The sequence below is a fragment of the Thermophilibacter provencensis genome (genome assembly GCF_900128445.1).
GTDB classification, from domain to species: Bacteria; Actinomycetota; Coriobacteriia; order Coriobacteriales; family Atopobiaceae; genus Thermophilibacter; species Thermophilibacter provencensis.
The window spans coordinates 2,384,581-2,441,312 of sequence record NZ_LT671417.1; the positions used below are offsets into that span (position 1 = coordinate 2,384,581).

At 66.5% G+C, this 56,732-nt stretch carries 47 protein-coding genes (1 of these 47 running past the window's edge); 8 read left to right on the forward strand and 39 right to left on the reverse strand.

Annotated features, from left to right (window positions below; all coding sequences use genetic code 11):
* Positions 1-22: 22 nt before the first annotated feature.
* Entirely contained in the window at positions 23-805 is a 783-nt protein-coding gene (locus tag BQ7391_RS10765; protein ID WP_075280609.1) for an LOG family protein, read from the reverse strand.
* A gap of 267 nt (positions 806-1,072) precedes the next feature.
* Positions 1,073-3,427: a ferrous iron transport protein B gene (gene feoB, locus BQ7391_RS10770; protein WP_075280610.1), complete on the reverse strand. Its 2,355-nt coding sequence runs from the start codon at positions 3,425-3,427 to the stop codon at positions 1,073-1,075.
* Positions 3,428-3,711: 284 nt separating this feature from the next.
* Here feoB (BQ7391_RS10770) and BQ7391_RS10775 point away from each other — a divergent pair, with 284 nt between their 5' ends.
* Positions 3,712-4,650 carry a D-2-hydroxyacid dehydrogenase gene (locus BQ7391_RS10775; protein WP_075280611.1) on the forward strand — a complete coding sequence of 313 codons (939 nt, stop codon included), beginning with the start codon at positions 3,712-3,714 and terminating at the stop codon, positions 4,648-4,650.
* A gap of 12 nt (positions 4,651-4,662) precedes the next feature.
* Here BQ7391_RS10775 and BQ7391_RS10780 read toward each other — a convergent pair whose 3' ends face one another.
* On the reverse strand, positions 4,663-5,523 hold the full coding sequence (locus tag BQ7391_RS10780) for a DegV family protein (protein ID WP_075280612.1): 861 nt from the start codon (positions 5,521-5,523) through the stop codon (positions 4,663-4,665).
* Positions 5,524-5,703: 180 nt separating this feature from the next.
* Between BQ7391_RS10780 and BQ7391_RS10785 the strand changes: the two genes are divergently transcribed.
* Positions 5,704-7,461, forward strand: coding sequence for a 1-deoxy-D-xylulose-5-phosphate synthase (locus BQ7391_RS10785; protein WP_075280613.1), 1,758 nt, complete (start codon positions 5,704-5,706; stop codon positions 7,459-7,461).
* 20 nt (positions 7,462-7,481) lie between these two features.
* Here the strand turns inward: BQ7391_RS10785 and BQ7391_RS10790 are convergent, their stop codons facing one another.
* The 10 genes from BQ7391_RS10790 to BQ7391_RS10840 all read right to left on the reverse strand — a co-directional run bounded on the left by BQ7391_RS10790 (position 7,482) and on the right by BQ7391_RS10840 (position 18,297).
* Entirely contained in the window at positions 7,482-8,066 is a 585-nt protein-coding gene (locus tag BQ7391_RS10790) for a Crp/Fnr family transcriptional regulator (RefSeq protein WP_075280614.1), read from the reverse strand.
* A 44-nt stretch (positions 8,067-8,110) separates the two neighbouring features.
* Positions 8,111-9,637, reverse strand: coding sequence for a DUF2130 domain-containing protein (locus BQ7391_RS10795; protein ID WP_075280615.1), 1,527 nt, complete (start codon positions 9,635-9,637; stop codon positions 8,111-8,113).
* Between the two features lie 154 nt (positions 9,638-9,791).
* Positions 9,792-11,261 carry a S1C family serine protease gene (locus BQ7391_RS10800; RefSeq protein ID WP_083662204.1) on the reverse strand — a complete coding sequence of 490 codons (1,470 nt, stop codon included), beginning with the start codon at positions 11,259-11,261 and terminating at the stop codon, positions 9,792-9,794.
* A 255-nt stretch (positions 11,262-11,516) separates the two neighbouring features.
* On the reverse strand, positions 11,517-12,191 hold the full coding sequence (locus tag BQ7391_RS10805; RefSeq protein WP_075280616.1) for a response regulator transcription factor: 675 nt from the start codon (positions 12,189-12,191) through the stop codon (positions 11,517-11,519).
* Between the two features lie 164 nt (positions 12,192-12,355).
* Entirely contained in the window at positions 12,356-13,216 is an 861-nt protein-coding gene (locus tag BQ7391_RS10810) for an amino acid ABC transporter ATP-binding protein (RefSeq protein WP_083662205.1), read from the reverse strand.
* A complete protein-coding gene (locus tag BQ7391_RS10815; protein ID WP_083662206.1) occupies positions 13,206-14,567 on the reverse strand; it encodes an ABC transporter permease subunit in 1,362 nt (453 codons plus the stop codon). Before BQ7391_RS10815 ends, BQ7391_RS10810 begins: the two co-directional genes overlap by 11 nt.
* Positions 14,568-14,635: 68 nt before the next feature.
* Entirely contained in the window at positions 14,636-15,475 is an 840-nt protein-coding gene (locus BQ7391_RS10820; RefSeq protein WP_083662207.1) for an ABC transporter substrate-binding protein, read from the reverse strand.
* A gap of 56 nt (positions 15,476-15,531) precedes the next feature.
* A complete protein-coding gene (locus BQ7391_RS10825; RefSeq protein ID WP_075280617.1) occupies positions 15,532-16,356 on the reverse strand; it encodes an ABC transporter substrate-binding protein in 825 nt (274 codons plus the stop codon).
* A gap of 273 nt (positions 16,357-16,629) precedes the next feature.
* Positions 16,630-17,970 carry a glutamine synthetase family protein gene (locus tag BQ7391_RS10835; protein ID WP_075280619.1) on the reverse strand — a complete coding sequence of 447 codons (1,341 nt, stop codon included), beginning with the start codon at positions 17,968-17,970 and terminating at the stop codon, positions 16,630-16,632.
* 132 nt (positions 17,971-18,102) lie between these two features.
* On the reverse strand, positions 18,103-18,297 hold the full coding sequence (locus BQ7391_RS10840) for a FeoB-associated Cys-rich membrane protein (RefSeq protein ID WP_075280620.1): 195 nt from the start codon (positions 18,295-18,297) through the stop codon (positions 18,103-18,105).
* A gap of 129 nt (positions 18,298-18,426) precedes the next feature.
* On the opposite strand from BQ7391_RS10840, the gene gpmA reads away from it, so the two are divergent.
* Entirely contained in the window at positions 18,427-19,191 is a 765-nt protein-coding gene (gpmA, locus tag BQ7391_RS10845; protein WP_075280621.1) for a 2,3-diphosphoglycerate-dependent phosphoglycerate mutase, read from the forward strand.
* Between the two features lie 141 nt (positions 19,192-19,332).
* Here gpmA and BQ7391_RS10850 read toward each other — a convergent pair whose 3' ends face one another.
* From BQ7391_RS10850 to BQ7391_RS10875, 6 genes are all read right to left on the reverse strand, one after another.
* The gene (locus tag BQ7391_RS10850; RefSeq protein ID WP_075280998.1) at positions 19,333-19,758 is read right to left on the reverse strand and encodes a flavodoxin; all 426 of its coding nucleotides are present in this window, start codon (positions 19,756-19,758) and stop codon (positions 19,333-19,335) included.
* A gap of 44 nt (positions 19,759-19,802) precedes the next feature.
* The gene (locus BQ7391_RS10855) at positions 19,803-20,456 is read right to left on the reverse strand and encodes a DUF3793 family protein (RefSeq protein ID WP_083662208.1); all 654 of its coding nucleotides are present in this window, start codon (positions 20,454-20,456) and stop codon (positions 19,803-19,805) included.
* Between the two features lie 335 nt (positions 20,457-20,791).
* The gene (locus BQ7391_RS10860; RefSeq protein WP_075280622.1) at positions 20,792-21,601 is read right to left on the reverse strand and encodes a ZIP family metal transporter; all 810 of its coding nucleotides are present in this window, start codon (positions 21,599-21,601) and stop codon (positions 20,792-20,794) included.
* 281 nt (positions 21,602-21,882) lie between these two features.
* Positions 21,883-24,546: a ferrous iron transporter B gene (feoB, locus tag BQ7391_RS10865; protein WP_075280623.1), complete on the reverse strand. Its 2,664-nt coding sequence runs from the start codon at positions 24,544-24,546 to the stop codon at positions 21,883-21,885.
* A 132-nt stretch (positions 24,547-24,678) separates the two neighbouring features.
* Positions 24,679-24,921: a FeoA family protein gene (locus tag BQ7391_RS10870; RefSeq protein WP_075280624.1), complete on the reverse strand. Its 243-nt coding sequence runs from the start codon at positions 24,919-24,921 to the stop codon at positions 24,679-24,681.
* Between the two features lie 46 nt (positions 24,922-24,967).
* Positions 24,968-25,198, reverse strand: a complete 231-nt coding sequence (locus tag BQ7391_RS10875) for a FeoA family protein (protein ID WP_075280625.1) — start codon at positions 25,196-25,198, stop codon at positions 24,968-24,970.
* 349 nt (positions 25,199-25,547) lie between these two features.
* On the opposite strand from BQ7391_RS10875, the gene BQ7391_RS10880 reads away from it, so the two are divergent.
* Positions 25,548-26,459 (forward strand): PPK2 family polyphosphate kinase, encoded by a 912-nt coding sequence (locus BQ7391_RS10880; protein ID WP_075280626.1) that lies wholly within the window; start codon positions 25,548-25,550, stop codon positions 26,457-26,459.
* Positions 26,460-26,679: 220 nt separating this feature from the next.
* On the opposite strand, the gene BQ7391_RS10885 is transcribed toward BQ7391_RS10880, so the two are convergent.
* From BQ7391_RS10885 to BQ7391_RS10930, 10 genes are all read right to left on the reverse strand, one after another.
* Entirely contained in the window at positions 26,680-27,351 is a 672-nt protein-coding gene (locus tag BQ7391_RS10885) for a DUF3800 domain-containing protein (RefSeq protein ID WP_075280627.1), read from the reverse strand.
* Positions 27,352-27,597: 246 nt separating this feature from the next.
* Positions 27,598-28,578 (reverse strand): class C sortase, encoded by a 981-nt coding sequence (locus BQ7391_RS10890; RefSeq protein ID WP_159437365.1) that lies wholly within the window; start codon positions 28,576-28,578, stop codon positions 27,598-27,600.
* Entirely contained in the window at positions 28,571-29,641 is a 1,071-nt protein-coding gene (locus BQ7391_RS10895) for a class C sortase (RefSeq protein ID WP_083662210.1), read from the reverse strand. The genes BQ7391_RS10890 and BQ7391_RS10895 overlap by 8 nt, the downstream gene beginning before the upstream one ends.
* A gap of 156 nt (positions 29,642-29,797) precedes the next feature.
* Positions 29,798-31,222, reverse strand: a complete 1,425-nt coding sequence (locus tag BQ7391_RS10900) for a SpaH/EbpB family LPXTG-anchored major pilin (RefSeq protein WP_075280630.1) — start codon at positions 31,220-31,222, stop codon at positions 29,798-29,800.
* 137 nt (positions 31,223-31,359) lie between these two features.
* Positions 31,360-36,150: a DUF7604 domain-containing protein gene (locus BQ7391_RS10905; protein ID WP_075280631.1), complete on the reverse strand. Its 4,791-nt coding sequence runs from the start codon at positions 36,148-36,150 to the stop codon at positions 31,360-31,362.
* A 424-nt stretch (positions 36,151-36,574) separates the two neighbouring features.
* Entirely contained in the window at positions 36,575-37,009 is a 435-nt protein-coding gene (locus BQ7391_RS10910; RefSeq protein WP_129583962.1) for a helix-turn-helix domain-containing protein, read from the reverse strand.
* A 219-nt stretch (positions 37,010-37,228) separates the two neighbouring features.
* Positions 37,229-37,573: an ArsR family transcriptional regulator gene (locus tag BQ7391_RS10915; protein ID WP_075280633.1), complete on the reverse strand. Its 345-nt coding sequence runs from the start codon at positions 37,571-37,573 to the stop codon at positions 37,229-37,231.
* Between the two features lie 304 nt (positions 37,574-37,877).
* Positions 37,878-38,126 carry a ribbon-helix-helix domain-containing protein gene (locus tag BQ7391_RS10920; RefSeq protein WP_075280634.1) on the reverse strand — a complete coding sequence of 83 codons (249 nt, stop codon included), beginning with the start codon at positions 38,124-38,126 and terminating at the stop codon, positions 37,878-37,880.
* Between the two features lies 1 nt (position 38,127).
* Positions 38,128-38,385, reverse strand: coding sequence for a hypothetical protein (locus BQ7391_RS10925; protein ID WP_075280635.1), 258 nt, complete (start codon positions 38,383-38,385; stop codon positions 38,128-38,130).
* Positions 38,386-38,883: 498 nt separating this feature from the next.
* Positions 38,884-41,607, reverse strand: coding sequence for a phosphoenolpyruvate carboxylase (locus BQ7391_RS10930; protein WP_075281000.1), 2,724 nt, complete (start codon positions 41,605-41,607; stop codon positions 38,884-38,886).
* 282 nt (positions 41,608-41,889) lie between these two features.
* On the opposite strand from BQ7391_RS10930, the gene BQ7391_RS10935 reads away from it, so the two are divergent.
* Positions 41,890-43,353: a lipopolysaccharide biosynthesis protein gene (locus BQ7391_RS10935; protein ID WP_235858670.1), complete on the forward strand. Its 1,464-nt coding sequence runs from the start codon at positions 41,890-41,892 to the stop codon at positions 43,351-43,353.
* Between the two features lie 153 nt (positions 43,354-43,506).
* Here BQ7391_RS10935 and BQ7391_RS10940 read toward each other — a convergent pair whose 3' ends face one another.
* The 5 genes from BQ7391_RS10940 to BQ7391_RS10960 all read right to left on the reverse strand — a co-directional run bounded on the left by BQ7391_RS10940 (position 43,507) and on the right by BQ7391_RS10960 (position 48,814).
* Entirely contained in the window at positions 43,507-44,121 is a 615-nt protein-coding gene (locus tag BQ7391_RS10940; RefSeq protein WP_075280636.1) for a flavin reductase family protein, read from the reverse strand.
* Between the two features lie 216 nt (positions 44,122-44,337).
* Positions 44,338-44,712, reverse strand: a complete 375-nt coding sequence (gene crcB / locus BQ7391_RS10945; RefSeq protein ID WP_075280637.1) for a fluoride efflux transporter CrcB — start codon at positions 44,710-44,712, stop codon at positions 44,338-44,340.
* Positions 44,713-44,750: 38 nt separating this feature from the next.
* A complete protein-coding gene (locus tag BQ7391_RS10950) occupies positions 44,751-46,589 on the reverse strand; it encodes an ABC transporter ATP-binding protein (RefSeq protein ID WP_075280638.1) in 1,839 nt (612 codons plus the stop codon).
* Positions 46,590-48,329, reverse strand: coding sequence for an ABC transporter ATP-binding protein (locus tag BQ7391_RS10955; protein ID WP_075280639.1), 1,740 nt, complete (start codon positions 48,327-48,329; stop codon positions 46,590-46,592).
* Positions 48,329-48,814, reverse strand: coding sequence for a MarR family winged helix-turn-helix transcriptional regulator (locus BQ7391_RS10960; RefSeq protein ID WP_075280640.1), 486 nt, complete (start codon positions 48,812-48,814; stop codon positions 48,329-48,331). The genes BQ7391_RS10955 and BQ7391_RS10960 overlap by 1 nt, the downstream gene beginning before the upstream one ends.
* Before the next feature lie 149 nt (positions 48,815-48,963).
* On the opposite strand from BQ7391_RS10960, the gene BQ7391_RS10965 reads away from it, so the two are divergent.
* On the forward strand, positions 48,964-49,443 hold the full coding sequence (locus BQ7391_RS10965; RefSeq protein ID WP_075280641.1) for an aquaporin: 480 nt from the start codon (positions 48,964-48,966) through the stop codon (positions 49,441-49,443).
* 181 nt (positions 49,444-49,624) lie between these two features.
* Here BQ7391_RS10965 and BQ7391_RS12700 read toward each other — a convergent pair whose 3' ends face one another.
* The 3 genes from BQ7391_RS12700 to BQ7391_RS10975 form a co-directional block, all read right to left on the reverse strand.
* Positions 49,625-49,756: a hypothetical protein gene (locus BQ7391_RS12700; RefSeq protein WP_268874305.1), complete on the reverse strand. Its 132-nt coding sequence runs from the start codon at positions 49,754-49,756 to the stop codon at positions 49,625-49,627.
* A gap of 145 nt (positions 49,757-49,901) precedes the next feature.
* Positions 49,902-51,671 carry an aspartate--tRNA ligase gene (gene aspS, locus BQ7391_RS10970; protein WP_075280642.1) on the reverse strand — a complete coding sequence of 590 codons (1,770 nt, stop codon included), beginning with the start codon at positions 51,669-51,671 and terminating at the stop codon, positions 49,902-49,904.
* A 234-nt stretch (positions 51,672-51,905) separates the two neighbouring features.
* Positions 51,906-53,261 carry an ATP-binding protein gene (locus tag BQ7391_RS10975; RefSeq protein ID WP_075280643.1) on the reverse strand — a complete coding sequence of 452 codons (1,356 nt, stop codon included), beginning with the start codon at positions 53,259-53,261 and terminating at the stop codon, positions 51,906-51,908.
* A gap of 314 nt (positions 53,262-53,575) precedes the next feature.
* Between BQ7391_RS10975 and BQ7391_RS10980 the strand changes: the two genes are divergently transcribed.
* Together BQ7391_RS10980 and BQ7391_RS10985 are read left to right on the forward strand one after the other, a co-directional pair.
* A complete protein-coding gene (locus BQ7391_RS10980) occupies positions 53,576-54,244 on the forward strand; it encodes an HAD family hydrolase (protein ID WP_075280644.1) in 669 nt (222 codons plus the stop codon).
* A gap of 109 nt (positions 54,245-54,353) precedes the next feature.
* Positions 54,354-54,659, forward strand: a complete 306-nt coding sequence (locus tag BQ7391_RS10985) for a CDP-alcohol phosphatidyltransferase (RefSeq protein ID WP_075280645.1) — start codon at positions 54,354-54,356, stop codon at positions 54,657-54,659.
* A 391-nt stretch (positions 54,660-55,050) separates the two neighbouring features.
* Here BQ7391_RS10985 and BQ7391_RS10990 read toward each other — a convergent pair whose 3' ends face one another.
* Together BQ7391_RS10990 and BQ7391_RS10995 are read right to left on the reverse strand one after the other, a co-directional pair.
* The gene (locus BQ7391_RS10990; RefSeq protein WP_075280646.1) at positions 55,051-56,145 is read right to left on the reverse strand and encodes a glycerol dehydrogenase; all 1,095 of its coding nucleotides are present in this window, start codon (positions 56,143-56,145) and stop codon (positions 55,051-55,053) included.
* Between the two features lie 72 nt (positions 56,146-56,217).
* Positions 56,218-56,732: the 3' portion of a PTS sugar transporter subunit IIA gene (locus BQ7391_RS10995; protein WP_075280647.1), read on the reverse strand. 49 nt of this gene lie beyond the right edge of the window; 515 of the gene's 564 nt are visible here — the last part of the coding sequence; its start codon lies off the right edge, out of view — the gene reads right to left on this strand; the stop codon is at positions 56,218-56,220.

The window sequence follows — 56,732 nt, forward strand, 5'->3', positions numbered from 1 at the left end:
TGCGGCGGCGCGTGGGCGGGACCTAGCTCCGCAGCTCGGAGAGGGCCACGCGCACGGCCTCGTCCTCGTCGTCGGTCACCTGGACGAGGTCGGGGTCGAGGGGCGAGATGTTTCCCGCCTCGCGGACGGTCCCCTCGAGCCAGTCCATGAGGCCGCCCCAGTACTCGGAGCCGAAGAGCACCACGGGGACGCGCGCCACCTTGTGCGTCTGGACGAGGGTGAGCAGCTCGAAGGCCTCGTCGAGCGTGCCGAAGCCGCCCGGGAAGACGATCGCCCCGCCCGAGTACTTGACGAACATCGTCTTGCGGACGAAGAAGTAGCGGAAGGTCATGCCCAGGTTGACCCACTTGTTGATGCCCTGCTCGTGCGGGAGCTCGATTCCCAGGCCCACGGACTTGCCGCCGGCCCTGGCCGCCCCGCTGTTGGCGGCCTCCATGATGCCCGGGCCGCCGCCGGTGATCACGGCCACGCCCGCCTCGGCGAGCTTTCTGCCCACGTGGCGCGCGGCGCGATACATCGGGTCGGTGCGCGGCGTGCGCGCCGAGCCAAAGACGGTCACGGCGGGGCCCAGCTCCGCGAGCGCGCCGAAGCCGTCAACGAACTCCGCCTGGATGCGCAGCACGCGCCACGGGTCCATGTGCAGCCAGTCCGTGGAGCCCTCCGGGGCGAGGAGGTTGCCGGTGGTCGTGTCGGCGGGGATCATGGGGCCGCGCATGATCACGGGGCCGCGGTGGTAGGTCTGCCCGAGGGGCTCCTCGGGGGTGGGCGCGGAGACGTGGCCCGCGGGGTTCTTCTCGTCTGTCATCTCTGCTCCTTGTCGTTGGGATGACCACGCTACGCCGCGCGCGTCAGAAGCGCGTAAGCGGCGCCATAGCATTTGTGTACCCATTCGCCGCCGCGCGAGCCCGTCACCGTGCGCTGCCGGGCGCGACGTCACGGCAATGTACAGAAGTTCGGCCCCACCGACGCCCGGAGGCGCCACGTGGGGCCGAACTTCTGTACATTGCGGAACGGGGACAGAACGGGGCGGGGCGGCGCGGGCCGAAAGCGGCGCGGGGCGCGGGACGGGGCGCTACGCCAGGCCGAGCGCCGTCCCCGCCAGGCGCACCACCAGCGCCACGACCCACGCGACGCCGCACTGCATGGCGACGACGGCCCACATCATCTTTGTCCCCAGCTCGGCCCTCACCGCGGACACCGCGGCCACGCATGGCGTGTAAAGCAGCGTGAACGTGAGGAACGCGAAGGCGGTGAGCGGCGAGAAGAGCTCGGGCAGCGCCGCCGTGGACCCGCCCATGAGGACGGTCAGCGTGGCCACGACGTTCTCCTTGGCGCCGAAGCCGGCCGCCAGGGCCGCCGCCGCGCGCCAGTTGCCAAAGCCGAGCGGCGCGAAGAGCGGGGCCAGCAGCGCGCCGAGCGCCGCGAGCATGCTCTGCGACTGGTCGGACACCACGTTGAGGCGCACGTCGAAGGTCTGCAGGAACCAGATCACCACGCTCGCCACGAAGATGATCGTGAACGCCTTGGTGGCAAAGCCCTTGGCCTTGTCCCAGGCCAGGCGCGCCACGGTGCGCGGGGCGGGCATGCGGTAGTTGGGAAGCTCCATCACAAAGGGCACCGGGTCGCCCTTGAAGGCCGTCCCCTTGAGCACGAGCGCCACGAGAATGCCCACCACGATGCCCATGAGGTAGAGGGCGATCGTCACGAGCGGCGCGCACTCCGGGAAGAACGCGGCCGAGAAGAGCGCGTAGACCGGCACCTTGGCCGAGCAGCTCATGAACGGCGTGAGCATGACCGTCATCTTGCGGTCGTGCTCGGAGGGCAGGGTGCGCGTGGCCATGATGGCGGGCACCGAGCAGCCAAAGCCGATGAGCATCGGCACGAAGCTGCGCCCGGAGAGCCCCAGGCGCCGCAGCAGCTTGTCCATCACGAAGGCCACGCGCGCCATGTAGCCGGAGTCCTCGAGAATCGAGAGCAGGATGAAGAGCACCACGATGATCGGGAGGAAGGAGAGAACCGAGCCCACGCCTGCAAAGACGCCGTCGATCACGAGGCTGTGCACCACGGGGTTGAGGCCAAATGCCGTGAGCGCGGCGTCGACCTGCGCCGTCACCCAGTCAATGCCTGCGGCGAGAAGGTCGGAGAGCCGCTGGCCGATGACGTCGAAGGTGAGCCAGAAGACGAGCGCCATGATCCCGACGAACACGGGGATGGCCGTGTACTTGCCCGTGAGGATGCGGTCGGCCGCCACCGAGCGCGCATGCTCGCGGCTCTCGCGCGGCTTGACCACGCACTCGGCGCAGACGCCCTCGATGAACGAGAAGCGCATGTCGGCAAGCGCCGCCATGCGGTCGCGGCCGGACTCGCCCTCCATCTGGCTGATGATGTGCTCGACGGCGTCGAGCTCGTTCTGGTCCAGCCCCAGGGCGCGCATCACGAGCTGGTCGCCCTCGATGAGCTTGGTCGCCGCAAAGCGCACGGGAAGGTTGGCCGCGGCGGCGTGGTCCTCGATGATGTGGCAGATGCCGTGTATGCAGCGGTGCAGGGCGCCGTGGTCCGGGCCGTCCGCCGCGCAGAAGTCCACGCGGCCCGGGTGCTCGCGGAAGCGCGCCACGTGCAGCACGTGCTCCACGAGCTCGGAGATGCCCTCCTCGCGCGCCGCGGAGATGGGGACCACGGGGATGCCGAGCGCCGCCTCCAGGCGGTTCACGCTCACCGTGCCGCCGTTGGCCGTGAGCTCGTCCATCATGTTGAGGGCGAGCACCATCGGCCGGTCGAGCTCCATGAGCTGGAGCGTGAGGTAGAGGTTGCGCTCGATGTTGGTGGCGTCAACGATGTCGATGATCGCGTCCGGGCCGTCCTCGAGGATGAAGCGACGGCTCACCACCTCCTCGCTCGTGTACGGGCTGAGCGAGTAGATGCCGGGCAGGTCCGTGACCGTGGCCTCGGGATGGCCCTTGACCTGCCCGTCCTTGCGGTCCACGGTGACGCCGGGGAAGTTTCCCACGTGCTGGTTGGAGCCCGTGAGCGCGTTGAAGAGCGTGGTCTTGCCACAGTTCTGGTTGCCGGCCAGGGCCAGCTTGAGCGGGCGCCCCTCGGGGATTGCCTTGCCGGCCGCGCGCGGCGCGTACCTCTCGCCAATGGCGGGGTGAACGGCCGCCTCCAGGCGCTCGCGGCCGCGCGGGGCGTCGTGCATGTCGTGCACCTGCGTGAGCGCGATGTGCGCGGCGTCGTCCCGGCGAAGCGTGAGCTCGTAGCCGCGCAGGCGAATCTCGAGCGGGTCCCCCATGGGGGCGCGCTTCATGAGCGTGACCTCCACGCCCGGCGTGAGGCCCATGTCCAGGATGTGCTGGCGCAGCGACGGCTCGTCACAGTCCACCGACGCCACCACGGCATCCTTGCCAATCTCCAGCTCATCAAGGTTCATGCGCGCTTCTCCCCTCGCAGCTCCACTCGCACGCCATTGTAGCGTTTGCGCCCGCCCCGGCGCGGCCCCTTCGCGCTTGCTCGTGCTAACTCGGCAGGAGCTCTGGGAGCAGCGCAAATCATCATGCCTCTGAGCTGCGCAAACGCTGCCAGCCTTGTTTTGGGGGATGAAAAATGCGCAACGCTTGCGCGCGCAAACTCGACGGAGGCCCGCGCCCCATGGCCTAGAATGGCGAGAAGGGCCGAGAAGGACGCGCGCCCGCGGCGCCAAGGGAGGGGAAGCCCATGAACGTGCTCGTGCTGCTGCCCGTGGATGACGCCCAGCGCGCCCGGCTCGAGGCCGCCGCGCCCGGGGCGCGCTTCTCCTATGCCACGACGCCCGACGCCCCTGCGGACGCCGTCGGGCGGGCGGACGTCATCGTGGGCAACCTCCCGCCCGAGCGGCTCGGCGAGGCGAGGAGCCTGCGCCTGCTGCAGCTCAACTCCGCCGGGTTCGACAACTACGTCGCCGCAGGGACGCTGCCCGATGGGGCGATGCTCGCCTCGGCCTCGGGCGCCTACGGCCAGGCCGTCTCCGAGCACATGCTCGCGATGCTGCTCTCGCTGATGAAGCGCCTCCCCGCCTACCGCGACGACCAGCGCGCGCACCGCTGGGCGGACGAGGGCGTGGTGACCTCGCTTCGCGACGCGCGGGTGCTCGTGCTCGGAACGGGCGACATCGGGACGCACTTCGCCTCGCTCTGCGCGGCGCTCGGGGCGCGCGCCACGGGCGTTCGGCGCTCGGCGCGGCCGGCCGAGCCGCCCTTCGAGGCCGTGTCCCCGATGGCGGGCCTCCCGGAGCTCCTGCCCCAGGCGGACGTGGTCGCGTCGTTCCTGCCGAGCACGCCCGAGACGAGAGGGCTCGCCGACGCTCGGTTCTTCTCGGCGATGCGGCGTGGGTCGTACTTCGTCAACGGCGGGCGCGGGGACCTCGTGGTGACGGACGACTTGGTCGCGGCGCTCGAGGCGGGCCATCTTGCCGGGGCGGCGCTCGACGTCACGGACCCGGAGCCGCTGCCCGCCGGCCACCCGCTCTGGGACGTGCCCGGCGCGCTCGTGACGCCGCACGTCTCGGGCTGGTACCACCTGCCCGTCACGCTGGACAACATCGTGGGGATCGCTGCGGAGAACCTGGGGCGGCTCGCGCGCGGCGAGCGGCCGCGCAACCTCGTTGAGCTGGTCTAGGGCCCGCCGGGGCTATGCCCGCGCCCTCACGGCAAACGCCACGCCGAGCGCGCCGGGGCCGCAGTGCGACGTGATGACGTCCCCGGTCTCGTACCACTCCACCTCGGCGAAGCCCAGCTCGCGCACATGCTCGCTCACGAGCTCGCGCACCTGGTCGGGGAGGCCCGGCGACTTCACGAAGACGATGCGCGCGGGGTCGAAGTCCTCGCGCAGCGCGAGGTAGTCGACGAGGCGGACGGATGCCGCCGCCATCGAGCCGCGCAGCTTCTTGGTGGCCACGAGCCTGCCCTCGAGCAGCTCGACGACGGGCTTGATCTTGAGGAGGGTGGCGCCCAGGAACGCCACGTTGGAGAGGCGGCCGCCGGCGCGCAGGTAGCCGAGGTCGCCGGGAAGAAACGCCATGCGCACGCGCGCGGAGAGGTCCTCGACGTAGGCGCGCGCCTCGTCGACGCCCGCCTCGGGGTGCTCGCGCACCCAGCGGGCCGTCTCGCGCACCACGAGGCCCTGGCCGATGGTCACGTGGCGGGTGTCGACGGCGGTCACGTAGTCGCGCGTCTCGGCCGCCGCGAGGGCGGACTCGAGGGAGCAGGTCGTGACGGCCGAGTAGGCGATGTGCAGGATCTGCGCGTCGGGGCGCTCGTCGTGGATGCGGTCGAAGGCCACCTCGAAGTCATGCGGGGTGCAGCCGCTCGTCTTGGGGAGCACGCCGAGCTGGCGGCACTGCTCGAGCATCTCGGCCGGGGAGATCTCCCCGTCGTCGATGGTCCGGCTCCCCACGGTGACGTGCATGGGAACGAGCACGACCCCCAGCTCGGCCGCCTCGGCGGCGGGGACGTCGCAGCCCGTCTCGGCGGTGATGACGATGTGTGCCATGGCAAGCTCCCATCTCGGCGCAGTGGTATGCACATTTTAGTCGTTTTGGCACGCCGGGGCCACGGGCGGCGAAAACCCACCCAGGCCCGCAGTTTTCCGCAGGCGCGACACAACTCTGGCATCAAAATGTGAGAACCTAGAAATCTCTGGCACGGTCGAACGCGGATGGGAGGGGGTATCATGTATCTTGAGCGCATCGACTCCCCCGAGGACCTGCGCGCCCTGCCCGCAGAGGCGCTCGGCCCCCTCTGCGACGAGATTCGCTCCGCCATCCTGAAGAGCTCCGCGGTCGTGGGCGGGCACGTGGGACCGAACCTCTCGGTCGTCGAGCTCACCGTGGCGCTGCACCGCGTCTTTGAGAGCCCGCGCGACAAGATCGTCTTCGACGTCTCGCACCAGACCTACCCGCACAAGATGCTCACCGGCCGCGCCGCCGCGTTTCTTGACCCGGCCCACTACGAGGACGTCTCGGGCTTCTCGAGCCCCGGGGAGTCCGAGCATGACCTGTTTGCGATGGGGCACACCTCGACCTCGGTGAGCCTCGCCTGCGGCCTCGCCGCTGCGCGCGAGCTTGCCGGCGAGAAGTACGCGGTGGTGGCAGTCATCGGCGACGGCGCGCTCTCCGGCGGACTCGCCTTCGAGGGGCTCGACAACGCCGCCTCCCTCACGAGCGGCCTCATCATCGTCGTGAACGACAACGAGTGGTCGATCGCGCCCAACCACGGCGGCATCTACGGGGCGCTCGCGGAGCTGCGCGCCACGGGCGGCGCCTCGCCGCGCAACCCCTTCACCGCGCTCGGGCTGGACTACCGCTACCTTGAGGACGGCCACGACGAGCGGGCGCTCGAGAAGGCGCTCGCCGAGCTCGCGGGCGTCGACCACCCCGTCGTGCTGCACGTCCACACCGAGAAGGGCCACGGCTACGCCCCCGCCCTCGAGGACCCCGAGGGGTGGCATCACGCCGCGCCGTTCGACCTCTCCTCCGGCTCTCCGCTGAGCCAGGGCGGTGGCCCGGACTACGCCCAGATCACGGCCTCCTTCCTCACGGAGCGCATGGCGGGCGACCCGGGCTTCGTTGCCGTGAGCGCGGCGACCCCCTACATCATGGGCTTCACGCCCGAGCTGCGCGCCCGGGCAGGCCGTCAGTTCGTGGACGTGGGCATTGCCGAGGAGCATGCCGTGACGTACGTGACGGGGCTCGCCCGCGCTGGCGCCACCCCCGTGCTCGGAATCTACTCGACCTTCCTGCAGCGTGCCTATGACGAGCTGTGGCACGACCTCTGCCTCAACGCGGCGCGCGCCGTCATCCTCGTCTTCGGCGCGTCGGCCTATGGCACCACGGACGCCACGCACCTCGGCTTCTTCGACATCCCCATGCTCGGCGCCATGCCGGGCCTGCCCTATCTCGCGCCCACCTGCCCCGAGGAGTACCTCGACATGCTCGCATGGGCGCTCGACCGCGCGGAGGGCCCCGTCGCCATCCGCGTCCCGGTTGCGGGCGCGGCGTCGCGCCCGGACTTCTCGCGCCCCGCGGGGGGCTACGCGCGCGGGGCCGAGGTCGTGCGGAGGGGCTCGCGCGTCGCGCTGCTCGCCCTCGGAGACCTCTTCCCCCTCGGCGAGCAGGTCGCCGACAAGCTCGCGGCATGCGGCATAGACGCCACCCTCGTCAACCCCCGCCTCGCCACGACGGTCGACGAGGACCTGCTGGGGCGGCTCGCGGCCGGCCACGACGCCATCGTCACAATCGAGGACGGCGTCCTCGACGGGGGCTTTGGCGAGCGCGTGGCACGCGCCCTCTCCTGCGACGACGTGCGCGTGCGCTGCTACGGGCTGCCGCGCGCCTTTGCGGACCGCTACGACCCCTCCGCGCTCCTCGAGAGCTGCGGGATGACCGCAGAGGGCATCGTCGCGGACGTGCGCGTCCTTCTCGGCGCGTAGACGCCTCCCGGCGCCCTCCCCTACTGGACCACGCCCTCGTTTCTCAGCTCCGTGCGCAGGCGCGAGAGCGTCACCGGCGTCATGCCGAGCAGCGACGCCACGTAGCGGTTGGGGACCTTGCCCACGACGCCCGGATAGCGCCTGAGGAACCACAGGTAGCGGTCGCGAGAGCGGAGCTGCGACACCACCCGGCGCGTCTCCCAGTGCATGTGCCACGCCTCGCTGACGATGCGGATGAACAGGTGGTTTGCCGGCAGGCTGGTCTCGAGGAGCCCCTTTATGAGGGCGATGCCCAGATATACCACCTCGCCGTCCGAGAGCATCTCGACGGTCGAGGACGAGGGCCCCTCGAGCTCCACGCTCGGCACGAGCACGGAGCCCGGCATGAACAGGATGCAGTCGGTGATGTCGTGGCCGTCCGCGTCCACAGAGAAGCTTCTCACGATGCCCTTGACGAGAAACCCGACCTCGGTCTGCGGCTCCCCGGAGCGGACCACGGAATCTCCCTTGAAGAGCTCGCGGTGCCTCGCGTTATGTGACAGGACGTCGAGAAGCTCCTCGTCGCTCACCTTGACGACGTCCCTGAAAAAGGCTCGGAAATCCATCCCCTGACCTCCTCCTCCCCAGGTTGAGGCTAAGAACGTCTAGTTTACTCTACGTCGTCCGGCTCGACGACCTCGGAGCCCGCCGCTCCCTGCTCAGCGGCCGAATCGGCCGCCCGTGCGTCCGCCTCCTCCCGGGCGGAGCGGGCCTGGGCGAACTTCTCGCGCATGGTGGGGTTCTTCCACGTGAGCTTGCGGATGGTGAGCTCGTCGGCCTTCTTGTTGGCGAGTCGCAGCTGGTTCTCCGACGAGGTGAGGCTCTCCTTCACCTTCTGCAGGCGCGCGATGGCCTTGTCGATCTCCGCGATGGCGTCGTTGAACTTGCGGCTCGCCGTCTCGTAGTTGCGGCCGAACCGATCCTTGAAGTCCTCGAGAGCGTCCTCGAAGCGCGTGATGTCGATGTTCTGCTGGCGGATCTCGGCGAGCTCGCGGCGCGAGGCGTGCGCGCTCTCGGCGGCGTTTCTCAGCAGCGTGATCATGGGGATGAAGAACTGCGGGCGGATGACGTACATCTTCTCGTACTCGTAGGAGACGTCCACGATGCCGGCATTGTAGAGCTCGCTCTCGGGCTCGAGCAGCGAGACGAGCACCGCGTACTCGCACCCCTTGTTCCTGCGGTCCTGGTCGAGCTTCTTGAAGAAGTCGGCGTTCCTGTGGCGACTCGCCGCGGCCGAGGACTCCTCCTCGCTCTTCATCTCGAACATGATGGAGACGACCTCGACGCCGTCCTCGTCCTTCTCGCGATAGACGTAGTCGCCCTTGGAGCCCCCCACGACCTCGTTGTCCTTGTGGAACTCGGCGTTCCGGAATGCCGTGGGACGCCAGCGGTTGAACTCCATCTCGCAGTGCTGCTCGAGAGACTCGCCGATGAGCTTGGTCGTGAGGCGCGAGCGCTGGTTGCGGAGACGCTCGATCTCGTCCTCGCGGTCACGAATGGTCTGGTCCTTGTAGGTGGCCTGCTCGACCAGCTGCTGCCTGAGCGAAGCCTCCACCTGCTCGCGCTCGAGGGCGGCGGCGCGGACCTGCCCCTCGAGCTCGGCGATGCGCAGCCCCTGCTCGCCGGTGGCCTCGCTCACGGCGAGGGCCTTCTCGGCCGCGAACGTCGACTCGCGGGCCTTGAGCTGCTCCTCGAGCGCGGCTATCTTGCGGTCGCGCTCCGCGAGCTCTCGCTCGCTCTGGGCGGCGGAGTCCGTGAGCGCGCGGTCCCGCGCGGCCGCGGCCTCGAGGAGGGCGCGGTCCTTCTCGGCGATCGTCTGGTCCCGCTCGGCGAGCGCCTGGGCGAGCTCGCGCTCGGCAGCCGCGCGGGCCAGCGCGACGGCGTCCTCGCCGCGCTCGACCTGGGCGCGGAGCTCGGCGAGCTGCGCGTCCTTCTCGGCGGCCGCCCGCTGGGCCTCCTGGCGAGCCTGGGCGACGGCCGCCTCCACGGCGCTCGCGCGCTCGCGCTCCGCAAGCCGCCCGCGCTCCGCGAGCTCCCGCTGGAACTCCGCGTCGCGCACCTGGCGCACGATCTGCGCGTACTCGGTCTCGTCGACCTGGAACACCTCTCCGCAGTGCGGGCATCTGATCTCTGCCATGGTCCCTCCCGTTCTTCTCGTGCTACCTAGGGTACCCGTACTGCCGGACAGAAATGGGCGCGGATGGAGGCACGCATGGAGAACGGGGCCCGCGACGCACGCCGCGGGCCCCGAGAACCTGACAGTTGACCCTGTCACCTTTGTCAGGTTTTGGCTACCTGCCGCCGAAGGGGCTCATCTGCTGCTCCTGCTGGTACTGCTGGTAGAGGTCGATGAGGTCGTCGATCGTGACCTCCTGGCCGTTGACGTTGACGGTCTGGTCGCCCTGCTCCTCCTGCTCCTGCTGGAGGGACTCGTCGGAGCCGAGCGTCACGTCGAAGGTCAGCTCCTGGCTGCCGCGCATGACGGTCACCTGGACGGTCTCGCCGATGCTGTGGGAGCGCACGGCGAGGATGGCGGCGTCCGCGGACGAGATGGCGTCGTCCCCGATGCGGGTGATGACGTCGCCCTGCTGGATGCCCGCCGCCTCCGCCGGGCCGCCGGACGCGACCTCGACCACGTAGGCGCCCTGATCGACGGAGAGGTTGTTCCTGAAGGAGTTCTGCGCGTTCACCGTCTGCATGGTGAGGCCGATGTAGGCGTGCGTGACCGTCTCGCCGGCGATGATCTTGTCGGCGACCTCGGTGGCGTAGTCGCTCGGGATGGCGTAGCCGATGCCGGCGAAGCTCTGCGTGTCGGACGAGTAGAGCGTGCAGATGCCCACGAGCTGACCCTCGGCGTTCACGAGCGCGCCTCCGGAGTTGCCCGGGTTGATCGTGGCGTCCGTCTGGATGAGGTTGGTGTAGAGCGTGTTGCCCGAGGCGCTCTCCATGAGCGTGTTGCGGGAGAGCGCCGAGACGATGCCCTGCGAGACGGAGTTCTCAAGCCCGAACGGGCTGCCCACGCTCATCACCCAGTCGCCCACCTGAAGGTCGGACGAGCTCCCGATCTCCATCGGCGTGACCTCGGTGTCCCCGAAGTCCACGTGCAGGACGGCGAGGTCGCTCGACGCGTCGGTGCCCACGAGGGTGGCGTCGTAGCTCTGGCCGTTCAGGCTCACGCTGATGGACTCCGCGTCCTCGATGACGTGGTTGTTGGTGATGACGTTGCCGTTGGTGTCGTAGATGACGCCCGAGCCCATGCCCTCACCGTCGGCATAGGTGCTGTAGACGGTCACCACGGACGGCAGCGTCTTGGCCGCGACCGCGTTGGCGACGGTGGTGTCCTCGGCGGATGGGTCGATGGTGATGGACTGCGAGGTCCCCGACTGCGAGGTCCCGCCGCCCGTGCTCACCACGCCCGTGCCCAGGAGCACGCCCGTGAGCGCCGCCGCGCCCAGGACGCCGCCGAGAAGCCCGGCAAGCACCGCCCTCAGGCCGGGACGCGGCTTCTTCTCGGTCTCGAAATCGGGCGCCGCGGGCGGCTGGGGAGCGATCGGCTCGGGCTGGGGCGGCGTCTGGCCGGACTGCGCCTGGCGCTGCGCGCCCTGGGGCGAGCCCCCCTGGGCGCTGTGGGCGCCCGGGAAGGGGGGCCGCTGCTGGGTGGGCTGGGCCTGCGTGGGCTGCTGGTCGGCAGACTGCTGGTAGGAGCCCTGGGGGTCCTGCGGGTTCTGGGGGTCCTGCGCGCCATACGGATAGTCGCTCATGTCTTCCCTCTCTCGTCTTGCCCCGTCCTGTTGGGGCGCGTCTTTGTGTCCGCAGTCGAATGTACCCCGCGGAAGGGGGCGCATACATCGCCCGGGCGCGCATCACCGGGGCGGCATGATGCTTTCCGCTTCCTGAAAATGCAGGTCACAGGGCAACGAGAAGAACGGTGCGGGCAAGAGGACCGCCCGGCCGCAGGTTCTTCTCGCGCCTTCCGCGCCCTTCTCTCAAAGGGGCCGACGGGGCCCGAGAGGGCGCTAGATGCGGAAGAGGTAGCCCACACCGCGGATGGTGACGATGTGGCTCGCCACCTGGGGGCCCACCTTGGAGCGGACGCGGCGGATGTGGACGTCGACGGTGCGCGTGCCGCCGCAGTACTCGAAGCCCCAGACACGGTGCAGCAGGGTCTCGCGCGAGTAGGCGCGCGAGGGGTGCGTTGCCAGGAAGGACAGCAGCGAGTACTCCATCAGGGTGAGGTCGACGGGCTTGTCGTCGATATAGACCTGGTAGGTGGCGAGGTTGATCGTCATGTTGTCAACGGTGACGATGTCCGCCGGCGCGGACTCCTCTCCGGGCCAGAGCAGCAGGGTGCAGCGGACCTCGAGCTCGGCGACGCCGGCGGTGGAGAGGATGAAGTCGTTCTTCCCCTGCATGGGCATGCGCAGCGTGGCAAGCTTGTCGGGGTCCTGGACGAGGAGCATCGGGATGAAGCCGTTCTCCGCCACGAACGCGTCGACGGCGTTCAGGATGTCCTGGCCCATGCCCTCGCCGTCCAGGATGACAAGGTCGAACTCGTGGCCGGACGAGACCGCCTGCGAGAAGGTCTCCTCGCTCGCGAGGGCGATGGAGACGTCAATGGCGTGGGAGAGCTCGCGCATGCGGTCGTGGAGCCGCGTGGTTGCAGATACGAGAAGGATGTTCTTGTGATGCATCCTCAGGCCTCCCGGAATTGAGCACATGTATTTGAAAAGATTAGCACATCGCCCCCGCGTTCGACGGGGGCGATGTCAGAACTTCGTAAACGAGCCGCAGCTCAGTGACCGTCTGGAAACGGCGCTTAACGAGCCAGAAACGCTATGTTTCAAACGAGCCGCAGCTAGTTGATGCTGCCGAGGAACTCGGCCGTGCGGGCGTTCTCGGGATGGTCGAAGACCTTCTCGGGCAGGCCCTGCTCCACCACGTAGCCGTCCTCCATAAATACCACGCGGTCGGCCACGTCGCGCGCGAAGCCCATCTCGTGCGTGACCACGATCATGGTCATGCCCGAGTTCTCCGCGAGGTCGCGCATGACGTCAAGGACGCCACGGACGAGCTCGGGGTCGAGCGCCGAGGTGGGCTCGTCGAAGAGGAGCACGTTGGGGTGCATGGCCACGGCGCGGGCGATGGCGACGCGCTGCTGCTGGCCTCCGGAGAGCTGCGTGGGCTTGAAGTCCGCGCGGTCGGCGAGCCCGACGGCGGCAAGCTGCTTGAGCGCCTCGGCCTCGGCCTCCTCTCGGCTCTTCTTGAGCACCTTCGTCTGGCCGATCATGACGTTTTCCTTGGCCGTGAGGTGCGGGAAGAGGTTGAACTGCTGGAAGACCATGCCCACGTCGCGGCGCAGGCGGTTGACCTCGGCCGCGCTCTTGTTGGTGATCTCCTCGTCCTCGATGAGGATGTGGCCCGCGCTCGGGCGCTCAAGGAGGTTGATGCAGCGCAGCATCGTGGACTTGCCCGAGCCCGAGGGGCCGAGCACCACGACGACCTCGCCGGGCCAGACGTTGAGGTTCACGTCCTTCAGGACGAGCGTCTCGTCAAAGCTCTTGTTTAGGTGCTCGATGCGCACGATCGGGTGCTCGCCGGGCGTGAAGTGGTGGCTCGTGAGGCCCTGGTCGTGGCCGTAGGCGATGCGCGCCGCCTCGTCTGCCGGCAGCGCGGGCGGGACGTCGATGGCCACGCGGCGATGGTGCTTAGCAGGCATTCGCGGCCTCCTTGATCTGGGCGACGGTGGCGGAGGGGGCGTCCTTCTCGGCGTCCTTCTCGATGAGCTCGTCGGCGTTGTCGGCCACGTCGGCGCGACGCCTGGGGCGCGGGCCGCCGCCGCGCTCGGAACGGGCGATGTTCTCCTCGACGATGCCCACGACCTTGATCAGCGGCAGCGTGACGATGAGGTAGAAGATGCCCGCGGCCACGTACGGCGTGATGTTGCCCGTGACGGTGGTGAGGTTCTTGGAGAACATCATGAGCTCCATGACGCCCACCGAGGAGAGCAGGGACGTGTCCTTGAAGGCGGTGATGAAGTCGCTCGTCACCGTGGGGATCACGCGGCGCACGGTCTGCGGCAGGATGATGGAGAACATCGTCTGCACGTAGTTCATGCCGAGCGAGCTCGCGGCCTCGTACTGGCCCTGCGGGATGGACTGGATGCCCGCGCGGAAAATCTCGGCGAGGTAGGCCGAGGAGTTGATGGCCATGACGATGATGCCCAGCAGGTTGTTGTCGATGTTGATGTTGAGCATCGGCAGGCCGAAGAACATGATGTAGATCTGAAGGAACAGCGGCGTGCCGCGCAGCACGTTGATGTAGACCACGGCGACGGCGCGCAAGATCTTCCACTTGGAGATCTTAAGCATGGCGAAGAGCAGGCCGAGCGCGATGGCAAACGGGTAGGCGGCCACCACGATGCCCAGGCAGAGCAACCAGCCCGGCGCAAGTGACGAGAAGGACGTCACGAGCAGCTGGGGCCTCAGGAACATGCCGAGGAACTGGTTGGAGTTCCAGGCCTCCACCCAGGGCTGCTCGTCGAGCCAGTTGACGAGGCTCTGGAGCGGGGTGTTGGCGATCGTGGAGATGGGCGCGGAGTCCGCGAGCTCGTGGGTGCCGTCGGCCGCCTCGTAGCTGCCGGAGACCACCACGTCGCCGCCCTCGGAGGGGAACTGCATGTTGGTGATCTCAAGACGCAGGAGTGAGCCCTCGGGAATGGCCTGGTCGAAGGTAACCGTGATGGAGCTGCCGGACGGGACGGCCTCTCCGGTCACGTCCATGCGCGTCAGGCCCTCGAGGGCGGTGATGCGCGTCGTGGAGCCGTCGAACGTGGCGCCCTCGGGCAGGGTCAGCGTGACCGAGGAGACCTCCTCGCCGGGCTCCACCGTGCCCTCCCAGGTGAGGCGCGTGTCCATCCCGCCGATGACGCCGTCGCCGCCGTCCTCGTTGGGGCGAGCGGTGGCCTTCTCGGTGGTAAGCGCCTGAGCGGGCTGCGGCGCCGCCGTCGCGAAGACGCCCGCGAGCGCCAGGGCGAGGGCAACGAGAAGCGCCCCCCGTCTATGCTGCATGCTTCCTCCGTTTCGTACCGTGCAAAAGTGACTGTCCCCTTTGCACGGCCGCCGCAGGCTCTTCTCGCTTAGATCTCGGTGGTGCCGAACCACTTCTGCTTGATCTCGTCCATCGTGCCGTCCTCCTCGATGGCCGCGAGGGCGTCGTTGATGGCCGCGAGCAGACCGGGGTTGTCCTTGGAGACGGCGATGCCGTACTGCTCGCCGGTGGGGATCTCCTCGACGACCTCGAGGTCGGAGAAGGACTCTGCGATCATGTTCTGGGCGACGGGCAGGTCGATGACCATGGCGTTGTAGAGGCCCGTGGAGATGCCCATGAGGGCGGCCGTGACGTCGGCAAGCGGCACCTTGGTGGCGTTGGGCAGGTTCTCGGAGATCCACTCGTCGCCGGTGGTGCCGGTCTGGCAGGCGACCTGCATGCCCTCGGCGTTGAGGCTCTCGGAGTTGAGGTCGGAGCCGGCGGCGGCCACGATGCCCTGGTTGGAGTTCAGATAGGGGTCGGAGAAGTCGACCTGCTCGAGGCGCTCGTCGCTGATCGTCATGCCGGCGATGGAGATGTCGGCCTTGCCGCCCTGCTGGATGGTGGGGACGAGCGTGTCGAAGGCCTGGTTGGGCAGCCACTCGCAGGTGAGGCCGAGCTTCTCGGCGAGGGCGTTGGAGAGGTCCACGTCAAAGCCCACGGTGTTGCCGTCCTCGTCGATGTACTCGAAGGGCGCGAAGCCGAGCTCGGCCACGTTGGTGAGCACGCCCTCCTTCACGAGGGTGTAGGAGGCCTCATCGGTGGTCTGGTCGGTGGTCTGGTCGCCGGTGGTCTGGGCGGGCTCCCCGGAGCCGTTGCAGCCGGCGAGGGCAAGGGCGCCGGCGGCGCCGAGGGTTGCGAAGAAGTTGCGGCGGGTCATGCTGGTCATTTCATTTCCTCCCATTGTGATGTGCAAAAGTGCCTGTCCCTTTTGCACGCTTACGGCTAGAGCTCGGCGCCGAGCCACTTGACCTCGAGCTCGGAGATGTAGCCCTCCTCCTCGAGCTCGGCCAGGGCGCCGTTGATGGCCTCGGTGAGGCCGGGGTTGTCCTTGTTGACGGCGATGCCGTACTGCTCGCCCGTGGGGATCTCGATGGCCACCTGGCAGTCGGTGAACGAGTTGGTGCAGAGGTAGGTCATGACGGGCAGGTCGGCCACGGCCGCGGCGTAGAGCCCGGTCTGCACGCCGGTCACGGCCACGACCGGGTCGTCGAGCGCCACGATCTCCGCGTTGGGAAGGTTCTCCTCGGCCCACGCGGCGCCGGTCGTTCCGGCCTGGACGGCGACCTTGGCGCCCTCGACGTTGAGGGACTCCTCGGTGACGTCTCCCGCGCTCGCAAGCGTCACGAGGCCCTGGTTGGAGTCCATGTAGGAGTCGGTGAAGTCGACCTGCTCCCAGCGCTCGTCCGTGATGGTGATGTTGGAGACGCCCACGTCGGCGCGGCCGCCCTGCTCGATGAGCGGGACGATGGTGTCGAACTTCATGGCGGGCAGGACCTCGCACTCGAGGCCGAGCTTGTCGGCGACGGCGTTGATGAGGTCGATCTCAAAGCCCTGGGCCTCGCCGGTCTTCTCGTCGACGAAGTCGAGCGGCGCGTTGGCGAGGTCGGACGCGACGATGATCTTGCCGTCCTCGACGAGGGTGTAGGCGGCGTCCGCGGTGTCGCTGGCTGGGGTGCTTGTCTGCCCTCCCCCGCTGCATCCCGCGATAGACACGGCTAACGCGCAGGCAACCGCAAGGCCGCCCGCAATCCGGCTGGAGAGCTTCATGGTGGGTTTCCTTCCCCCAATGCTTCGGCGCGTGGTCACGCCCTTTCCCGACGGTGGCACGGGTCTTCCCGTGTCAGGGCGCATGCATGCCCCGTCCGTCGCCAGAGACTCAGTTTGGTTCAACTCGCCTGAAGAGGTCCATATCGCCAAGTTTCTTAACAAGATTGACACGTATGGGGCGAGCTGCGGCGAGAGGGACGGCGCCGCCCGGAGAGCCCCGGGCGGCGCCGCGCCGTCGTTCGTCGTTCTTCTCGCCGGCCCCTCGTCGCGGGCCTAGAACCCGCCGTAGTAGTGCTCGCGCTCCCAGTCGGTGACGGCAGTGCAGTACTCGTACCACTCGGCGCGCTTCTCGCGGACCAGGTAGTCGAAGATGTGGTCGCCGAGCACGGTGCGCATGAGCTCGGAGGACTCGAAGCGGTCGACGGCCTCGCCGAGCGTGCGCGGCAGGCGGGCGATCCCGCGGGCGGCGAGCTCGCGGTCCGAGAGGGCGAGCATCTCGCTCGTGGCCTCCTCGGGGAGCGGCAGCTCCTCCTCGATGCCCTTGAGGCCGGCGGCGATGGTCACCGCGAGGGCCAGGTAGGGGTTCGCCGTGGGGTCGGGGCTGCGCAGCTCGACGCGGGTGGCGATGTGCTTGCCCGGCTTGTGCGTGGGCACGCGCACGAGCGCGGCGCGGTTCTTGCGGCCCCACGTGGCGTGCGTGGGCACCTCACCCGTGGAGATGAAGCGCTTGTAGGAGTTCACCGTGGGGTTGGTGACCAGCGTGAACTCGGGCGCGTACTTGAGGATGCCAGCGATGTAGTGCTGGGCGAGCTCGGAGAGGTGCGCCTCGTGGAACTCCTTGGGGCCCCAGAAGAGGTTCTCGCCGTCGTGGTCGAGCAGCGACTGGTAGAGGAACATCGCGGAGCCGGGGACGTCGGTGATGGGCTTGGGCATGAACGAGGCGTACATGCCCTGCTCGGCGGCCTCCTGCTTGATGACCAGACGGGCCGTCATGATGTTGTCCGCACAGCTCACGGCCTCGGTGAAGCGCAGCTCCACGCCGTTTTGCGAGGGGCCGGCGGCGTGGTAGGAGTACTGGACGGGGATGGACATCTTCTCCAGCGTGAGCGTGGTCTGCCGGCGCAGGTCGTTGGCCGTGTCCATGGGCGTGAGGTCGAAGTAGCCCGCGTTGTCGAGCGGCACCGGGTCGAGGTCGTTGTCAAAGTAGAAGTACTCCATCTTGGGGCCGACGTTGGGCACGTAGCCCTGCTCCTCGGCGCGGGCGAAGACGTTCTTGAGGCAGCGGCGCGGATCGCCCCCGAAGGGCTCGCGCGACGGGGTGTACACGTCGCAGAAGACGCGCGCGACGCCGGACTCCGAGGGGCGCCACGGCAGCAGCGCGAAGGTGTCCGGGTCGGGGAAGGCGAGCATGTCAGACTCCTCGAGCGAGGCAAAGCCGTCGACGGCCGACCCGTCGAAGCCGATGCCCTCCTCGAAGGCCTCCTCGAGCTCCTCGGGGGAGATTGCGAACGACTTGAGGTTGCCGAGCACGTCGGCGAACCACAGCCTCACGAAGCGGATGTCGCGCTTCTCGACGGTCCGGAGAACGAAGTCGATGTCCTTCTCGCTGCTCATGCGGTTTCCTTTCCGGTTGACCGGCAGGGCTACTCATTTTTCAGCGACAGGTTCTCACACGCGTGTTTCGCCCCTGTTAATGGCGTCGCCGGCGCGGCGCCCGGCGCCCGTGGGGCAAGGCCGGCGGAACGGCTACTTGCCGAGGTTCTTCTCGACGTTCCTGAGCATGTCCTGGGCGGCCGGGCAGGGCGCGCCCGTTGCGTGCGCGGAGCACGAGCCCCTGCTCCCGCAGCCTGAGCACTCGCCTCCCGACCTCCTGATGGACCGCAGCGCCAGGGCGAGAAGAACCGCGATCGCGGCGATGATGACGACGTCGACGAGCCCCATGCGACCAACCTCCAAAAAGAGGGGAAAAGTTTGTTGTTAACCAAAGGCAACTATACCCATCTGCGTCATACTAGAGGGGCAAGGCGGCCGCGGCCGCACAAACTTTGCATCAGAAGGGACGTGTCTCCAATGAACGACGATCAGACCATGCAGCTCGTCATCGTCCGTCACGGCGAGTCCGAGTGGAACAAGCTCAACCTCTTCACCGGCTGGACCGACGTCGACCTCACCGACACCGGTCGCGAGGAGGCCCACGCCGGCGGCAAGGCCCTCAAGGAGGCCGGCTACGACTTCGACGTCTGCTACACCTCGCTGCTCAAGCGCGCCATCCACACGCTCAACTGCGTGCTCGACGAGCTCGACCGCAACTGGCTGCCCGTCCACAAGGCCTGGCAGCTCAACGAGCGCCACTACGGCGCCCTCCAGGGCCTGAACAAGGCCGACGCCGCCGCCGAGCACGGCGAGGACCAGGTCAAGATCTGGCGCCGCTCCTTCGACGTCTGCCCGCCCGCCCTCGAGCCCGGCGACGAGCGCGACCCGCACGTCCTTGAGATGTTCCGCGACGTGCCCAAGGAGGACCTCCCCTACACCGAGTGCCTCAAGGACACCATCGCCCGCGCCTGGCCGTACTTTGAGGCCGAGATCAAGCCGCAGATGGAGGCCGGCAAGCGCGTGCTCATTGCCGCTCACGGCAACTCGCTGCGCGCCCTCGTCATGCAGTTCGAGAAGCTGACCCCCGAGGAGATCCTCGAGGTCAACATCCCGACCGGCGTGCCGTGCGCCTACACCTTCGACAAGGACTGGAACGTCGTCGACAAGCACTACATCGGCGACCCCGCCACCATCGAGGCCAAGATCAACGCCGTCGCCAACCAGGGCAAGGCCAAGAAGTAGGCTGCGTTCGTCCGCAACGCGAGGCTGAGGCCCCCGGTTTCCACGAGAGAGTGCGCTTCGCGAAACTCTCTCTTAGGAAACCGGGGGCCTCTCGCGTTTCTGCCGCAGGTCGCCGACCGAGGGGTTTGGGACGCCACGCCCCTAGCCGACGAGGACGCGTCCGGCGGCGCTGCAGGCCTCGAGCGCCTCGTCGTCGGGGGCGTTGTTGGCTATCACCGTGGACACCACGTTTACGCCCGCGGCCTCTGCATCGGCTCGCCAGGTCTCCATCCATTCGCCGGTGCCCCAGTCGTAGCTGCCGAAGAGCGCCACGGGGCGCTCGCCAATCACCTCCCTGCACTCATCCCAGACCGGCTCGAACTCGTCCGACTCGAGCTCCTCCGCGCCCATCGCCGGGCATCCGAAGGCGAGCGCGTCATATCCGTCAACCCCGTCTGCCGAGAAGTCGCCGACGGCGACGACGAACGCGGTCCCGCCCGCGCTCTCGACACCCGCCGCGACGGCGCGCGCCATCTCCTCGGTGTTCCCGGTGCCGCTCCAGTAGACGATTGCCACGTTCTTGCTCATGATCATCCTCCTTCTCCCGCCTCAGCGGGAACGAAACCGCCGTTCTATGCCGCCGCCATCCGAAGCAGCTCCCGCATGGGAACCCCCTCGGAGTAGAGCCTCCTCACATGACGCTCGACGCGCTCGAGCCGCTCGAATCGCTTGCGGGCGACCCTCGGGTCGCCGTACACCCTCCAACGCCCTCGTGCAATCGACCCGCGACCGCCGTCGGCGATGAACCCCTCCACGTCCTCGAGCGGGTAGCCCAGAACGAGCCCGACTTCGTGCGGGAACTCCGCATGGCGCGTGCAGCAGGCGATCATCCGCTCCGCGAGGGCGCGCATAAGGGCGTCGGCACCCGTCGCGGGAAGCGCGCGCCTGGTGAGAAAGTCTCGGTTGGACGCGCTCTCCAAGAGCTTTGCCACGAGACGGGGACGCCACACGACCAGCATTTGCGCCCCTCCCCGCTCTCCGAGCAGGTGCATCATGACGCCTTCGGCCGCGAATCGGCGCGCATAGGCATCTATTGCCCGCGAGACCATGTCATCCTGGCATCGAGAGGCGCGGGGGCGGAACCCGAAGACCGCGGCGGGCTTCACACCCGCTATTACGAGGCCAGACTGTCGCACCAGGCAGGCGACGAACTCCGACTCCAAGCACTCCTCACAGGTTGCCGCATCCTCCGGACGCGCGAGGCAGACGTCGAATCCCCGTCCCATAGGAATCCTTAGTAAGAATAGGTTAACTTATGGATAGATAGTATGCCTAAGTTGACTTTTAGTCCAGAGCGACTGAGCCAGCGGGCAACGCAACGCCGCCCGGGCGCCAAAGACAAAGGCGCCACCTGCCATAGAGGGGGTTGGCAGGTGGCGCATGGGCTGGCCTTTGCGGCGGGGAGAGGATCCGTCGCTCGGGCAGGGTTAAACGTGCCGGCGCCGATGCGAGTCGCTGTTCTTCTCGGCGCATGGTTAGAATAAGTTAACTCTGGCTAATTCCTATCGTGAACAGGGCAATATCACAGGTTCTCCATAAGTAAGCCATAGCTTACTATTGGCTACCCCAGCGCGACGTCGAGCACCATCATCAGGACAAAGCCGGTGATGAAGCCGAGCGTGCCCACGTTGGAGTGCTCGCCGAGGTGCGACTCGGGAATGAGTTCCTCCACCACCACGTAGACCATCGCCCCGGCGGCAAACGCCAGGAGCCACGGCATGTACGGACTGATCCAGCCGCTGGCCAGGACCACGAGCACGCCGAAGATAGGCTCGACGATCCCCGAGAGGCTGCCCATCACGAAGGCCCGCCCGCGGCTCATGCCCTCGCGGGCGAGGGGCAGCGAGATGGCGGCGCCCTCCGGGAAGTTCTGAAGGCCGATGCCGATGGCGAGCGCCATTGCCATGCCGAGGTAGGCCTCCCCCGCCGCGCCGGAGGTCTGCGCGGCCATGGCGAAGAGCAGGCCCACCGACATCCCCTCGGGGATGTTGTGCAGCGTCACCGCGGAGACGAGCAGCGTCGTGCGCTTCCAGCCGGACGGCACGCCCTCAGGCTCGTCGGAGCCCGCATGGAGGTGCGGCAGGAACGTGTCGAGCGCCATGAGGAACGCCACGCCCAGGAGAAATCCGCCCGCGGCCGGAAGCCAGCCGGGAACGCCGAGGTTCTCCGCCTGCTCGATCGCCGGGTTGAGAAGCGACCACACGCTTGCCGCCACCATGACCCCGGCGGCAAAGCCGAGGAAGATGTGGTGCATGTTCTTGCGGTCGGAGCGAAAGAAAAACACGACGGCGGACCCCACCGTGGTCATGAGCCAGGTGAATCCGCAGCCGAGCGCGGCCCATGCGAGCGCCTGAGGTATGTTGTCGATCATGCGAGAAGCTCCTTTTTTTCGATGTGGCGCGCCATCTCATGACGCCCCCAAGTTTGTAGTGTAGTCTGTGAGCGACATCTGAAGTACTACTTAAATAGTAGCATTTATCTACCTGCCGATTCTCAGATGCAGTTTCGTAGTGTACGTGAGGTGTCCGTCACAAAGCACACTACAAACTCGACGGGACGGGAAGAGCCCCCCGAGGGAGCGCACAAAAGGGGCGCGCCGCCGGGAAGAAGAGCCGGCGGCGCGCCAATCTGCAAATTGGGGACTGTCCCCAATTAACAGAGCTGTGCGAGGACCTTCTCGTCCTTCTCGTCCTGCTTGGGCATCGGGCGCACGATCTGGAAGATCATGCCCGCGAGCAGCACGAACGCGACCACCGTCCACAGCCCGAAGTTGCCCAGCACGAAGAGCTCCCAGAGCTGGTTGATGATCAGGCCCACGCACCAGGCGAAGACGCACTGGTAGCCAATGGCGAACCAGAACCACTTGGGCGAGTCCATCTGCTTGCGGATGGTGCCGATGGCGGCGAAGCACGGCGCGTCGAGCATGTTGAAGGCCACGAAGGCGCACATCGCACCGACGTGCAGGATGCCGGAGGCGTCGGTGAACATGCCGGCGAAGCCGCTCCACATGGTCACGGAGTTCTCGGTGGCGTCGCCGATGCCATAGATCACGCCGAAGGTGGAGACGAGGTTCTCCTTGGCGATGAGGGCGTTGATCGACGCCGCGGCGGCCTGCCAGGTGTCGGCGCCAAGCGGGGCGAAGATCCAGGCGACGGCGTTGCCCACGATCGCGAGCAGGGAGTAGTCGGTGTAGTACTCGGGCGCGCCCTCCATGAGCGACATGAAGCCGAAGGCGCCGTTGCCGCCCTCCCAGTTGGCAAAGCCGAACTCGAGCAGGAACCACACCACCACGGACGCGGCAAAGATGATCGTCGTGGCCTTCTTGAGGTACGCGGAGATGCGCTCCCACACGTGCAGCCACCAGCTCTTGAGGGTGGGCAGGTGGTAGTCGGGGAGCTCCATCACGAACGGCGCGGGCTCGCCGGCGAACATCTTGGTCTTCTTGAGCATGAGCGCGGAGACGACGATCGCCGCGAGGCCGAGGAAGTAGAACATCGGCGCCACCCACCAGGCGTCGGAGCCGCCGATGAGCACGCCCATCACGAGGGCGATGATCGGGGTCTTGGCGCCGCACGGGATCATGGTGGTGAGCATCGCCGTCATGCGGCGGTCCTTCTCGTTCTCGATGGTCTTGGTGGCCATGACGCCCGGCACGCCGCAGCCCGAGGAGATGAGCATCGGGATGAAGCTCTTGCCGGACAGGCCGAAGCGGCGGAACACGCGGTCCATGACGAAGGCCACGCGGCTCATGTAGCCGCAGTCCTCGAGGAAGCACAGCATGACGAAGAGCACGAGCATCTGCGGGATGAAGCCGAGCACCGCGCCAACGCCGGCGACGATGCCGTCGAGGACGAGCGCGGTCACGAACTCGGAGGCGCCCGCCGCGGCGAGCCAGCCCTCGATGACGGAGGGGATCGACGGCACGAAGCTGGCGTAGTCATCGAGCGCCGGCGCGCTCTCCTGCGCGGCGACGGCGTCGGCGAAGTCCGACGCGCTCACGGAGTCGATGACCGCGAGCTCCTGCCCGTCGGCCAGCACGGGCTCGCCGTCGGCGTCGATGCGGGTGACGACCTCCTCGTTCGCGTCGAGGAAGTTGCCGTCGCCGTCGTGCATCGGGACGTCGGTGGCCACGACACCGGCGGCCTCCGCCTCGGCGACGAAGCCAGAGACGACGGCCTGCGCCTCGGCGTCCTCGGGATCCTCGGCGAGGGCGGCGACCGCGTCGCTCACGCCGGCGGTGTCAAGCCCGTCGGCCTCGGCCGCGGCCAGGAAGCCGTCGATCTTGTCGCCGTAGTAGCCGGCGTCGTACTCCTCGGTCGCCGTCTCGTAGGCCGCCTGGTCGGACGGGTTCCAGAGCCAGCCGTCGCCGAAGACGCCGTCGTTGGCCCAGTCGGTGCCCCACGTTCCCACCGTGGACACCGCGATGTAGTACACGACGAACATCACCACGACGAAGATGGGCAGGCCGAGGATGCGGTTGGTCACGACCTTGTCGATCTTCTCGGACATGCTGAGCTTCTTGGGAGCCTTCTTCACGCAGGCGGCCATGACGCCCGCGATCCAGTCGTAGCGATCTGAGGTGATGATGGACTCGGCGTCGTCGTCACGGGACTTCTCCACTGCCTTGATGACCTGCTCGGCCTTGTTGAGCTGCGCGGACGAGAGGTGGAGGGCCTTCACCGCCTCGGCGTCGCGCTCGAAGACCTTGATCGAGTACCAGCGCACGAGGTTTGCGTCGCAGCTGCCGGAGACTACGTCGGCGATCTGCGCGAGCGCGCCCTCGACCTCAGGCGAGAAGCACCGCGCGCCCGGCTGGACCTTGCCCGCCCTGCCGGCCTCCACGGCCTTGCTCACCAGCGCGTCGAGGTTGGTGTTGCGCAGCGCGGAGACCTCCACGACCGGCGCGCCCAGGCGCTCCGAGAGCGCGGCGGCATCGATGACGTCTCCCCGCTCCTTGAGCAGGTCGCACATGTTGAGACCCACCACGACGGGGCGCCCGGCCTCCAGGAGCTGCGTGGTGAGGTAGAGGTTGCGCTCGAGGTTGGTGGCGTCCACGAGGTCGATCACGGCGTCCGGGCGCTCGTTCACGATGTAGTCGCGCGAGACGACCTCCTCGGGCGTGTACGGGGAGAGCGAGTAGATGCCGGGCAGGTCGACGAAGGTGACGTCGCGGTCCGCGCGCCAGGTCGCCTGCTTCTTCTCCACGGTGACGCCGGGCCAGTTGCCCACGTACCCGTTGGAGCCGGTGAGCTCATTGAACAGCGTGGTCTTGCCGCAGTTTGGGTTGCCTGCGAGACCGATCGTGATCTCAGCCATGTCCTGCCTTTCAGAGTTACCTAATTGCTACTTGCATGGTGACAATTGTTAGACTCAGCTAACTTGGTGCGCGAGAAAAACGGCCGCTCTCGGCCGTTTCCTGACAAAGGTGCCAGGGACGTTTGTCAGGTTCTATCGATCGTCGCGCGTCACGTCGGAAACCTCGACCGAGGCCGCCTCGTCCTTGCGGATCGAGAGCTCGTAGCCGCGCACCGTGAGCTCGAGCGGGTCGCCGAGCGGCGCCACCTTGCGCACGTGGACGCGCGTCCCCTTGGTGAGCCCCATGTCCATGATGCGGCGCTTGAGGGCCCCGGCGCCCGTGAGCTTGGTCACCGTCGCGCTCTCCCCCACCTTCACGTCCTTCAGAGTTGCCATCTACCTTCCTTTCTCCCCAATGACGGAGCGGGACGGTCCCGCCCCGTCACAGTGTCACGGTTATGCGGCTCGCCATCGAGCGGTTGAGTGCCAGGCGCGCGCCCTTCACGGACACGATGACGTCGCCCGCGGCGCGCGAGATGACCTTGACCTCGGAGCCCTCCACAAAGCCGAGCTCCGCCAGGTGCTGCCGCAGGTCTGCGCCGCCGCGCACGCCGACCACGCGGGCCCTCTCGTCCGGGCCCACCATCGCCAGCGGGAGCCGAGATCCTGCCATCTGCTGCCTCCCTTAGAGTTACCTTTCCCCAACTCAACAGAAGTAATATATACCTAACTTCACTGAGCGCAACCCCTTTTGCGGATTGAGTTACAAACGGCTGACTTTTGTGGCTCAGGCCCATTCTCGTGAGTGACGGGTTTCGGCCAAACGGGGCGGCCCGCCCTGGCTGAGTGACCCGTTTCGGCCAAACGGGGCCTCAAACGAGACCCCATCCGGTCGAAACGAGTCACTCTGCCCAGCGCCCACCCTGTGAGCAGCGCCCACCCCACGACTCCCGTCCAGCACCGCAACGGAAATGGGGAACATATACAGGAACGGGCGCGGGCGGGCGCGACGAGGAGGCAGCATGGGAGCGGACAAGGGCATGCGTGACGTCAGCGACTTCGTCGTCACGGGCGAGAAGGACTTCCGCCTGGAGGACTTCCCCACCACGCTGAAGGTTGACGCGGAGGAGCGCCCCGCATACGAGGCGCGGCTCGAGCGCAACAAGGCACGCATCGAGGAGCTGCAGGACCGCCTCTACGCCGAGGCGCGACAGAGCCTCATCGTGATCCTGCAGGCCATGGACGCCGCCGGCAAGGACTCCACGATCCGCCACGTGCTCGGCGGCATCAATCCCACGGGCATAGACGTGCGCAGCTTCAAGCAGCCAACCAGCGTGGACCGGGCGCACGGCTTCCTCTGGCGGAGCTTCTCCGCGCTGCCGGAGCGCGGCAAAATCGCCGTGTTCAACCGCTCCTACTACGAGGAGTGCCTCGTCGTGCGCGTCCACGGGCTCTGGCGTGACTACCAGCTGCCCCGCCGCTGCACGGACATGAGCGAGAAGCGCTACTTTGAGGAGCGCTACGAGGACATCCGCGGCTTCGAGCGATACCTCTGGCGCACGGGCAACCGCGTGGTGAAGATTTTCCTCAACGTGAGCGCGGACAAGCAGCGCGAGCGCTTCCTCGAGCGCATCGACGACGAGGCCAAGAACTGGAAGTTCTCCGAGAGCGACCTTGCCGAGCGCATGGAGTGGGACGAGTACCAGCGCGCCTACGAGGAGATGGTCAACGGCACCGCCACCCGGCGAGCGCCCTGGCTCGTCATCCCCGCGGACCAGAAGTGGGTCGCGCGCACGCTGGTGTCCGAGGCGCTGCTCCAGGTGCTGGAGGACATGGACCCGCGCTACCCCGAGCTGCCGCGCGCGTCGCACGACCGGCTCGACGAGTGCCGCGCCGCGCTCATGGACGGCCCCGCGGCGGACGTTGACGACTAGGCGAGAAGAACGCGGCGGCAGGCGCCGTATGCGAGTGACGCGCTCGGGTGACGTATGCGAGTGACGCGATCGAGTGACGCGTGCGAGTGACACACTCTGACCAAACGGGCCTCGAATCATACGTCCATCCAGCCAAAACGCGTCACTCAAATAGCAGTCCGTCCAAAACCCGTCACTCACGTCACGGGCGAGAAGAACGGACGCGCCGTGGGCCCGACCCCTACAGCAGGTGCTTGCGGAGCTTCCTCAGGAACGTCTTCACGAAGTTGCGGCGCGTGCCGAAGAAGAGCCGGTCCGTGGCGTTCTCCTCGTGCGCGTCGTACCTCAGCGCCGCCAGCTCCACGCCGCAGGCGTAGTCGGCGACCTGCAGCATGCGATACCCGTCAGGCCGCGCGTCGCGATAGATGACCGCCTCGCGGGCGAGCGCATACTCAAATCCGTCGTGAAGCGCCCGCGTCACGAGCGCCTGGCCGTCGTCATAGTAAATCTTCACCAGGTCGAACCCCTGGAGGCGCTCGATGTGGTCAAAGAGGAACTCGACGAGATCGCGCCTCATTCTGGCGCCGAGCGATGCACGGTCGCGAAACTCGCTCTTGCGGTACACAAACACGTGGTAGGTAAAGGGAGAGTGCTGAACGAAGGTGCCAAAGCTAGCGAGATAGGCGGCGCAACGCTTTGGCTCCATCGCAGCGTAGGCGTCGTTTCCCCGAAGCAGGGGGCTGAGGTGCAGAGGAACGTCTTCAAGCCCGCGGACGGCCAGATCGCCCTCATAGAGGCGAATCGTTCGCCCAAGATCATCTGCTTGATCATGAAAGACAAGCGCAAGGAGATAGTACTTGGACTCACCGCCCAAGTCGCCCGACTCGTCAACGAATACCGAGAGCTCCCTCACCTTCCACCGCCTCGCGATATTAAAAATGCCGGGGGGAACCCCCCGGCCCTTGATAGCCCCCTCTTACGAGATGACCAGTTAGTTTATATCACAGCTCATCTTAAGATGCAAGGAAGTTCTTAGGTTGTTATGATTCAACATTAACACAATGTCATACTATATAATCTTCTAGTCCATCTCACCAAGAGACATGAATGGGGCACATCAAGACCGCCCGGCGAGAAGGACGCGCGGCACACGGACTCGCTACTGCCCCGCCCGGCCGCGGACCCTCCGGACGATGGTGGCCACCAGCAGAACAAGCACCACGACCAGCATCGCCAGCCCGCCGATGCGCAGCCAGCGCTCGACCTCGAGCGCGGGCGAGCCGGTCGACTCCGCCGGGAGGAACGCCGCGACCACCCGCTCGACGGCACCCGGGCTCGCCTGCGCCTCGTCGTTCTCCACTCGCTCGCAGTACACCAGATAGCGATGCGAGGAGACGGCGTAGGGGTGGCAGGTGAAGAGCGTGACCAGGTCCCTGCCCTCCTGGACGGCAAGCGCGTCGACGTCGTCCGGCTCGATGACGCGAATCTCGCAGACCCGGTAGGTGAGCTCGTCCCATGCCGTCGTGATGGTAATCGTGTCCCCCACCTCGAGGAGCTCGATGTCGCGGAACATCTGGACGCCGTGCCAGACGCCCCGGTGCGCCGCGATCACGCAGTTGGAGGACTCCCCGCCGACGGGCATCGACGTCCCGGCGACCACCGCCGCGCCGAGCTCCATGTTGGCCTCGGTCGCCCCGAGGTAGATGGGCAGCGTGACGCCCATGGCCGGGATGTCGATTGAGCCCACGATACCGTCCGGCAGACCTATCGCGGCCAGCTCGTCGCCAGAGAAGGCGAAGGGGTCGTTCACCTCGTCGCCCGTGCCCTCGCGGACCCGCTCGCTGTACTCGACGAGCGCCTCGTAGGTGGGGTCGCCCTCCTTGGGGCGGAAGGCGTCCCCATCATCGTCTTCAGCGGCGGCGGAGGGATCCTCCTCGTCGGACACGGTCGCGGACGCGCGAGACTCCTCGACCACCTGCTCCACGCGTCCCTGCTCGATGACCGCCGAGACGCTCGGCGCCAGGAGCAGGCACGCGCCGATGGCGAGAAGGGCGAGCGCAGCCACGAGGGGTGCCACCCCGTCCCGCTGCCTACGGTGCCCCTCGGGACCGGGCGTTCCCTGGGCGAGGTGCCTAGCCACGGTAGCGCCTCCCGTCACGGCGACGTCCATCGCGCGGGATGACGGGCCTCACGCCCACGGCGCGTCTCGGGCCGGCCGATGCGTCGCCTCCGGGACCCTGGCCGGCGAAGTGCCTGCCCGTCGGCCTTGGCGTGGGCTGGCCAGCGGGAACCGGGGCGCTCCCCGAGCCGCCGCGCCCGCGGGACCGCAGCTTGGACACGAGCACGTATGTGCCAATCACCAGCGCGGCGAGAAGCAGGCCGAGAAGGACGGAGGGTAGCAGCGCCTTGTCGGGCGGCTCGGTGTAGCCGGAGGGGAAGTCGGCGTCGCCCTTGTCGAGCCACTCCGCGGGCAGCTCGCAGCGCTCCGCGTGGACGAGCAGGCGGTGGGTGTTAACGCCGTACGGAGTGCAGGTGACGAGCGTGCAGAGATCGCGGCCCTGCTCGATGACGAGGGAGTCGGTCTCGTCGGGAAGGACCACCTCGACAGAGGTGACGCGGTAGGCGTGGTCCTCGCCGAGGACCGAGATGACGAAGTAGTCCCCCACCTCGAGCTGGTCCAGGTTGTCGAAGATCTTCATCGAGGGGAGGCCGGTATGGCCGGAGAGGACGCAGTGCGTCGACTCGCCGCCGATGGGGACGGAGGTGCCCTCGAGGTGCCCGATGCCATGCTCGAGCACGTCGGTGTCCGTGGTGTGGTAGATGGGAAGCTCGACGTGGATCTTTGGGATGTTGATGGTGGCCATCACCCCATCGCCGGAGAGGTTCAGGACGTTGTCGTAGTCCTCGTCCGTGGGACGCTCAGCATCGGGGTCGAAGGGATCGGTCACCACCGCACGGCCGTCGAGGAGCTGCTGGTTGTAGGTAACGGCCTTCTCGCGCTCGGCGGCGAGGGTGGCTTCGTCGGTGCTGTAGACACTCTGAATAGTAGTTTCAACAACCTCTTTCTCCTGTGCCTGGTTCAAGGCATCGCTCACGAACGGATACGCAATACAGCCCATCCCAACGAGAAGTGCGAGAAGTGCAACGAAGACCCCTCGTCGCGATGGGAGCCCCCCTTTTTTCTCTCCCCTAAGCGCGGACATAAGAGCCTCCTGATGTTCCAGAAAACGTATCAATCGTCAATCGAGGGACACACTTTGTAAGTTGCCACACAAGTGCAACAATGACCCGGCCCCCTAACTGGGGGGGCCGGGTCGCCTAGCTCGTTAAACACGACCGAAATGGCCGCGAATCAGCGACTAGTTCTCCTTGCGGAAGCGGACAATGAAGGCAGCCGCGCCGGCAACAAGCACGACGCCAGCAGCGGTCAGGGCAACAGTACCCATGCCACCGGTGGTCGGGAGCTCAATGCCCTCGTGGTCGGTGGAGGCGACGTTGGGGATGTAGAAGGTGCCGCCCTCAGCGGTGACCTCAATCTCGATCGGGTTGGCCACGATCTGGTAGCCGGACGGGGCAGCGGTCTCCATGAGGTAGTAGGTGCCAGGCTCGAGGAGCGTATCGGCGTCCGTGGAAGCCTCACCATTGACGGTCGTAAGGGTGACCTGAGTCGTGCTGTCCTTCTTGTAGACGGGGTTCTGGCAGGCCTGGTCGTAGTAGAGCGCGAACTCGGCGCCGCTCAGGAGATCCTCGCCCTCGTCGTATTTGCTGTCCTCGTCAGCGTCACCGTACTTGACGATGTCGAAGCCGACGAAGTCGACGGTGACGGTGTCGCCGTCAGCGTTGTTGGTCGAGGTGACCGTGTTGGTCACGCCGTCAAGCGTGGCTTCAGGAGTGATGAGGCCCTTGTACTCGATGGTGTAGGTACCGGCGTTGACCGAAGTGCCGTTGGCGCTCTTCTCCTGGAGCCAATCAGTGTCGAAGTTGACCGTGAAGGACTGGTCGCCCTCGTTGTCGGAAACGGTGTAGACACCCTCAGCGGGGACGATCTGGCCGTTCTTGTACAGCACGACGTCCTCGGCGCCGGTGAAGGTGAGGCCGGTGCTCATAGTATCGGTGAGGACGAACTCGCTCTGATTGGCGTTAATCTCGAAGGTGACCTGGAAGGTGACCTCGTCGCCGACCATGGCGTAACCGAGCTTGCCGCCATTCTGCTCATACTGAACGGCGCCACCGGTGATCTTCTTGTCGAGCGTCGTAGTGCTCTTCTTGAGGTCGATGTAGGCGTCATCGAAGGTCCAGTCAGTGGTGTCCTCGACAGCGACCGGGCTCATGGCGACGATCGTGGGCTGGTAGGTCACGGACTCGTCCGCGGGGACAACGTCAACGAGGTAAAGACCAGCGTCAACGTTGCTGAAGATGACGGAGGTTTGGCCGTCCTGGACCGTAGCAGCGGTACCGAACGGACTCGCATCGCCGCGGTCCTCCCAGACGTCCTGAGCGGTCTCAGAGCCGGCGGCGTCGAGGTACGCGTCAACCGTGTCCTGCTCGAAGCCGGTCTGGACGACGAGTGTGGTGGTGTTGTCATCGTTGAGCTGAACGTCAGCGACCTTGTAGAGGGTCACCACGTCACCCGGCTGGAGGTTGCTGACCGTGATGGTCTTGGTCTCGCCGCCGGTCCACGGCGTAGGCTCGGCCTGGGCCACGCCCGGGGCGATGGCGAGGGCGGCGACGAGCGCCACGAAAGCGACTAGCAGCCCCCTCAGCCTGTTCTTGATGTGAGCCATTTCTCTTCTCCTTTCGCCGACTCCCCGCCGGCATTGCCCACAAACCAACACATGCTTGCTTCTATCAACACCATCCGCAAAACGGATGAGAGTTGCCTCTCCTCCCGGCCCCGCCTCAAGACGAGGCCGGGCTCAGGCTAGTTCCTAAGGTTTCCGAACTTCTTGCTCAGGTAGACTCCGGCAAGGACGATCGCAGCGAAGCCAGCAGACATCATGAGGAGCGTCCCGTTGGAGCCGGAGGACGGAATGTCGGGGAGCTTCACATTGGAAACCTGAATGTAGAAGCAGTGGTCAACCTCGTCGCTCGTTCCGTCTGGATTGCCATCGACACGAGCAGGATCAAGTTCAACCCACTTACCGTCACCGTTGAGAACCTTCACAACGCCATTTTCAACCTTGACTTGGAAGCTCACACCGTCCTCAGACTCAGCTTGATATCCGGACGGGAACTTCGTCTCGGTGAGGGTGTAGGTCTTGCCGTCCTCTAACCCGTAGAAGTAGAGAATGCCCTGATCGTTAGTGGCCTGCTCATCGGCACCAAGCCTGTTATCCTCCGTCGCCTCAGGCGCGCGGTACGCAGGGACCTCATTACCTTCCTCGTCCTCAAGCGAGAAGTACGCGTTGGGGAGTCGAGTAGCAGTCCCCTTCTCGACCTTTACGATCTGCAGCCCGAGCGGCCTAAGCTCGTTAGTGAACGTCAGCGTGTACTCGGGCGCTACCGCCCTGGACTGCACCCCACCATCTGACTGCGTAAGCGATGCATCAACGGGCTGGAACGATCCGTTGGAAGGATAGGTACCAATCAGCTCGGGATTCGCTGAATCAACATCCCCGTCCTCAATGGTCGCCTGGTAAAGCTGGACCTCGAGGCGCCCGTTGACAATCACCGGCTTGAACTGAAGGAGATATCGAGTCTCGTCAAAGACGAAGTCGTCCTCCGAGTAATCGCCCTGGTAGTTATCAGACATACCAGTCTCGGTGATGAGGTACTCAAAGACTCTTCCAGCCCTGGCATCAGCTGTGGTAAAGCGCATGCCTCGCAGGCCGTCGATAGCGCCCGAGGTGGTCGTCCCGTTTGAGAACACATAGGTGTTCGGGGAGAGGCCCGCCATCTTCGCCGCCTCATTGGCAGACACATACGTGCCGTCTGCCTCGTTGCCGGTCTGGCGCGCTTCAATGGAGAACTCGAACATGTTCTCCTCAAGTTCGGCGCCCTCGAGAACCTTCTTGACACCGACGGCGTAGACGATCTCCTTCGAGTCAAAGGTGATTACGGGGTTAGGATACTCGTCAGTCTGCTGTGTGCCGGCTGACTCATAGGTAAGGGTCGCCTCAGTATTGCTATGGAAGCCATCCTTATCCGTCGAGATGTAATTCTCCTCGGCAGTTCCGGGGACGTCGGTTATCTTCTCGCCCGTGTCCGGGTAGGTGCCGTGCTCGTTGAAATAGTCGACGGCGGTTTCGCTGGGCTCAATCTGCGTCGTAACGGTGTACGTCCAGCCGTCCTCGAGCGCGTAGTCCTGGGGGAACGAGAGCGTAAACTTCTTGGCTGAGCCGTCGTAGCTGAGCGTCAGCTCTTGTTGCTTCCCCTCACCGTCTGTGAAGGTGAACTTCGCGTTCTCGACATTCCCGTTGTCATTGACACGCACGGGACCATTAGTAGTCACTGCAACCGAATCTCCGCTGTGATATCCCTTGGTGATGGAGACAGTGAACTCAGCATCGTCCGTGAGGTCGGCGTACTCGCTCAGGGTGTCGGTAATTGTCACGCCCGTGCAGTTCACGCTCGTGATCTCGGCGGCGATGCCCTCAAAACGGGCAATGAGGTCCTCGCGATTGCTGCTCTTGAACATCTCCTTCTCAGTAGAAGATGTCGCACCGTTTACGATCTCCTGAAGGCGGTTCTCGAACTGGTCGTCGCCGACGCCCACCACGTAGAACTTGTCGGCGTTGAACTGTCCGGCAACCTCCGCGGCTTGGCGCGTCGCTTCGTCTGCATTCTGGTCCTGTTCGTTGCCGTCATTATCAAGACAGCGGTTGGGCTCGCCGTCGGAGATGAACACGACAACCTTCTGCGCATCATCCCGCGCGGTACTGAAGATGGGGAGTGCATCGGTCAGACCGGCCTCGTAGTTCGTACCCGTGGCGAACGAACTCCATGCAGCCTCGGGCAAGGCGAAACTACTGAGGGGCGTAAAGCCACTCTTATCTATGGTGTCATAAGCGAAGGTCACCAATGCGGCGCGAGCATCGATGCCCGTCTCGCCCAGCTTGTCGTTCAGGGCGTTGATAGCATCCGTTGCCGCACTATAGCGTCCAAACGAATAGTCATATCCCTGCTCGTCGCCGCTCGTATTGTCGCTTCCACCAGGGTAGGAGCCATTCATATCCCACATCATGCTGTAGGAGAGGTCGAGAACGTACACGATGTCGACCTCGGTCGGATCGGCCTCATCTCTGCGGACAGTGCCGTGAACGTCAAGGCTCAGGTCGTAGCTGCCGTCATCATTCTTGGCAACGTACTTGTGGAAATCGGGCTTTACCGGCTCGGGCGGGGTCACGAGAGACTCGTCGACCTGGATGACGGGCTTGGGGAACGGCGCCTCGTCGGGTTCAAGCTCAGTTACATCATCGTCTTCCACGGCAATTGGGGTAAAGTCAACCTTCGCGTTTGCGTTGTCGTTGCTCCAGAAGCCACGCTGGTTCGCGTGCGTTCCCGTGTATGCTTCGCCTGTGCCGTCATAGGCGTTCGTATCGTTCGCCTCAAAAGCGCTGATCGCAGCTTCGCTCGGCGCAATCGTAGACGAGACCGTATAGCGATAGTTCTGGGCGAGAGGATAATCTTTGTCAAACTCAACTCGGATGGTTTCCTTGCCGCTAGCATCAACGTCGACAAAAACGGTCATCTCGACGGTCTGGCTACCGTCGCTAATCGTCACATTCGTGCCCTGTTGAGCGTTGGGGCTAACGGTTATCTCCTCGGTGGTAACCGTCTCGTAGGCACTCTGAGCGTTATCGCGCTTTTCCAGCTCAAGCGTAAAGCTGTAGCTTCCATCATCGTTCGCGACGAGATCGGCGTTGTCGCTCAGGGGGTCCGTCATCTTAACGCCCTGCGTATCGAAGAAGGTAATCTGCTTTTGGATGTCTGCGAACGCCTCGAGGAGCTGGCCAGCATCGCTGGCCACATATTTTCCTTTGTTCGACTCGTGAACGTTAACCGCGTCGAGCATGTTATTGAAGACGTTCGATTCAAAATTATCGGTCACGCCAACCATGTAGAAATAATCGGCATTAAGCTTGTCGCACTCATTGACAGCCATTTTCAATGCATCAGGGTCATATTCTGTTGTCTCACCACCTGAAAGGCCATTGTTTTGGTAGTACAGCGTCGGGTTACCATCAGTGATGAAGATCACGACCCTGTAAGCGCCGTCACGCGAGTTTTCTAATAGCTTGGCTCCCTCCATTATTCCAGCCTGATAGTTAGTTCCGCCGTCGAGGCGCGAGTCGTCAAATGAATTGGGCACCGAGTTGATGAGCGTAGAGCTATTCCCCGTCCACTCCTGCAGAAGCTCGGAATCGTTATACGCACTGTCAGTGTAGGAACCGCTCTGGTAACGGCCTGTTTTTCCACCTTTGAAGCCCACAAGAGCGTATTGCGCGTCAATAGAATCGTTTGACGACAAGCCGGGGTTATTGTTGTCCCCTACAAGAATCTGTCTAATTGCATTCTTTGCGGCAGCGATTCTTGTCTGCCCGCCCCAGATTTCCGCCATACTGTTGGACTCATCAAGAATGAAAAGGACGTCGACCTTCTGCTTCTGATCGACCTGGCCACGGTCGCCCGAGACAGACAGGTTGAGCTCATAGTTGCCGGACCCGTCCTCAAGCTTTACTGCCGACTTGCCGGTCGTGACCGTCGCGTTGCTTTCAGGAATCTCAGGCTCCGATTGTTCCTCGGTATATACGAGGTAAATATGTGCATATTGGGTACTTGAGTACCAATGTCCGGTGTCATAGGTGAGAGTGTCGACATGGCCACTAGCACCCGAGTTGCTGTTATAAAACGCAAGTGAATATTCGGGGTATCGAGAGCCACTCGACGACGATACCATGCGAACAACGGACTTTGCATCGTCGAAATTACCCTGTTGCCCCTCGCTGTAGAGAGACTCGCCTGAGAACGTGTATCCAGGAATAGTAACGCCCTCGGCATAATCCGCAAATGTATATGTTTGTTTATTCGAAATCGATACGTCTCTGTGAAGATCGTTGTCCCCTATTTCTTTGCCGTTCTCATCGACATAGTGAACGGTGATCTCGAAATAACGGGAATAGCCATAGTTGCCGCTCCACGTAATCGTGAACTTGGAGAAGCTCTCCACCGCGAACTCGGCGTCGACGGTGGCGTCGTCTTGGACGGCAACGGTGCCCTCGGTGGCGTCAGCGTCGTCGGCCACGGCCTCGACCTCAGAGACGGTGCCGTCCTCGGCCTCGGCGAGGTGGTGGACGGCGAGGTCCTCGGCGCCCTCGGGCACGGCGCCCTCGGGGAGCTCGAAGCGGACGCTCACGGCCTCGGTCGGCTCGACCTCGTTGCCGTCGGCATCAGTGAAGTAGACGTCGAAGGCGGCGAAGCCGTCGTAGGAGACCCCGGCCTCGTCGAGCTCGTCCGTGACTGCCTGAACGTCCTCGTCGGACGTGACGGGGTCGACGTGGAGCGCCGCGCCATCGGGAAGCGCGCCCTGGGGAGCGCTGACGCTCACCTTGACGCCGTCCTCGGTGGTCGCCTCATAGCTCGTCGCCGAAGTCATCGCGCTTGCCGCCATCGCGACCGTCGAGGTCACGCCCATGACCGCTAGCGTCGCGACGACCATCACGACCACCAGCGAGGCGACCCTCCTCAGCGCCGTTCTTCTCGGTACCTTCATCCGCCTACCTCCATGCCTTTGGAGCGCCAATGCGTCCATGCTTCGTTGCGTGTCATAAATCGAGACGCATTTTTGAATCACATGTAGGCAAGTTTAGGGTTGGTTGAGGGATAATCTCTTTTCCTGTTTTATGATAGGGGGTACTGAAATCGCATCATATTCGCAATGTTATGGGGAGGGGGTATGTCTATTTCGAAACAGCCCTCTCATGATGCGGATGTCGACTGGCTCTTCTCGCTGAGAACCAGCGCGCGGTTGAGTGCGATGAGCTGGAATAACGCATCCATGCACGTTATTCGCCCCACGTCGCCTCCACCATTTTGCTGGGAGGGGGTATTTCTTTCACTCACGAGATTTTTACACGCCTGCGACTGACACTACGGTCCGAGCATTATCAAATGTTATAACTACGACCCTAGGGACGTCAGTCCTCGGGCCACACCTCGTCCACCACCGTGTAGACGTTGGCAAGCTGCGCTCCGTTCTCGGCGTGGACGGGCTCGGAGAGCACGATGCCCTCGCGGCGCATGCGGGAGAGCAGCCGGTCGACGGTCTTCTCGTTTCTCCCTAGGGCGAGCGCGATCTTTGCCTTGGAGCAGGGCCTGCCCGCGTGCCGCTCGATGAACTCAATGATCTGCGCCTCCGTGGGCGTAAGGCGGACGGGCCCGTTTGCCGTCATGCGGATGCGCTTGGAGCGCCGCTCGCGCCGAGGCCGATTGTTCGTGCGCCCTCCGTCGCGGGCCTCCTGCACCGCATCGCGCTCAGCGCCCTCCGCGGGCACGCCGCCCCGAGAGGCAGCAACCCCCCACTGAACTTTGCTTGCGCCGATGCGCGCCATGAGCCACGTCCCTCCGCCCAAGATCTGTCTCCTGGCGACGGGCCCGACGATGAGGCCGGCCGGCCGCCGTCCCCCTACGTTACGGAGGGAACGCGACAGCAAGATTGCGCAACATTGCATCGGAGCAGCTCGCGGACGGCAGGAACACGCGGCATGCACGGATTTGGTGCCTGGGGGCATCGCTCTGCGGTGGACACGCCCCGTCCGACTAACGCGTTCTTCTCGCCCCGCGCTCGCGCGTCAGTCGAGCGGCTGCGACTCCTCAACCACCTCGTAGACGTTGGCGAGCTGCGCGCCGTTTTCCGCGTGGACGGGCGTGGATATGACGATGCCCTCCCGGCGCATGCGGGAGAGCAGGCGGTCGACGGTCTTCTCGTTGCAGCCCAGCACGGCCGCGATCTGCGCCTTGGAGCAGGGCTTTCCCTCGTGCCGCTCGATGAACTCGATGATCTTTGCCTCCGTGGGGGTAAGGCGGACGGGCCCCGCGGCGGTCATGCGGATGCGCTTGGCGCCGCGCATGCCCCGCGGCCTCCGCGCGTCGGCGGCCCCGCGCGTCTGGGTGGCCTCCTCGGAGCCGGGCGTCATCTCCAGGGGTTTATCCGGTGAGGACCCCCCCCCCACTGCACTTTTTTCGCCCCTATGCGCGCCATCCTGCGCCCTTCCCGTCACGTGCCCGACCGACCAGAGCCTAGCCCTCTGGTCGCACGAGCCACATTGTTCCAATCGTTGCGGAAAGTGTACGGGGCGAGCGGGGGCGCTTCCGCGCAAGGCGTCGCGCAATCCGCGGCGCGCCATCAAACCGTCATCATTTCGTGGGGAGGGGGTCTGACGCGTGGGTACCGGCTGTCGCGGTGCCGGCGGGTCAGGGCGAGTCGGCGCGGGTCTGTGCTCAGAGTGCGGCGGCGATGGCCCTCCTGATGAAGTCGGACCGGTTCTGCGCCCTCTCGTCAATCGCTTCGACCATCGACTGGGGAATCTTGACGGTCACCGTCACGAGCGGCTCGTCGGCGACGGCCGCCGGTCCCTGGTGGATGCGCTGGAGGCGGCCCGCCCATGACTCAGTCTCGAACTCCTTGCAGATGCGGTCGATGTCCTCGTCCGTGAGAACTCCACCGTTTGCCAGCTTGTACTCTGCCATCTCAGTTTCTCCTTATTAGATAGTCAATCTCATTCAGGACCTTCTTGGTTGGAGGGGTCATCGCGTGATACACGAGCCACTCACCACCTGGAAGAAGCGACCCTACCATCTCAACCAGACGCCCCGCAGGGTCAACCCCCACGCGAACCTCCAATTCTCCGGGAACGAGGACGGCACCGATCAGATAGTTCTCCCAAGCCAATCTGATTTCAGTGGCGGAGAGGCCATGCTTGAGAGCGTTCGAGTGCACCTTTACCATCTGTCTCCTCCCTATTGTAATACTTTGGGTATTACCAATTGGAAAGAACCTTCTCCCCAACGCGGATGTTCCCAATCGATTCATCCTCCCCAGGGCGCGAGCGTAGCACCTGGAGCGGCGGAGGTGTCTTCCCAGTTGCTGACGCGTTGCTGCGCCCGCAGGTCAGCGCGGGTTTGGAGAGCTGCGAGCCGTGGTTCTTCTCGGCGGGTGGCGAGAATGTGGGGATGGGCGGGGTGCGGGAGTTCGCCGCGTCGTGGGGCGCGTCGCAAATCTTCCGCGGAGTTGACGGGCGGGGGATTGGCGACAGAATACGGGCCGGAAACGTCGCCTCTCCCCCGCAGGGTGGGTGTGCGGGGGATTCGCGACGGAACGCGCAGGAGAAACGTCGCCGGGGCCCCGCACACCCACTCCGCGGGGCCCCGGCGACGTTCTACGGGACCAATCTGTCGCAAATCCCCCGCACGCCAGCTCCGCGGGGCCAACACAACAAGGCAGGGATCACCCCGTGTTCTGCAGGCCGGCCGCCACGCCGGAGACGGTGCAGAGGATGAGGTAGGTGAGGGCGTCGCGCTCCTCGGGCGTGAGGTCGCCCGCGCGCAGGCGCCGCAGCGCGAGGGCCTGCGTCACGGAGAGCACGTTCACGAACGGCAGGCGCATGCGGATCACGGGCCCGAGCACGCGGCGGTGCTCGAGCGGCCAAGCGTCGCCCACGATGGCGAGCACCCAGCGGCGGGTGAGCGCCATCTCGTCCAGGACCTTCTCGGCGAGGTCAGAGCGGTCGCCGAGCGAGAGGTAGAGCCGCGCGATGCGCTCGTCGGTCTTGGAGAGCGACATCTCGACGTTGTCCACGAACGTGGTGAAGAGGGGCCACTCGGCGTAGGCCTCGCGCAGGCGGTCGAGGTCGCCCAGGCGCTCGCACGCGGTCCCCAGGCCGAACCACGCGGCCAGGTTGATGCGCGCCTGGCTCCACGAGAAGATCCACGGGATGGCGCGCAGGTCGTCGAGGGACGTGGCGCCGAGGCCGCGCTTCGCGGGACGCGACCCGATGGGCAGAAGGCCAATCTCCGTGAGCGGCGTCACCGTGGAGAACCACTCGGCGAAGCCGTCCGTGTGCAGCAGGTCGAGGTACTTCTCGCGAGAGGCGGCGTCGAGGGCGCGCGCCAGGTCGTCGTACTTCTGGGTGGCCTCGGTGTTCACCCACTCGATGGAGGGCGCGGACTGCAGGAGCGTGGCGCCGGCGACGGACTCCACGTGGCGGCGGGCCAGCGTGGGGTCGCCGTAGCGGGCGAAGATGACCTCGCCCTGCTCCGTGAGCTTGAAGCGGCAGTTGACCGAGCCCTTGGGCTGCGAGAGCACCGCGCGGTTGGCGGGGCCGCCGCCGCGGCCCACCGCCCCGCCTCGGCCGTGCATGAGGACGAGGTCGATGCTGTTCTCGTCCGCCCACTGCGCGATGGCCGCCTGCGTGGCGTGCAGCACGAGCGTCGCCGAGGTGGGGCCGGCGTCCTTGGAGGAGTCGGAGTAGCCGAGCATGACCTCGAGGCGGCGGCCCGTCTGCTCCAGGCGGCGCTGGACCTCGGGGAGGCGGACCATCTCGTCGAGCGTGGCCACCGCGTTCTCCAGGTCCTCCGCCTGCTCGAAGAGCGGGATGACGTCGAGCACGGGGACGTCCGCCTCGTGCGCGAAGGCGAGGTGGGCGAGCTCGTAGACGTCTGCCACGTTCCGCGCGGACTTGGTGAACGAGATGATGTAGCGCCGGGCGGCGTCCACGCCGTTCTTGCGCTGGATCTGGCCGATGGCCCGGAAGGTGTCCAGGACCTCGCGCGTCATGGGCTGGAGCTCGCCGCGCTCGCCCCAGCGCCCGTGCTCGCGGATGTCGTCGAGCGCGCGGGTGTGCACCACGGAGTGCTGGCGGAACTCCATCTCGACGAGGTGGAAGCCGAAGGTCTCCGCCTGCCAGATGAGCTTCTGGAGCGGGCCGTACGCGGTGCGGACCGCACCGGCCTTGGCGAGGGAGAGCTGCACCACGCGCAGGTCGGCGATGTAGGCGTCCGCGTCGGGGTACATGATGTCCGCCGTGCGGTCGATGGTCGCGCGCAGGCGCTCGGCTATGACGAGCATGCACGCGCGGTGGAGCTCGCTCGCGGAGACCTCGAGCGCGCGGGCGGTGATGGCCTCGCTCATCTCCATCTGGTGGTTCCAGAGGTTGACGAGCTGGTCCGAGGGGGGCGTGGAGGAGGCGTCGAGCGTGAGGTTGCGGCCGGTCGCGCGCGTGGCGTCGGCGAGCGCGCCCAGGACGTGCCCGCGGAACTTCTCGGCCACCTGGCGGCTCACCTTGGCGGTGACGTTGGGGTTGCCGTCGCGGTCGGAGCCGATCCAGCTCCCGGCGTGGAAGAACGCCGGGCACACGGGCGGCACGGTGCCGGCACGCTCGCCGAGCTCCCAGTCGTCGAAGCGGCGGTACACCTCCGGGACCATGTCGAAGAGCGTGTTGTCGAAGATGTCGACGATGGTGTCGGCCTCCTCGACGGGCGTGGGCTTCTTATGCGCGATCGGGGAGGTGCGGAAGAGCGCGTCGATCTCCTGCAGGAGCATGCGCTCGTTCTCGGCGAGGGCGACCCCGGCAAGGCCGGGGCGCTCGTCGAGCAGGCCCGCGATCCGGCGGATCTTGCCCTCGACGGCCTTGCGGCGCGCCTCGGTGGGGTGCGCGGTGAAGACCGGGCGGAACTCCAGGCGGTTGAGCAGCGCGATCGCCTTGCCGCGGCCGCACTCGTCCACGAGCTGGCGGTAGGCCACCGTGATGTCGTTGATGGGGTCCTCGTCCGCCGTGGTGGGGACGGCGCTCTCGCGGGTGCGGAGCGACCCCACGCGGTAGTTCTCCTCGCAGACGTTGGCGAGGTGGAAGTACGCCGTGAACGCGCGCATGATGAGCGTGGCGCGCTCCTCGTCGAGGCCGTCGATGATCTTCTCCAGGTCGGCGAAGGCCGCGCGCTCGCCCTCGGTCTCCTCGGCCTCGTCCGCGTTCGCCCGGATCGCGTCGGCGAGAAGGACGTCGAAGGTCGCGCGCAGGTCCGGGTCGTACTCCTCGAGCACCTTGCGGACGAGGCGCAGGAAGAGCGCCATGTTCTCGGCGATGCTCTCGGGGACGTCGACGCCGGAGAGCGCCTGGCGCGCGGAGTCCGTGGCGGCTCGCACGGCGTCGGCGAGCACCGACGGGGCGGGCATGATAGCGGACGTGTTCTCGGGCGAGAGATTCTTCTCGGCCAACGTGCCTCCTTTGTCGTGCGGGCGGTACACGTGCGATGCCTATCCACCATAGCGTGAGTGAGGGCCCGGCGAGAAGACCGTGCAAGAAAGACCCATGGGTGAAACGCGTTGTTCACGCGGGCCACGCGCCGCCCGCGCGGGCGTCAACCCCGGATGCATGCGCCGACGCTTTACACTCCCGTCACGCCGGGACGCTACAATCGTGGGGCGAGAAGAGCCTCGAGAGGAAATAGTCCGTCCATGCCACGCAACCCGTTCAAGCGCCACGAAGTCACGCCCGTGCGGCCCGCAAACCAGACGCCCAGGACGCCGCGCTACGGCGTGGTGGTGAAGGGCCGCAAGCGGAGGCGGGCGCCCAAGGCGGCGGCCGAAAGGCAGCCCGGGTTCCTTGCCCGCGTGGCCAACGACTGGTGGAACCGCCTCATCGGCGCCGTCTTCGGAGGGACCTTCTCGAGCGAGACCGAGCAGTACCTCGCCCACCAGACCAAGCGGGACTACGTGTGCAACACCCTGGGGCAGGCCGCCTGGGGCATGCTGTTCCCGCTGCTCACGATGGTCGCCACGTGGTTCGTGGGGGCCGAGCAGGCGGGACTCTTCTCGATGGCCTTCACCGTGGGCACGCTGCTGCTGTTCCTCGCCAACTACGGGGTGCGCACCTATCAGGTCTCAGACCTCGACGAGATGCAGACCTTTCTGGACTACCAGGTCAACCGCGTCATAACGTGCGCGCTCATGCTGCTCGTGGGATGGCTGTGGTGCCAGTTCCGCGGATATGACGGCTACATGTTCTCCATCTGCATGGGCGTGCTCGTCTTCCGCGCGGTCGACGGCCTGGCGGACGTCTACGAGGGGCGCCTGCAGCAGGCGGACAAGCTCTACCTTGCGGGGCTCTCGCAGGCGGCGCGCTGCGTGCTGGGGATCGCGGTATTCTTCGTCGTCCTGCTGGTGACGCGCAACCTGGCGTGGGCGAGCTGGGGGCTCGCCGTGGGCGGCGTGGCGTCGCTGCTGCTGCTCACGCTCCCGCTCGCGTACTTCGAGACGGAGCGGTCGCTCCCGGCGAGCCTCCGCGGCGTGAGGGAGCTCTTCGTCCAGTGCTTCCCGCTGTTCCTCGCGCTCTTCCTCTACAACCTCATCGACTCCGTGCCCAAGTTCACGATGGAGGGCGCGCTCAGCTACGACAACCAGCTCTACTACAACGCCATGTACTTCCCCGCGCACTCCATCCTCATGGCGGCGGGCTTCATCTACAAGCCGCAGCTCGTCCGCCTCGCGCGCATCTGGGACGATCCCGAGAAGCACCGGCGCTTTGACCTGCTGGTGCTCGCCATGATGGGCGTGATCGCGCTCATCACCGGCGGCATGGCGCTCGTGATGGGCACCGTGGGCATCCCGGTGATGAGCTTCATGTACGGAATCGACTTCGAGCAGTTCCGCAGCCTCTGCCTCGTGATGGTGGCGACGGGCGGCGTCTGCGCGTGCATCGACTTCCTCTATCAGATCATCACGGTGCTCCGGGCGCAGGAGCAGGTCTCGCGGCTCTATCTCATCGCCATCGCCTTCGCCGTGCCGGTCTCGATGCTGCTGGTGAGCTTCGCCGGGCTCGCGGGCGCCGTGGTCTCGAGCCTCGTCTCCATGGCAATCCTGCTGGTGCTGCTCGTGACGGAGTACTTCGCCATCCGCAGGCGCATGGCGGGAGGGCGCTAGCCCCCCGGGCGGCCGCCGCGCCGGGCGACGCGCACGGGCCCTCTCGGCGGCCGAATAACGCGCAGAAACTGTTTTCACAATGCATATCCGCAGGAACGCGCAGGGCGTTTATCGGATTATGTGCGTTAATCGAGGACGCGGGCCCGCCTGAGCCTACCGAGCGCGACCACCGCGGCCCCCGCGGCGGGGAGCCTGCCGAGGCCGGTCCTTGCGAACGGAGTACCCGAAGGACCCGATGCGCCTCCCCAGCTCGAAGTACTCGCCGTGGCTGTACGCGGTGAGGCCCGCGCGGGCGAGGTCCAGCCTACCGCGCGCGTCGAGGAGGCCCTCCTCCACCTGGACGGCGGTCACGTCCGCGAGGAAGAGGTGGTGGCTCCCCAGCTCAAGCACGTCGTGGACGCGGCACTCTATGCTCACGGGCGACTCCTCGATCGCGGGCGCAAGTCCGAGCGTCGCGGCCGGCGCGGGGGTGAGGCCGCACTCCGCCCACTTGTCGAAGTCGCGGCCGGAGCGGACGCCGCACCAGTCGCACGCGCGCTGGAGCCGCGCGGTCACGAGGTTGACGACGAACTCGCCCGACTCGCGGACGATGTGGTAGCTGTGGCGCTCGGGCCTGAGGGAGATGGAGAGCATGGGAGGGTTAGTGCAGACGGTCCCCGCCCAGGCGACGGTCACGATGTCCCTCTCTCCCGCCTCGCTCGCGCAGCTCACCATCACCGCCGGAAGCGGGTAGAGCATGTTGCCGCCCTTCCATGCCTGCTTCGCCATGGCTCTCCCTTCGTTGTGCGGGCCAGAGAGTTCCCAAGTGTGCGCGTGCCGCGCTTCCCACCCAATTCTGGCATCAAAACGCGGCACGTGCACGGTCGGGGCGGGCAGCCTCGCCCCATCGAGGGCGCGGGATAGAACGCCCCTGACGCACAACCCGACAAAACGGGCGTTATTTCCTCTGATTTGTCGGGTTGTGCGGCATCGCGCGAGGGCATCTCAGGAGCAGAGCGCGGCGCCGAGGCGCGTGCCCGCCCAGACCGCGACGAGGCACGTGGCCACGTTCGCCGCGACGTTCACCGCCGCAGCCAGACCGTTGCCTGCCTCGAGCAGCTGAAACGTCTCGTTTGAGAACGTGGAGAACGTGGAGAGCCCGCCGCAGAGCCCCACGGTGAGAAGCAGGCGTGCGGGCTCGGGCAGCGGAGAGGCCGCGTTCGCGCCGCTCACGACGCCGATGACAAGCCCGGCGAGGACGTTGGCGACGAAGGTCCCCGCCGGCAGGCCCGGCAGGAGCGACGAGAGCACCAGCCCCAGGCCCCAGCGCCCCACGCTGCCCACGGCTCCGCCCAGCGCTACGGCCACAAGCTCGATCATGCAAATCCCCTTTCCCGCTTCGCGGGCCCTCGAAGCGCCTAGTCCAGCTCCTTGGCGCCGGTCCAGAGCTGCCAGTACTCCCCGCGAAGCGCGAGGAGCTCCTCGTGCGTGCCGCGCTCCACGATGCGCCCGTGCTCCAGCACCATGATCGCGTCCGCGTTGCGGACCGTGGAGAGCCGGTGCGCGATCACGAAGACCGTGCGCCCCGCCATGAGGGCGTCCATGCCGCGCTGGATGAGCGCCTCGGTGCGCGTGTCGATGCTCGAGGTGGCCTCGTCGAGGATGAGCACCGGCGGGTTGGCCACGGCGGCGCGCGCAATGGCCAGGAGCTGCCGCTGCCCCTGGGAGAGGTTCGCACCGTCGGCCACCACGGGAGTGTCGTAGCCGCGAGGCAGGCGCGAGATGAAGCCGTCCGCGTTGGCCACGCGCGCCGCGGCGCGGACCTCCTCGTCGGTGGCGTCAAGCTTGCCGAAGCGGATGTTCTCGGCGATGGTCCCCGAGAAGAGGTGCGTGTCCTGCAGCACGATGCCGAGCGAGCGCCGCAGGCTCGCCTTCTCTATGTCGCGCACGTCGATGCCGTCGTAGGTGATCACGCCGGAGCGCGTCTCGTAGAAGCGGTTGATGAGGTTGGTGATCGTGGTCTTGCCGGCGCCCGTCGACCCCACGAAGGCGATCTTTTGGCCCGGCTTGGCGTAGAGGGTGAGGTCCTTGAGGACCGTCTGGCCCTCCTCGTAGCCAAAGTCCACGTTGTAGAAGCGAACGTCACCCTGGAGGGGCACGTGCTCGCCGTCGATGAGCCACGCCCAGCCCGCGGCGCCCGCCGCCACGCGTGCGGCCTCCACGTCGTCGGCGTGCTCGAGGCGCACCGCGCCCTCGTCGACCTCGGGCTCCAGACGCATCACGGAGAAGATGCGCTCGGCGCCGGCAAGCGCCGTGAGCAGGAAGTTTCCCTGCTGCGTGAACTGGTTGAGGGGAGCTGTGGCCTGGCGCACGAAGACGAGGTAGCTCGCGAGCGACCCCACGTCCATCTGCCCGCCCAGGGCAAGGACCGCGCCCAGGATGGTGACGATGGCGTAGTTGACGTAGCCCACGCACACGGTCACGGGCACCATCGTGGAGGCATAGGCCTGCGCCGACGTGCCCGCCTCGCGCAGGCGCTCGTTGAGCTCGCGGAAGCCGGCGAGGTTGGCCGCCTCATGGTTGAAGACCTTCACGACCTTCTGGCCGGAGATCATCTCCTCCACGTAGCCGTCGAGCGCGCCGAGCTCGTGCTGCTGTCGCGAGAAGAACCGCCGGCTCCGGCCGCCCGAGAAGCGCACGTAGAGCGCGATGCCCGCGTCGCACGCGATGGTCACCAGCGTGAGGCGCCAGTCGAGCACCAGAAGCAGCGTGAGCGTGCCCACGATCTGCACGCCCGCCTGGACGAGGCTCGCAAAGCTGTTGTTGAGCGCCTCGGAGACGGTGTCCACGTCGTTGGTGAAGTAGCTCATCACGTCGCCGTGCCGGCTGCGGTCGAAGAAGGAGAGCGGGAGGCGCTCGATGTGGTCGAAGAGGTCGCGCCGGATGTCAAAGACGACGCGCTGCGCCGCGCGCACCATCGTCTGCGTGTAGCCGGCGGCAGACGCCACGCCCAGGAGGTAGATGACCGCGGTCAGCGCGACGCCGGACGAGAAGGACGCGAAGTCGCCCTCCCCCACCGCGTTGACCACGGGCTTGATCATGTACGTGCCGAAGAGGTTGGCGAGCGCGCTCACGGTGACGAGCACCGCCACGAGCAGGAGCATCCAGCGCGCGTGGCTCATGTAGGAGAGGAGCGTCCGCAGCGTGGCGAGCGGGTTTGTGGGGCGCGCAGGCGCCGCGGTCTGACGGGACGGCATCTACGCCACCTCCCCGCTGATCCCAGAGCCTATCTGGGACTCGTAGATCTCCTGATAGATGGGGTCGCTGGCGAGAAGCTCCTCGTGCGTCCCGCAGGCGTGGACGCGCCCGTCGTCGAGCACCACGATCTTGTCGGCGTCCATCACGGAGGCCACGCGCTGGGCGATCACGATCTTGGTGACGTCGGTGAGCGACGCCAGGTTCTTGCGGATCGTGGCATCCGTGGCCATGTCCACGGCGCTCGTGGAGTCGTCGAAGATGAGGACGCGCGGGCGCTTGAGCAGGGCGCGCGCGATGCAGAGGCGCTGGCGCTGGCCGCCCGAGACGCCGGCGCCGCCCTGGCCGAGGTCGCCGTCGAGCCCGCCGATGCGGTCCAGGAACTCGTCCGCGCAGGCCAGGTGGCACGCCTCGAGCATGTCATCGTCCGAGGCGTCCGCGTCTCCCCAGGCCAGGTTCTCGCGGACGGTGCCCGAGAAGAGCACGTTTTTCTGCAGCACCACGCCCACCGCGTCGCGCAGGCGCGCGAGGTCGTAGTCGCGCACGTCGCGGCCGCCCACGCGCACGGCGCCCGAGGTCGCGTCGTAGAGGCGGGCGATGAGCTGGACGAGCGTGGTCTTGCCCGACCCCGTGCCGCCCAGGATGCCGATGGTGGACCCCGCCGGGAAGTCGAGGCAGACGTCCTCGAGCACGTTCTTCTCGGCCCCCGCCGCGTACTTGAAGCTCACGTGGTCGAAGCAGACCGAGCCGTCGCGCACGTCGCGCGCCGCCTGGCGCGGGGACGCGATGGTGGGCCTCTCGTCGAGCACCTCCCCCACGCGCTCCACGCTGGTCACGGCGCGGGCGAGCAGCAGGAAGACGTTGGAGATCATCATGAGCGAGTTCACGATCTGCAGCACGTAGCTCATGAAGCCCGTGAAGGTGCCCACCGTGAGCGTGCCCGCGAGGATCATCTGGCCGCCGAGCCACATGATGCCCACGCAGGTCGTGTACATGGTCGCCTGGAAGATCGGGAGGTTGAGCACGGCCGTGCGGAAGGTGCGCGTGGCGGTGGAGGCAAGCTGCCCGTTCACGTCCGCGAAGCGCTCGGCGACATGTCCCTCTCGCACGTACGCCTTGATCACGCGGATGGCCGCGAGGTCCTCCTGCAGGGCGTCGTTGAGCTTGTCCATCACGCCCTGGAGCACGCGATAGAGCGGGCCCACGCGGCGAACCACGAGAAAGACCGCCACCGCGAGCACCGGCATCACCACGAAGAACACCACCGCGAGCTCCGCCGACATGAGCCACGCGCACAAAAGGCCCATCACCATGATCACGGGGCCGCGCACGAGCGGGCGCGTGCCGGAGACCAGGGCGTTCTGGACCACCGTGACGTCGGTGGTGAGGCGCGTCACGAGCGACGAGCTCTCAAAGTCGTCGAGGTTGGCGAAGGAGAACTCCTGCAGGTGCGCGTACTCGGCCTCGCGCAGGCGCGCGCCCAGGCCCATGGCGGCGCGCGCCGAGAAGCGCGCGTAGAGAAAGCCCAGGCCGAGCGAGAGGAGCGCGCAGACGAGCATTCCGGCGCCGCCCCTGAGGACGGCGGGCAGGCTGCCCGCCATGATGCCGTCGTCGAGGACGTAGGCCATGAGCACGGGAATGAAGATCTCGAGCGACGTCTCCGCGGCCACGCAGAGCACGGCCATGAGGAAGTCGCGGCGATACGGGCCCAGGTAGCGGGCGATGAGGCGGACGCCGTCCATCAGGCCTCGCCCCCCTCGGCGCAGGCGGCGGGACCGGCGTCGGCGACGGCGCGCCAGAGGTTGGCGCGGGCGCGGGCGAGAAGGTCGGCGAAGGCGGCGCGCTCCTCGGGCGAGAAGCCCGCGAGCATGACCTCCTGCTCCTCAGCGCAGATGGCGTCCCAGGAGTCCGCGGCGGCGCGACCCCGCTCCGTGAGGGCGAGCGCCTTGGTGCGGCGGTCGCGTCCGGGGGCTGAGGTCACGAAGCCCGCGCGCTCGAGGGAGTCGAACATGCGCGAGACGGCGCCGGGGTCGCACTCGAAGAAGTCGGCGACCTCACGCTGGCTTGACGGTCCGTGAACGGACAGGTAGACGAGCATCTTGGGCTGGCCGGGACCAAGCCCGAGCTCGTCGACGCGCGGCCTCAGGTAGGCGCGCTGCGCGTGGAAGGCGCGCATGAGGCGCATGTGGAAGTCCTCGAGCGAGGACCCGCGCTCCGGAATGGGCATGCTGACTCCTTGACACGTCAATGGTTGACTATGCAAGGATATGACAGTCCGACGGTATGTCAAGGGCGCGGAGAGCGGGACGCCCGCCCCTGCGGCACGGGGCGGGCGTCAATATCAAACTTATGTGCAAATTGAGGACTGTCCCCAATTTGCAGCTAGCGGCGATCGGAGTCGTTGGACTCGTCGAAGTCCTCGTCCTCGTCGGCCATGTCATCGTAGGCCAGTGCGGCGCCCTCGGCGGCGTGGCCGAGGGCGGGCTCGGCTGCAACGGCTATGACGCGGCCTCCACGACCGGCCTCTCCATGGTCGGCGCCTTTGTAGTCGAGATCGTCCTGACCTGCGTCTTCGTGCTCACCATCCTGGGCGTGACCGCCGACGGCAAGACCAGCCACTTCGGCGGCCTCGTGATCGGCCTCACCCTCACCTTCGTTCACATCATGGGCATCCCCCTGACGGGCACCTCCGTGAACCCCGCCCGCAGCTTTGGCCCCGCGCTCGCCATGGCCGTGACCGGCAACACCCTCGCCCTCGAGCAGGTCTGGGCCTTCATCTTTGCCCCGCTCGCCGGCGCCGCCCTCGCCGCCGCCATCTTCAAGGGCTTCAAGAGCTTCTACGGCTCGGAGGCGTAGCCAGCCCAGTCGCTCGGAGAGATCCGACCCAGAGACCAGCTCCGGCACGCTTCGCCATTTCTTGCCCTGATGGGTCAAGGGCAGGCCGGGGCCTCGATGGAGCGCCCTCGTGCCACAAGGACGGGCCCGCCCCCGCTCGTTTGCGGGGGCGGGCCCGATTCGTCTGCGAGCAGAGCACCGACTAGCCGAGATTGGACACCACCGCCCACACGATCACGATCAGCGCCACCACGAGCAGGATGCCCCCGTAGATCTTGACGTTGCGCCTCTCAAAGGCCCTGACCTGCTCTTCCCTGCTTTCCTTGTCTGCCATGCGACCTCCTCTCATATGCCGACGCCGAATCGTTATACCAAAGAGAGGGGGATGGGCCCGGCCGGACCCATCCCCCTCCCCTCATGCTCACCCGCCAGTTGAGGCGGCCGCTGCCGATCGGACGCGCGGCGTCGATGCCGCAGCCCTAGAGCAGGCGCAGGCCGACCTCCTTGAGCTGCTTGCCAGAGACCTCGCCGGGCGCCTCGGACATGAGGTCGCTGCCGGAGCTGGTCTTGGGGAACGCCATGACGTCGCGGATAGAGTCCTCGCCGGCAAGCAGCATGCACACGCGGTCAAGGCCGAGCGCGAAGCCGCCCATGGGGGGCGCGCCGTACTCGAGGGCGTCCATCAGGAAGCCGAACTGCTCGCGGGCGCGCTCCACCGTGAAGCCCATGAGCTCGAGCATGTCGAGCTGCATCTGGGAGTTGTGGATGCGCATGCCGCCGCCGCCCGCCTCGCAGCCGTCCATGACGAAGTCGTACGTCGCCGACCCGATGGCGAGCGGGTCCGCCTTGATCTTCTCGACGTCGAGCTCGGTGGGAAGGGTGAAGGGCTGGTGCTCGGCCTCGTAGCGCTTGGTCTCGTCGTCCCAGTGGAAGAGCGGGAAGTTGACCACCCAGAGGAAGTCGTGGCCCTCGCGCGGGACGTTCAGCGCGTTCGCCATGTGCAGGCGCATGCCGCCGAGGATCTCGTCCGCCGTCTTGCGGTCGGCCACGGCGAACATCACGAGGTCGCCCAGCTCGACGCCCATCTCGGCCTTGAGGGCCCCCATCTCCTCGTCGGAGAAGAACTTGACGATGGGGCTGTTCACGGAGCCGTCCTCGCGGAACGCGATCCACGCGAGGCCCTTGGCGCCGAACTCGGCGGCGACGTTCGCCAGCTTGTCGATCTGCGCGCGCGGCCAAGCGCCGGCACCCTTGGCGTTGATGGCCTTGACGTACTGGCCGTCGGTCGCGGCGGCGCTTGCGAAGAGCTTGAACTTGGAGGCCGAGAAGATCTGCGTCACGTCGTGGAGCTCCATGCCAAAGCGGGTATCCGGCTTGTCGGAGCCGTAGGTGTCCATCGCGTCCCAGTAGTCCAGGCGGCGCAGCGGGCGGGGCATCTCGACGCCCATCTTGGAGAAGGCGTCCGCCAGCACGTCCTCGAGCGCGCCCATGACGTCGTCCTGCTCGACGAAGCTCATCTCGATGTCCACCTGCGTGAACTCGGGCTGGCGGTCGGCGCGCAGGTCCTCGTCGCGGAAGCACTTGGCGACCTGGTAGTAGCGCTCCACGCCGCCCACCATGAGGAGCTGCTTCAGGAGCTGCGGGGACTGCGGCAGCGCGTAGAAGTGGCCAGGCTGGGTGCGGCTCGGCACGAGGAAGTCGCGCGCGCCCTCGGGCGTGGACTTGAAGAGCGCCGGCGTCTCCACCTCGAGGAAGTCGCGGCCGTGCAGCGCCTCGCGCAGGGCGAAGGTGAAGTCGGAGCGCATCTTGAGGTTGGCCGTCATGCGCGGGCGGCGCAGGTCCAGGTAGCGGTAGCGCAGGCGGACGTCCTCGGAGGTGTCCACGTGGTCCTCGATCTGGAAGGGCGGCGTCTTGGAGGAGTTGAGAACCTCGATGGCGTCGATAAGGACCTCGATCTCGCCGGTCGCGAGCTTGGGGTTGTCCATGCCCTCGGGACGCTCGCGGACGACGCCCGTGACCTTGATCGGCCACTCAGAGCGGATGGTCTCGGCCGTGTGGAAGGCCTCGCCGCCGGAGTGCTCCGGGTCAAAGGAGACCTGCGTCACGCCGTCGCGGTCGCGCAGGTCCACGAAGATGAGGCCGCCGTGGTCGCGGCGGTGCCAGACCCAGCCGGTGAGCGTCACCTGCTGGCCGATGTGCTCGCGGCGCAGCTCGCCGCAGGTGTGGGTGTGCATGGTGTGGGAGTCCATCTGCAATGCCTTTCTCGTCCTGCCGCCCCGTGCCGTACGGGCGGCGCCTGCCGGATGGCCGCGGCGCACGTAAACGGCGCGCGTCGCAGCGGGGGTGATTGTACTACGGGCGCGCCGGGCGGGGCGGCCGCGTAACCGGAACACAATAAAGCGCGCGGGGCGAGAAGGGCGGAAGTGCGCGGGCCCCTCTCGCCCACGTCGTCGTATGCGGTCCCTTCTCTCCCGCGCGTCACGCTACTCCACGTTCCCCTTGCCCAGCAGCCACTTCCACGCCGGGACCTGGACGATGCGTCCCCCGTCCTTCTCGAGCACAGCATCGGGACCCCTGCCCACAATGAGCGTGGCCACCTTGCGGCGGCTCTCAGCGAGGGCTTCCCAGAGCGCGCGGACCTCGCGCTCGTACGCGCCGCCCTGGTCGACGTTGGCGCACACCTGGTAGAGGTCGTAGAGCTCGCCCGAGAGCGCGTCACCGACGACAAAGTCGACCTCGTAGCCATGTCCCTTCGTACGCAGAGATGAGATCGCCTCACGTCGCATCCCCGGCATCCGCCTGCGAAGCTCGAGGTACACGATGTCCTCGAGCCTCTGGCCCTCGTCGAGCGCGTGAGCCGTCCCACCCGCAAGGGCAAGTCCGGGGTCAATCGCGTAGAGCTTAGGCTGGCTCGTGGTCGACTCGGAAAGCGAGAAGGACAGCTCGCGAACGGTAAAGACGAGATATGCCTCCTGATAGTGCGCAAGGAGGTCCCCGAGCGTCTCCTTGGTGGTAGAGAGCCCCGCCGCCTTGAGGTCGCTGGTGGCCCTACGCAGGGATAGCTGCCGTGCGTTGAGCCCGAGGAGGCGCTGCGCGAAGAGCGCGGCCACCCGTGGCTGCCTCACGTTGTGTCGCTCGATGACGTCACGAGCCACGACACGCTGGACATAGGACTGCAGCAGGGCGACCGACTGGGTCGCCGGCAGGCCGAACGTCGCGGGAAAGCCACCGTCCTGAAGGTATGTCCGGAATGCCCCCTCAAGCAGAATCGTCTCCTCAGTGGAGCGCGCGACGGCATCGACCCCCGGAATGCCCCTCGCGGAGGCATATTCTCTAAACGAGAAGGGCAGGAGCTCGAAGTCGAGGGCACGACCGCGAAACTCCGTCGCGATCTCCGTCGAGAGCATCTTTGACGAGGAACCGCTCACGTAGATGGTCGCCTTTCGGGTCGCGACGATGCGCCTGAGCCACGCACCCCAATCAGACATCTCCTGGAGCTCGTCAAGGAAGAGATAGGCGCCCTCCGAGAGCGCCGACGGATTGATGGCGTAGAAGGCCTCGAGCACCGCATCCCCTGTCGCAGGGGTGATGGGCTTGAGGCGGTCGTCGTCGAAGTCGAAGTAGCAGATGCGCTCCGAGGGCACGCCGGATGAGAGCAGGCGATCCATCTCCTGGAGCAGCCGATAGGACTTTCCGCTGCGTCGCATTCCAATGACGACCTTGACCAGGTTGCCGGCACGAGGCACCAGCGGTTCCCCGAGGTCGAGCTCGCGGGGGATTATGGGCCTGTACGCGTCGAGCGAGAAGTCCCGGAGCGTGGCAGCGATGATCTCGTTCATGGAGGACCTCCGTATTGGCAGTCTGTCTCTGCCAATATTACCAAAATTGGCAGAGACAGACTGCCAATTTTGAGTCCATCAGGACGTAATCCCACATCGCCGAGGAGTCAAACCCAAGCGACACTGGCTGAGCAGCGGTATAGATCTGGCGAGACGAGCGCGAGTTATCTCGATTCGTATTCCAGAATGAAGCTCTTGAGCCTAGACGCTCCTCGGGCTTGACGGCTGAACCGCCGGGAAGCCGTGCAAAAGTGACTGTCCCCTTTGCACGCCCCTTCGTGCTACCCTAGCGCCGGCCAACCGAAGGAGCGCACATGCCCGCATACCAGACCGTCGTCTTCGACCTTGACGGAACCCTCCTGAACACCCTCGAGGACCTGCACCTCTCCACCAACGCGGCGCTCGCGACGCACGACATGCCGCCGCACTCCATCGACGACGTGCGCCGCTTCGTGGGCAACGGCATTCGCCTGCTCATCCACCGGGCCGTGCCCGCCGGCACGGACGCCGCCACGGAGGAGGCCGTCTACGAGGACTTCTGCGCGCACTACGCCGCCCACTGCGAGGACCACACCGGCCCCTACCCCGGCATCCCCGAGCTCCTGGCCCACCTGCGCGCCGCCGGCGTGCGCCTGGCCGTGGTCTCCAACAAGGGCGACTTCGCCGTGCAGGAGCTGATCGCACGGCAGTTCCCGGGCGCCTTCGACGCCGTGCTCGGGGAGAACGAGGCGGCCGGCATCCGCAAGAAGCCCGCCCCGGACATGGTGGAGGCCGCGCTCGGGCGCATGGGCGTCACGCGCGAGGGCATGGCGTACGTGGGCGACTCCGAGGTCGACGTGCAGACCGCCGCCGCCGTTGGGTGCAGCTGCATTTCATGTACGTGGGGATTCCGCGGGCGCGACGAGCTCGTGGCGGCGGGGGCGACCACCTTCGTGGATACGCCTGACGAGCTGGGGCGCGTTCTTCTCGCCAGCGCTCAGTGACCGCAGAGGCTACGCTCACCTAACAATTCGGGAACAGACGCATAACAGGCGGCGAGTCGGGTTATAGTTTGTCTATCGTCCATTCGGTCTTCCGGAGAAAGGAACCGCCATGGGAAAGAAGGCAGCAGAGGCCCTCGACATCAACTACGACGAGCTGGCCGAGTACCTGCATTGCAACCACTCGGTCTACATGAAGACCGGCTCCGCCATCTATTACCTGACTGACTGCAACTTCGAGTCCTGGCGCGCGCAGGACACGAGCCGCCGCAACGAGAAGGACCACTTCGTCGACTGCTCCGAGCTCGTCCCCACAGTCGACGAGTTCCTCGCCCTCCCCTTCATCCACGGCAAGACCATCAAGGACGTCTTCGATCACGCGACCTTCTACGCCTCCATCTCCGGCGAGAAGGACTGAACCTGACAAAGGTGACAGGGTCAACTGTCATGATCGGGGCCGGAACCTCAGGGTTCCGGCCCCGTTTTCGTGCCGCGGGGATGTGCCGCTGGGGCGCGTTGCGGAATCGGGGGTCATGGCATTTTTTGGCTCCGACGCGTTGCGGAGGTGGGGGTTGTGGCAGTCGCGGCGGGGCGTCAACTGGGCGTTCTTCTCGGCATGTTGCGGAATCGGGGGTTGTGGCAGGTCGAAAACTGCCACAACCCCCGATCGGACAACGCGGGCGACGGGTTAATTGCCATAACCCCGGAAAGGCCAACGCCTGGACGGCGGAGCCGGAGGACGGCGGGAGCCAGAAGCCGGGACGCTGCGCGCCCGGACGCCGGGGCGAGAAGAACCTCGGACCGCCGAGCTACTCCTCGCCCAGGGCGGCGCGACCGTAGGCGTCGGCGGCGAGCATGGCCGAGGCGACCTTCTCGGGCGTGACCTCGAAGGGCATGTTGCCGAGGGTGTCGGTGGGGGCGCAGGCGAGCTTGGCCACCTCGAGCACGCGCTCCCAGCTCGCGTCCTCAACGCCAAGCTGAGCGAACGTCACCGGCAGGCCGACCTCCACGCAGAAGTCGAGCACCTCGTAGAGCTCCTCGGCGTTCTCCAGGACGAGCTGCGTGAGCGTGCCGAAGGCGACCTTCTCGCCGTGGTAGAACGCGTGGGTCTCGGGCATGGCGGTCATGCCGTTGTGGATGGCGTGCGCGCCGGCCAGGCCCGCGGACTCGAAGCCGAGGCCGGAGAGCAGGGTGTTGGCCTCGATGATCTTCTCGACGGACTCGGTGCAGGCGCCGGCCTCCAGCGCGAGCTTGGCCTTGAGGCCGTCGGAGATGAGCGTCTCGTAGCAGAGGCGGGCGAGCGCCATGGCGGCCTCGGTCACGTGGCCGCCGGCGCAGGTGGTGGCGTCGGAGCGCTTGCAGGCGCGGGCCTCGAAGTAGGTGGCCAGCGCGTCGCCCATGCCGGAGACCGTCAGGCGCACCGGGCTCCTGGAGATGACGTCGGTGTCCATGAGGACGAGGTTGGGGTTCTGCTTGAAGAACTGGTACTCCTTGAACTGGCCGTCGTCGGTGTAGATGACGGAGAGCGCGGAGCACGGGGCGTCCGTGGCGGCGATGGTGGGCACGATCACCACGGGCACGTCGACGGCGGCGGCCACGGCCTTGGCGGTGTCGAAGATCTTGCCGCCGCCCACGCCCACGACCACGTCGGCACCGGACGAGCGCAGGACCTCGACGAGGCGGTCGATCTCCGCCTGGGAGCACTCGCCGTTGAAGTTGTCGTAGGTGTGCGCGACGCCGGCGGCCTCGAGGCTCGCGGTGATGACGTCGCCGGAGCGGCGCAGGCCGCCCTCGGAGATGACCACGAGCGCGTGGACGCCGTAGGCCTTGACGTAATCGCCGAGGCGGGTGAGCTCGCCGGGGCCCTGGACGTACTTGCTGGGGCTGATGAAGATGCGTGCCATGTGCAAGATCCTCTCTCTTCGTGAAAGGGGCCCCGCACGAATGCGGGGCCCCGTGACCGCGTGATTGTACCGCTACTTCTTCGCTACGAGGAGCGGGTCTCCGATCTTGACGAGCGGGCGGTCGCCGATGAGCGTGCCCGACGCGCCGACGTGGCGGATCTTGGCAAAGGCGTCCGGGTTGGAGATGACGCAGGCGATGACCTCGTCATGGCCGGCGAGCTTGATGGCGTCGACGTCGAAGAGCATGATCGGCTGGCCGGCGCGAACCTCGTCGTTGGCCTCGACCAGGCGCTTGAAGCCCTTGCCCTTCATGTTGACCGTGCCGATGCCGATGTGGATGAGGACCTCGATGCCCTCGTGCGTGGCGATGCCGATGGAGTGGTTGGTCACCGTGGTGGCCCCGATGCGGCCGTTGACCGGCGAGTAGAGCACGCCGTTTCCGGTGGGGAGGATCCCGTAGCCGTCGCCGATGAGGCCGGCGGAGATGATCTCGTCGTTGACCTCCTCGAGCGGGATGAGCACGCCCGAGACGGGGGCGTACACGGTGTCCGGGCGGGTGGCGAACGACGCCTCGGGGGGCGTGTACG

What these genes read in the sequence shown, in the direction of transcription:
- BQ7391_RS10765 (WP_075280609.1), bottom strand. Translation starts at nt 805, where the DNA reads ATGACAGACGAGAAGAACCCCGCGGGCCACGTCTCCGCGCCCACCCCC.
- feoB (WP_075280610.1), bottom strand. Translation starts at nt 3,427, where the DNA reads ATGAACCTTGATGAGCTGGAGATTGGCAAGGATGCCGTGGTGGCGTCG.
- BQ7391_RS10775 (WP_075280611.1), top strand. Translation starts at nt 3,712, where the DNA reads ATGAACGTGCTCGTGCTGCTGCCCGTGGATGACGCCCAGCGCGCCCGG.
- BQ7391_RS10780 (WP_075280612.1), bottom strand. Translation starts at nt 5,523, where the DNA reads ATGGCACACATCGTCATCACCGCCGAGACGGGCTGCGACGTCCCCGCC.
- BQ7391_RS10785 (WP_075280613.1), top strand. Translation starts at nt 5,704, where the DNA reads ATGTATCTTGAGCGCATCGACTCCCCCGAGGACCTGCGCGCCCTGCCC.
- BQ7391_RS10790 (WP_075280614.1), bottom strand. Translation starts at nt 8,066, where the DNA reads ATGGATTTCCGAGCCTTTTTCAGGGACGTCGTCAAGGTGAGCGACGAG.
- BQ7391_RS10795 (WP_075280615.1), bottom strand. Translation starts at nt 9,637, where the DNA reads ATGGCAGAGATCAGATGCCCGCACTGCGGAGAGGTGTTCCAGGTCGAC.
- BQ7391_RS10800 (WP_083662204.1), bottom strand. Translation starts at nt 11,261, where the DNA reads ATGAGCGACTATCCGTATGGCGCGCAGGACCCCCAGAACCCGCAGGAC.
- BQ7391_RS10805 (WP_075280616.1), bottom strand. Translation starts at nt 12,191, where the DNA reads ATGCATCACAAGAACATCCTTCTCGTATCTGCAACCACGCGGCTCCAC.
- BQ7391_RS10810 (WP_083662205.1), bottom strand. Translation starts at nt 13,216, where the DNA reads ATGCCTGCTAAGCACCATCGCCGCGTGGCCATCGACGTCCCGCCCGCG.
- BQ7391_RS10815 (WP_083662206.1), bottom strand. Translation starts at nt 14,567, where the DNA reads ATGCAGCATAGACGGGGGGCGCTTCTCGTTGCCCTCGCCCTGGCGCTC.
- BQ7391_RS10820 (WP_083662207.1), bottom strand. Translation starts at nt 15,475, where the DNA reads ATGACCAGCATGACCCGCCGCAACTTCTTCGCAACCCTCGGCGCCGCC.
- BQ7391_RS10825 (WP_075280617.1), bottom strand. Translation starts at nt 16,356, where the DNA reads ATGAAGCTCTCCAGCCGGATTGCGGGCGGCCTTGCGGTTGCCTGCGCG.
- BQ7391_RS10835 (WP_075280619.1), bottom strand. Translation starts at nt 17,970, where the DNA reads ATGAGCAGCGAGAAGGACATCGACTTCGTTCTCCGGACCGTCGAGAAG.
- BQ7391_RS10840 (WP_075280620.1), bottom strand. Translation starts at nt 18,297, where the DNA reads ATGGGGCTCGTCGACGTCGTCATCATCGCCGCGATCGCGGTTCTTCTC.
- gpmA (WP_075280621.1), top strand. Translation starts at nt 18,427, where the DNA reads ATGAACGACGATCAGACCATGCAGCTCGTCATCGTCCGTCACGGCGAG.
- BQ7391_RS10850 (WP_075280998.1), bottom strand. Translation starts at nt 19,758, where the DNA reads ATGAGCAAGAACGTGGCAATCGTCTACTGGAGCGGCACCGGGAACACC.
- BQ7391_RS10855 (WP_083662208.1), bottom strand. Translation starts at nt 20,456, where the DNA reads ATGGGACGGGGATTCGACGTCTGCCTCGCGCGTCCGGAGGATGCGGCA.
- BQ7391_RS10860 (WP_075280622.1), bottom strand. Translation starts at nt 21,601, where the DNA reads ATGATCGACAACATACCTCAGGCGCTCGCATGGGCCGCGCTCGGCTGC.
- feoB (WP_075280623.1), bottom strand. Translation starts at nt 24,546, where the DNA reads ATGGCTGAGATCACGATCGGTCTCGCAGGCAACCCAAACTGCGGCAAG.
- BQ7391_RS10870 (WP_075280624.1), bottom strand. Translation starts at nt 24,921, where the DNA reads ATGGCAACTCTGAAGGACGTGAAGGTGGGGGAGAGCGCGACGGTGACC.
- BQ7391_RS10875 (WP_075280625.1), bottom strand. Translation starts at nt 25,198, where the DNA reads ATGGCAGGATCTCGGCTCCCGCTGGCGATGGTGGGCCCGGACGAGAGG.
- BQ7391_RS10880 (WP_075280626.1), top strand. Translation starts at nt 25,548, where the DNA reads ATGGGAGCGGACAAGGGCATGCGTGACGTCAGCGACTTCGTCGTCACG.
- BQ7391_RS10895 (WP_083662210.1), bottom strand. Translation starts at nt 29,641, where the DNA reads ATGTCCGCGCTTAGGGGAGAGAAAAAAGGGGGGCTCCCATCGCGACGA.
- BQ7391_RS10900 (WP_075280630.1), bottom strand. Translation starts at nt 31,222, where the DNA reads ATGGCTCACATCAAGAACAGGCTGAGGGGGCTGCTAGTCGCTTTCGTG.
- BQ7391_RS10905 (WP_075280631.1), bottom strand. Translation starts at nt 36,150, where the DNA reads ATGAAGGTACCGAGAAGAACGGCGCTGAGGAGGGTCGCCTCGCTGGTG.
- BQ7391_RS10915 (WP_075280633.1), bottom strand. Translation starts at nt 37,573, where the DNA reads ATGACGCCCGGCTCCGAGGAGGCCACCCAGACGCGCGGGGCCGCCGAC.
- BQ7391_RS10920 (WP_075280634.1), bottom strand. Translation starts at nt 38,126, where the DNA reads ATGGCAGAGTACAAGCTGGCAAACGGTGGAGTTCTCACGGACGAGGAC.
- BQ7391_RS10925 (WP_075280635.1), bottom strand. Translation starts at nt 38,385, where the DNA reads ATGGTAAAGGTGCACTCGAACGCTCTCAAGCATGGCCTCTCCGCCACT.
- BQ7391_RS10930 (WP_075281000.1), bottom strand. Translation starts at nt 41,607, where the DNA reads ATGCCCGCCCCGTCGGTGCTCGCCGACGCCGTGCGAGCCGCCACGGAC.
- BQ7391_RS10935 (WP_235858670.1), top strand. Translation starts at nt 41,890, where the DNA reads ATGCCACGCAACCCGTTCAAGCGCCACGAAGTCACGCCCGTGCGGCCC.
- BQ7391_RS10940 (WP_075280636.1), bottom strand. Translation starts at nt 44,121, where the DNA reads ATGGCGAAGCAGGCATGGAAGGGCGGCAACATGCTCTACCCGCTTCCG.
- crcB (WP_075280637.1), bottom strand. Translation starts at nt 44,712, where the DNA reads ATGATCGAGCTTGTGGCCGTAGCGCTGGGCGGAGCCGTGGGCAGCGTG.
- BQ7391_RS10950 (WP_075280638.1), bottom strand. Translation starts at nt 46,589, where the DNA reads ATGCCGTCCCGTCAGACCGCGGCGCCTGCGCGCCCCACAAACCCGCTC.
- BQ7391_RS10955 (WP_075280639.1), bottom strand. Translation starts at nt 48,329, where the DNA reads ATGGACGGCGTCCGCCTCATCGCCCGCTACCTGGGCCCGTATCGCCGC.
- BQ7391_RS10960 (WP_075280640.1), bottom strand. Translation starts at nt 48,814, where the DNA reads ATGCCCATTCCGGAGCGCGGGTCCTCGCTCGAGGACTTCCACATGCGC.
- BQ7391_RS12700 (WP_268874305.1), bottom strand. Translation starts at nt 49,756, where the DNA reads ATGGCAGACAAGGAAAGCAGGGAAGAGCAGGTCAGGGCCTTTGAGAGG.
- aspS (WP_075280642.1), bottom strand. Translation starts at nt 51,671, where the DNA reads ATGGACTCCCACACCATGCACACCCACACCTGCGGCGAGCTGCGCCGC.
- BQ7391_RS10975 (WP_075280643.1), bottom strand. Translation starts at nt 53,261, where the DNA reads ATGAACGAGATCATCGCTGCCACGCTCCGGGACTTCTCGCTCGACGCG.
- BQ7391_RS10980 (WP_075280644.1), top strand. Translation starts at nt 53,576, where the DNA reads ATGCCCGCATACCAGACCGTCGTCTTCGACCTTGACGGAACCCTCCTG.
- BQ7391_RS10985 (WP_075280645.1), top strand. Translation starts at nt 54,354, where the DNA reads ATGGGAAAGAAGGCAGCAGAGGCCCTCGACATCAACTACGACGAGCTG.
- BQ7391_RS10990 (WP_075280646.1), bottom strand. Translation starts at nt 56,145, where the DNA reads ATGGCACGCATCTTCATCAGCCCCAGCAAGTACGTCCAGGGCCCCGGC.